The organism is Enterobacter cloacae complex sp. 2021EL-01169, from assembly GCF_020733125.1.
In the GTDB taxonomy this organism is placed as follows: domain Bacteria; phylum Pseudomonadota; class Gammaproteobacteria; order Enterobacterales; family Enterobacteriaceae; genus Enterobacter; species Enterobacter roggenkampii.
Genome location: NZ_JAJFTC010000021.1, coordinates 1 through 42,147 on the forward strand (window position 1 = coordinate 1; position 42,147 = coordinate 42,147).

51 protein-coding genes and 1 pseudogene are annotated in these 42,147 nt (G+C 45.8%); 39 read left to right on the plus strand and 13 right to left on the minus strand.

Features of this window, described 5'->3' with window-relative positions; translation table 11 throughout:
- The first annotated feature begins 445 nt into the window (after positions 1-445).
- Positions 446-1,429: an MDR family oxidoreductase gene (locus LLF79_RS24675; RefSeq protein WP_023280857.1), complete on the plus strand. Its 984-nt coding sequence runs from the start codon at positions 446-448 to the stop codon at positions 1,427-1,429.
- A gap of 62 nt (positions 1,430-1,491) precedes the next feature.
- On the opposite strand, the gene LLF79_RS24680 is transcribed toward LLF79_RS24675, so the two are convergent.
- Positions 1,492-2,148, minus strand: coding sequence for a TetR/AcrR family transcriptional regulator (locus LLF79_RS24680; protein WP_023280966.1), 657 nt, complete (start codon positions 2,146-2,148; stop codon positions 1,492-1,494).
- A gap of 423 nt (positions 2,149-2,571) precedes the next feature.
- Positions 2,572-2,868 carry a helix-turn-helix transcriptional regulator gene (locus LLF79_RS24685; RefSeq protein ID WP_017384073.1) on the minus strand — a complete coding sequence of 99 codons (297 nt, stop codon included), beginning with the start codon at positions 2,866-2,868 and terminating at the stop codon, positions 2,572-2,574.
- Positions 2,869-3,726: 858 nt separating this feature from the next.
- On the opposite strand from LLF79_RS24685, the gene LLF79_RS24690 reads away from it, so the two are divergent.
- From LLF79_RS24690 to LLF79_RS24820, 27 genes and pseudogenes are all read left to right on the plus strand, one after another.
- Entirely contained in the window at positions 3,727-4,215 is a 489-nt protein-coding gene (locus LLF79_RS24690) for a P-loop NTPase fold protein (protein ID WP_023280967.1), read from the plus strand.
- 44 nt (positions 4,216-4,259) lie between these two features.
- Positions 4,260-5,410 (plus strand): IS3 family transposase gene (locus LLF79_RS24695; RefSeq protein ID WP_087855188.1). Its coding sequence is split into 2 segments (ribosomal slippage): positions 4,260-4,518 and positions 4,518-5,410, totalling 1,152 coding nucleotides; the frame shifts between segments, so codons are not numbered across the junction.
- A gap of 124 nt (positions 5,411-5,534) precedes the next feature.
- Positions 5,535-8,249 carry a P-loop NTPase fold protein gene (locus tag LLF79_RS24700; RefSeq protein ID WP_157843391.1) on the plus strand — a complete coding sequence of 905 codons (2,715 nt, stop codon included), beginning with the start codon at positions 5,535-5,537 and terminating at the stop codon, positions 8,247-8,249.
- Positions 8,250-8,453: 204 nt separating this feature from the next.
- Positions 8,454-8,783 carry a hypothetical protein gene (locus tag LLF79_RS24705; protein WP_000140246.1) on the plus strand — a complete coding sequence of 110 codons (330 nt, stop codon included), beginning with the start codon at positions 8,454-8,456 and terminating at the stop codon, positions 8,781-8,783.
- A 153-nt stretch (positions 8,784-8,936) separates the two neighbouring features.
- Positions 8,937-10,349 (plus strand): hypothetical protein, encoded by a 1,413-nt coding sequence (locus LLF79_RS24710; protein ID WP_022646499.1) that lies wholly within the window; start codon positions 8,937-8,939, stop codon positions 10,347-10,349.
- Between the two features lie 249 nt (positions 10,350-10,598).
- Positions 10,599-10,838, plus strand: coding sequence for a hypothetical protein (locus LLF79_RS24715; protein WP_001180999.1), 240 nt, complete (start codon positions 10,599-10,601; stop codon positions 10,836-10,838).
- Positions 10,839-10,900: 62 nt separating this feature from the next.
- Entirely contained in the window at positions 10,901-11,212 is a 312-nt protein-coding gene (locus tag LLF79_RS24720) for a hypothetical protein (RefSeq protein ID WP_000172888.1), read from the plus strand.
- Entirely contained in the window at positions 11,209-11,403 is a 195-nt protein-coding gene (locus LLF79_RS24725; RefSeq protein WP_000159617.1) for a hypothetical protein, read from the plus strand. Before LLF79_RS24720 ends, LLF79_RS24725 begins: the two co-directional genes overlap by 4 nt.
- A 54-nt stretch (positions 11,404-11,457) precedes the next feature.
- On the plus strand, positions 11,458-11,991 hold the full coding sequence (locus LLF79_RS24730; protein ID WP_000241452.1) for an HNH endonuclease: 534 nt from the start codon (positions 11,458-11,460) through the stop codon (positions 11,989-11,991).
- Positions 11,992-12,101: 110 nt separating this feature from the next.
- Positions 12,102-12,713 carry a DUF6012 family protein gene (locus LLF79_RS24735; protein WP_001371923.1) on the plus strand — a complete coding sequence of 204 codons (612 nt, stop codon included), beginning with the start codon at positions 12,102-12,104 and terminating at the stop codon, positions 12,711-12,713.
- A 570-nt stretch (positions 12,714-13,283) separates the two neighbouring features.
- Entirely contained in the window at positions 13,284-14,093 is an 810-nt protein-coding gene (locus LLF79_RS24740; RefSeq protein WP_000368643.1) for a toxic anion resistance protein, read from the plus strand.
- On the plus strand, positions 14,090-15,202 hold the full coding sequence (locus LLF79_RS24745) for a toxic anion resistance protein (protein ID WP_000609386.1): 1,113 nt from the start codon (positions 14,090-14,092) through the stop codon (positions 15,200-15,202). Before LLF79_RS24740 ends, LLF79_RS24745 begins: the two co-directional genes overlap by 4 nt.
- A complete protein-coding gene (locus tag LLF79_RS24750; RefSeq protein ID WP_000252081.1) occupies positions 15,192-16,085 on the plus strand; it encodes a hypothetical protein in 894 nt (297 codons plus the stop codon). Before LLF79_RS24745 ends, LLF79_RS24750 begins: the two co-directional genes overlap by 11 nt.
- A 174-nt stretch (positions 16,086-16,259) precedes the next feature.
- A complete protein-coding gene (locus tag LLF79_RS24755; RefSeq protein WP_000336109.1) occupies positions 16,260-16,487 on the plus strand; it encodes a hypothetical protein in 228 nt (75 codons plus the stop codon).
- 178 nt (positions 16,488-16,665) lie between these two features.
- Positions 16,666-16,986 carry a hypothetical protein gene (locus LLF79_RS24760; RefSeq protein WP_000071366.1) on the plus strand — a complete coding sequence of 107 codons (321 nt, stop codon included), beginning with the start codon at positions 16,666-16,668 and terminating at the stop codon, positions 16,984-16,986.
- Between the two features lie 516 nt (positions 16,987-17,502).
- The gene (locus LLF79_RS24765; protein ID WP_001165367.1) at positions 17,503-17,814 is read left to right on the plus strand and encodes a DUF957 domain-containing protein; all 312 of its coding nucleotides are present in this window, start codon (positions 17,503-17,505) and stop codon (positions 17,812-17,814) included.
- 4 nt (positions 17,815-17,818) lie between these two features.
- A complete protein-coding gene (locus tag LLF79_RS24770) occupies positions 17,819-18,310 on the plus strand; it encodes a DUF3085 domain-containing protein (RefSeq protein WP_001371932.1) in 492 nt (163 codons plus the stop codon).
- Between the two features lie 552 nt (positions 18,311-18,862).
- Positions 18,863-19,066, plus strand: a complete 204-nt coding sequence (locus LLF79_RS24775; protein WP_000781547.1) for a hypothetical protein — start codon at positions 18,863-18,865, stop codon at positions 19,064-19,066.
- Between the two features lie 54 nt (positions 19,067-19,120).
- Positions 19,121-19,345, plus strand: coding sequence for a hypothetical protein (locus LLF79_RS24780; RefSeq protein WP_000551490.1), 225 nt, complete (start codon positions 19,121-19,123; stop codon positions 19,343-19,345).
- A 39-nt stretch (positions 19,346-19,384) separates the two neighbouring features.
- Positions 19,385-19,585 (plus strand): hypothetical protein, encoded by a 201-nt coding sequence (locus LLF79_RS24785; protein ID WP_000814953.1) that lies wholly within the window; start codon positions 19,385-19,387, stop codon positions 19,583-19,585.
- A gap of 222 nt (positions 19,586-19,807) precedes the next feature.
- Positions 19,808-20,119 (plus strand): hypothetical protein, encoded by a 312-nt coding sequence (locus tag LLF79_RS24790; protein ID WP_000633161.1) that lies wholly within the window; start codon positions 19,808-19,810, stop codon positions 20,117-20,119.
- Positions 20,120-20,172: 53 nt separating this feature from the next.
- Positions 20,173-20,349, plus strand: coding sequence for a hypothetical protein (locus LLF79_RS24795; protein ID WP_000802040.1), 177 nt, complete (start codon positions 20,173-20,175; stop codon positions 20,347-20,349).
- A 145-nt stretch (positions 20,350-20,494) separates the two neighbouring features.
- Complete coding sequence (locus LLF79_RS24800; protein WP_000703842.1) at positions 20,495-20,776, plus strand: hypothetical protein; 282 nt, start codon at positions 20,495-20,497, stop codon at positions 20,774-20,776.
- Between the two features lie 216 nt (positions 20,777-20,992).
- The gene (locus tag LLF79_RS24805; protein WP_000137794.1) at positions 20,993-21,598 is read left to right on the plus strand and encodes a hypothetical protein; all 606 of its coding nucleotides are present in this window, start codon (positions 20,993-20,995) and stop codon (positions 21,596-21,598) included.
- Between the two features lie 332 nt (positions 21,599-21,930).
- A protein-coding gene (locus LLF79_RS24810) for an IS3-like element ISKpn8 family transposase (protein WP_085949440.1) occupies positions 21,931-23,300 on the plus strand; the annotation gives its coding sequence in 2 pieces (ribosomal slippage) (positions 21,931-22,411 and positions 22,411-23,300; 1,371 coding nt in all).
- Between the two features lie 79 nt (positions 23,301-23,379).
- Positions 23,380-23,490: pseudogene (locus LLF79_RS24815) on the plus strand (DUF5431 family protein); the annotation flags it as partial.
- Positions 23,438-23,557 (plus strand): type I toxin-antitoxin system Hok family toxin, encoded by a 120-nt coding sequence (locus LLF79_RS24820; RefSeq protein WP_223152483.1) that lies wholly within the window; start codon positions 23,438-23,440, stop codon positions 23,555-23,557. The pseudogene LLF79_RS24815 and the gene LLF79_RS24820, both read left to right, overlap by 53 nt.
- A gap of 608 nt (positions 23,558-24,165) precedes the next feature.
- On the opposite strand, the gene LLF79_RS24825 is transcribed toward LLF79_RS24820, so the two are convergent.
- The 5 genes from LLF79_RS24825 to LLF79_RS24845 all read right to left on the minus strand — a co-directional run bounded on the left by LLF79_RS24825 (position 24,166) and on the right by LLF79_RS24845 (position 27,070).
- Complete coding sequence (locus tag LLF79_RS24825; RefSeq protein WP_000332796.1) at positions 24,166-24,486, minus strand: hypothetical protein; 321 nt, start codon at positions 24,484-24,486, stop codon at positions 24,166-24,168.
- Between the two features lie 281 nt (positions 24,487-24,767).
- The gene (locus LLF79_RS24830; RefSeq protein WP_001015183.1) at positions 24,768-24,971 is read right to left on the minus strand and encodes a hypothetical protein; all 204 of its coding nucleotides are present in this window, start codon (positions 24,969-24,971) and stop codon (positions 24,768-24,770) included.
- 46 nt (positions 24,972-25,017) lie between these two features.
- On the minus strand, positions 25,018-25,368 hold the full coding sequence (locus LLF79_RS24835) for a hypothetical protein (protein WP_000743059.1): 351 nt from the start codon (positions 25,366-25,368) through the stop codon (positions 25,018-25,020).
- A gap of 59 nt (positions 25,369-25,427) precedes the next feature.
- Entirely contained in the window at positions 25,428-26,030 is a 603-nt protein-coding gene (locus LLF79_RS24840; RefSeq protein ID WP_001371889.1) for a hypothetical protein, read from the minus strand.
- A gap of 95 nt (positions 26,031-26,125) precedes the next feature.
- A complete protein-coding gene (locus tag LLF79_RS24845; protein ID WP_000778029.1) occupies positions 26,126-27,070 on the minus strand; it encodes a DUF5417 domain-containing protein in 945 nt (314 codons plus the stop codon).
- Positions 27,071-27,580: 510 nt separating this feature from the next.
- Here LLF79_RS24845 and LLF79_RS24850 point away from each other — a divergent pair.
- The 11 genes from LLF79_RS24850 to LLF79_RS24900 all read left to right on the plus strand — a co-directional run bounded on the left by LLF79_RS24850 (position 27,581) and on the right by LLF79_RS24900 (position 34,624).
- Positions 27,581-27,757: a hypothetical protein gene (locus LLF79_RS24850; protein ID WP_001371930.1), complete on the plus strand. Its 177-nt coding sequence runs from the start codon at positions 27,581-27,583 to the stop codon at positions 27,755-27,757.
- A 416-nt stretch (positions 27,758-28,173) separates the two neighbouring features.
- On the plus strand, positions 28,174-29,358 hold the full coding sequence (locus LLF79_RS24855) for a hypothetical protein (RefSeq protein WP_001272971.1): 1,185 nt from the start codon (positions 28,174-28,176) through the stop codon (positions 29,356-29,358).
- 65 nt (positions 29,359-29,423) lie between these two features.
- Positions 29,424-29,705 (plus strand): hypothetical protein, encoded by a 282-nt coding sequence (locus LLF79_RS24860; RefSeq protein WP_000708863.1) that lies wholly within the window; start codon positions 29,424-29,426, stop codon positions 29,703-29,705.
- 314 nt (positions 29,706-30,019) lie between these two features.
- Positions 30,020-30,721: a hypothetical protein gene (locus LLF79_RS24865; RefSeq protein ID WP_000237191.1), complete on the plus strand. Its 702-nt coding sequence runs from the start codon at positions 30,020-30,022 to the stop codon at positions 30,719-30,721.
- Between the two features lie 134 nt (positions 30,722-30,855).
- Positions 30,856-31,152: a hypothetical protein gene (locus LLF79_RS24870; RefSeq protein ID WP_000856246.1), complete on the plus strand. Its 297-nt coding sequence runs from the start codon at positions 30,856-30,858 to the stop codon at positions 31,150-31,152.
- Positions 31,153-31,196: 44 nt separating this feature from the next.
- A complete protein-coding gene (locus tag LLF79_RS24875; protein WP_000286108.1) occupies positions 31,197-31,634 on the plus strand; it encodes a hypothetical protein in 438 nt (145 codons plus the stop codon).
- Positions 31,635-31,701: 67 nt separating this feature from the next.
- Positions 31,702-32,238 carry a hypothetical protein gene (locus LLF79_RS24880; protein ID WP_000800251.1) on the plus strand — a complete coding sequence of 179 codons (537 nt, stop codon included), beginning with the start codon at positions 31,702-31,704 and terminating at the stop codon, positions 32,236-32,238.
- 225 nt (positions 32,239-32,463) lie between these two features.
- Positions 32,464-32,832, plus strand: a complete 369-nt coding sequence (locus LLF79_RS24885; RefSeq protein WP_000537761.1) for a hypothetical protein — start codon at positions 32,464-32,466, stop codon at positions 32,830-32,832.
- A 432-nt stretch (positions 32,833-33,264) separates the two neighbouring features.
- A complete protein-coding gene (locus tag LLF79_RS24890; protein ID WP_000442693.1) occupies positions 33,265-33,564 on the plus strand; it encodes a hypothetical protein in 300 nt (99 codons plus the stop codon).
- Between the two features lie 356 nt (positions 33,565-33,920).
- Complete coding sequence (locus LLF79_RS24895) at positions 33,921-34,205, plus strand: hypothetical protein (RefSeq protein WP_001091367.1); 285 nt, start codon at positions 33,921-33,923, stop codon at positions 34,203-34,205.
- A 65-nt stretch (positions 34,206-34,270) separates the two neighbouring features.
- Positions 34,271-34,624: a hypothetical protein gene (locus LLF79_RS24900; RefSeq protein WP_000210769.1), complete on the plus strand. Its 354-nt coding sequence runs from the start codon at positions 34,271-34,273 to the stop codon at positions 34,622-34,624.
- Between the two features lie 286 nt (positions 34,625-34,910).
- Here the strand turns inward: LLF79_RS24900 and LLF79_RS24905 are convergent, their stop codons facing one another.
- From LLF79_RS24905 to LLF79_RS24930, 6 genes are read right to left on the minus strand one after another with little or no spacing between them, the layout of a single operon-like run.
- Complete coding sequence (locus LLF79_RS24905) at positions 34,911-35,642, minus strand: nuclease-related domain-containing protein (RefSeq protein WP_058688199.1); 732 nt, start codon at positions 35,640-35,642, stop codon at positions 34,911-34,913.
- Between the two features lies 1 nt (position 35,643).
- Complete coding sequence (locus tag LLF79_RS24910; RefSeq protein WP_000952985.1) at positions 35,644-36,825, minus strand: S49 family peptidase; 1,182 nt, start codon at positions 36,823-36,825, stop codon at positions 35,644-35,646.
- Between the two features lie 10 nt (positions 36,826-36,835).
- Complete coding sequence (locus LLF79_RS24915; RefSeq protein ID WP_000718549.1) at positions 36,836-37,498, minus strand: DUF4400 domain-containing protein; 663 nt, start codon at positions 37,496-37,498, stop codon at positions 36,836-36,838.
- The gene (locus tag LLF79_RS24920) at positions 37,485-38,594 is read right to left on the minus strand and encodes a hypothetical protein (RefSeq protein ID WP_000343600.1); all 1,110 of its coding nucleotides are present in this window, start codon (positions 38,592-38,594) and stop codon (positions 37,485-37,487) included. Before LLF79_RS24920 ends, LLF79_RS24915 begins: the two co-directional genes overlap by 14 nt.
- Complete coding sequence (traD, locus tag LLF79_RS24925) at positions 38,594-40,678, minus strand: conjugative transfer system coupling protein TraD (RefSeq protein WP_001284073.1); 2,085 nt, start codon at positions 40,676-40,678, stop codon at positions 38,594-38,596. The genes LLF79_RS24920 and traD overlap by 1 nt, the downstream gene beginning before the upstream one ends.
- A complete protein-coding gene (locus LLF79_RS24930) occupies positions 40,678-42,018 on the minus strand; it encodes a hypothetical protein (protein WP_227880554.1) in 1,341 nt (446 codons plus the stop codon). The genes traD and LLF79_RS24930 overlap by 1 nt, the downstream gene beginning before the upstream one ends.
- Between the last annotated feature and the right edge of the window lie 129 nt (positions 42,019-42,147).

Here is a 42,147-nt window from a genome sequence, read left to right on the forward strand (position 1 = left end):
ACAAAGTCTCGTTTTGCCTCAACATACAAATCACTGCGAATACAGCCCATATCAGGAATATCTTGCATCCCTGCTGGTGTTAGTCCTCAGATACTGAAAAAACCGAGTTTTTACACAGCCTGGGCACGGAGCGGACCTATTTACTGAGCCGAAGGTCCGCTCAGACTAACTCATTAAAGCCTGGTTGTTTTATCGCATCATCAGCCGTGTTCTGAAGCATTAGCTATGTATCTTCAGGGATGCTGATTTTCCCTCTGCACCAGATAAACCAGAATACAGTTTGATGTCGGTCAAAAAAGACAGCTTTAAGTGCATGAAATGAATAATGTTTCTTGAATGCTGGCAAAGCACTGGGATAGTAGTGTTGATTATTAGACGATCGGTCAATATTATTTATTGACGACTTAATGACTGAACGGTAAACGCCCGGACAAACGAGGTGAACGTGTTTAAATCTTTATTAATCAACAAAACAGATGGACGCTATAGTGCGCAACTTGCTGAAATCGCTGAAAGTGAACTACCGCAGGGGGATGTGGAGGTCAATGTTGACTATTCATCCATCAACTACAAAGACGCACTGGCCATTACGGGCCGGGGCCCAATCGTCCGACGCTTTCCCATGGTGCCCGGCATTGATTTTACCGGTACAGTGTCCGCCAGTTCACATCCCGAATATCAGGCCGGAGATAAGGTTCTCCTGACCGGCTGGGGTGTTGGGGAAAAACACTGGGGCGGACTATCCGAAAAAGCACGGGTAAATGGAGACTGGCTGACGCCGCTCCCGGCTGGCGCTAACGGCAAACACGTAATGGCAATCGGAACAGCTGGGTTTACCGCGATGCTGTGCGTAGACGCACTTCTGAATCATGGTATTAAGCCTGAAGATGGTCCGGTACTTGTTACCGGTGCCAGCGGCGGCGTCGGGAGCATTGCGGCCATGATCCTTGCATCAATGGGGTACCGCGTTACGGCGTCTACTGGACGCCCGGAAGAGGCTGCCTGGCTCTATAAAACGGTCGGTGTGGACGAGATTATTAACCGTTCCGAGCTCTCCTGTCCCGGAAAACCGTTACAGAAAGAACGCTGGGCTGCCGCCATTGATACAGTCGGTAGCCATACGCTCTGCAATGTATGCGCCGGGGTGCGTTATGGCAGTATTGTTGCAGCCTGCGGCATGGCACAGGGGATGGAACTAATGGGGAATGTGGCTCCGTTTATCCTGCGTGGCGTCACGCTGAAAGGGATTGACAGTGTCATGTTCGCGAAGGAAAAAAGAGCGGCGATCTGGCAGCAGGCGGTACAGTATTTACCGGAGTCCAGACTGGATAGCCTGACCACCGTTTATCCGCTGAGTGATGCCATCAATGTGGCCGAAAAACTTCTGAGTGGCGGAATTCGTGGCCGGGCAGTAATTCAGTGTAGCTAATGAAGTGGAAGCCAGGCTCAGCCTGGGTTTGATAATTATTATCAGGGGCTGCGGCCCCTTTTTTACTTTTCAACAGCCGTGTCCTTAGAGGGCTGATAGCGTACTGACTTTTTGAAATAGCTCCAGAAGTCGTACACAGGCTGGGTTGAGCAATAAAGTTTGGCACGCATTACGGCACCCTCCCAACTGCTCCAGAAAATGGCCGCCAGTTGCGTATTATTCATATCGGAACGGATTTCGCCCGAAGATAACGCGTCGGACAGACAGCACGCCACAAGCGCCTGCCAGCGCTCAAGTATTTCGTGGAGCTGTTTGATAAAGGACAGTGGAAGACCCGGACTCTCCTGCATCATATTGCCAACCAGACAGCCCCGGGTGAAATTGTACTTTTTAATGCCGTCGCAGGCATCGTCGATGAAATTTTCCAGACGCATCATTGGTGTGAAGGATGATTCATACAGATGTTTTTGGAGTTTATGCACAAAGAAACTGTCATAGGCGCTCAGAACAGTCTGGGCATACTCTTCTTTGCTCTTGAAATAGTAATAAAATGAGCCTTTAGGAACACTGGCATTTTTGACAATGGCATCGACTCCCGTTGAAAGAAAACCATTCTGCGTGAGCAGTTCAAGCCCGCTTCGGATCAGGTCATTACGGGTATCTGTATAGGTACTCTCTGTTTTTCGTGGCCTGCCTCGCCCACGAATTTCGCCAGTCATGACTTTGCTCCTGCATTTTATTAACGGAAAAGAATAAGTGATTTTGCGCGGAGGCTTCAATCAGTTTATCCCCGGCGGTGACGAGGTGGCCACCTATGCCGACTGGACAGGGGACTGACTATTGCCATAACGCCATCGCAGGTTGCTTCAGTAAACCTGCTAATCCCGTACAATGGCGAATTCGCTATATCCGCTTCTCGCACTTAGCTGCCATAAATCGGCCAGGCAATCACAGGTCATTTCTGTCTCGCAAAGAAGGTGCCGTTTCTGCTTTGCGTTGACACCCCTAAATATTAGAATTAAAAGGAGAGAGTTACTGGAAAAAGGCAGCGGAGGCAGTGACAATCGTGGCTTGAAGCCACTACTCGATGGATGCGGACATGTAGTTGGCGTCATTCGACAAAACTAGCAAACTTCTAATAGTCACCATTTCTCCCGTCTGGCGGGAGTGCTGTCAAATGCCCCCCTCATCTCTGTGTGGGAAATGAAGGGTGAAGGGGAAATAGATGACAGCGTTATTTCTACGCCCAGAATACTGAATACCTTGTACAGACGATCAATACTGGCGCTAGCAGGGTTTGCTTCCAGGCGGGCATAGGTTTGCTGCGTTACGCCAAGCCTCTCAGACACATCTTTTTGCGTGAAGCCCTTGATTTTGCGAAACCCGATTAGCACAGGTCTGAGCTGGTTCAGCGTTTTTATCGGGAACTGATTATTCATAAGTGACCTGCCTCGCAGACTGAGTAGGGAGTACCGCCCTGTAATACAGCAGGTAAGGTGTATTTTGTGTTATACAGACTATAGGCTGTAAAACCTTTATTGAAAAGATGCTGATGTTCCAGGGGCATGCCGAGCATGGACGATTTTCTGCGGGGCGGTATTTCGCTACGGGGGAGATTGCGTTCGGGCAATGTACCGGTGTAAAAAACGTCAATTTTTCAAAACCGCTGTTATCGGGATAAGCTGAAAACTCCGAAGGCAGACACAGCCACGAATAATGTCAGACTTAAACTCTGTAGCTGTCTTCTTTTGCCTGTAAATAACGTCTAGTTTGACTCTGATGAAGGCTGTACCAGGCAGAGAACATGTCACTCTCGGGGCCGGATGATAAAATGTGTTCAACTGGCTGGGCAGGGTAATAGCGAAGAACGTTCTCTGAAATTCGATTCAGCTCAGCGTAACGTGCGCTGTAGGTATGTATAATCCATTGCATCAATTTTGCATCCGTATTATTCGCAGATTACACACAAGAAGCTTAACAATGGCTGAAAGAGTGAGCAGGGATATGTAACAAAAACAAGGGCTTCAAGATGAACTGGATAAAACCGGAGCAGAGCAAGCCCTGTTCCGGTTTGTCAGGCTTTGGAATTTCTTCCAGGCCCCTGCAGCTAGTCACAACAAACACATTAATGTTTTCATTGCTTCAATTCAATATTATTGTGTGAAAGGGATTCCATCGAAATCGGCTTATGCATGCTTAAAACTAAACTGCCCCGGCTGCAGTCATTTGGTTGCTGTGGGCTCTGTACTGTGTCTAATAGTGAAAGAATCTTACGTTATAACGAAGGAAATTGCTGAATGACTCTACGATTGCAGACGGAATCACCCGCTGACCAGGATATGTTTAGAGGCAGCAGTCATGAAAAAGTTGCAGAGAATGTGGCTCAGATCATCAGGACACCTGATGTCAATATTATTGGTCTGGAAGGTGAGCTGGGTTCAGGTAAGTCAACAATATTGAAGTTCCTGCAGAAAAAGCTTAAAGATGATTTTACGTTCATTAACTTTGATGCAGAACGTTACCATCATGGCTCAACTAAAAAAGCGCTTATCGATGTCATCCACCACGGGGTCAGCCTACAATGTCCGGGCTCCCGGGATGTGTTGGATAAGTATAAAAATCTGGCTCTGGGTAACATCGTTGAATACGACAAGAGGGTCAGCAGCAGGCTAAGCTGGTTGACCGTCGTTTTTATTTTACTGTCATTGCTTTCCGTGCAGATGCTTCGTTATGTGCTAACAGACCTTAATCAATATTTTACTAACAATGATCTTACCCACGAATAGTGGACACACGACTAAGTGAGTAAACTCTTAACCAGAGGTGACTCATGACAAAACCAGCATCAACCAGTAAGAAGCCCCGCAAACAGTACACGCCTGAATTCCGCAACGAAGCCCTGAAGCTTGCGGAACGTATCGGTGTTGCTGCCGCTGCCCGGGAACTCAGCCTGTACGAATCCCAGCTCTACGCATGGCGCAGTAAGATTAACAATGCCCGCAGCTCTTCCGAACGTGAGCAGGAAATGTCCGTTGAAATTGCCCGTCTTAAGCGCCAACTGGCGGAACAGGCAGAGGAGCTGGCCATTCTCCAAAAGGCCGCGACATACTTCGCGAAGCGCCTGAAATGAAGTATGTCTTTATTGAAAAACATCGGGCTGAGTTCAGCGTCAAAGCCATATGCCGGGTACTGCGGGTCGCCCGTAGCGGCTGGTATGCGTGGCGTCTGCGTCGTCAGCAGATAACACCACGTCAGCAGTTCCGGCTCGTCTGTGATACTGCTGTCCGTCAGGCATTCACTGAGGCAAAACAGCGTTATGGTGCGCCTCGTCTCGCTGACGAACTGCCTGAGTACAACGTCAAAACCATTGCCGCCAGCCTGCGGCGTCAGGGGCTTCGCGCAAAAGCGGCCCGGAAGTTCAGCCCGGTCCGATACCGCGAACATGGCCTGCCGGTGTCTGAAAATCTGCTGAAACAGGATTTTTACGCGAGTGGCCCGAATCAGAAGTGGGCGGGTGACATCACGTACTTGCGCACGGACGAAGGCTGGTTGTACCTGGCGGTGGTCATTGACCTGTGGTCCCGTGCTGTCATCGGCTGGTCGATGTCGTCGCGGATGACAGCGCAGCTGGCCTGCGATGCGCTACAGATGGCACTCTGGCGACGTAAGCGCCCGGAAAATGTCATCGTGCATACGGACAGAGGCGGGCAGTACTGTTCGGCAGACTATCTGGCGTTACTGAAGCGGCATAATCTGCACGGTAGCATGAGTGCCAAAGGATGTTGTTACGACAATGCCTGCGCGGAAAGCTTCTTCCACTCGCTGAAGGTGGAATGTATCCACGGGGAACGCCTTATCAGCCGGGAAATCATGCGGATGACGGTGTTTAATTATATCGAGTGTGATTACAATCGGTGGCGCCGACACAGTGCCTGTGGCGGACTCAGTCCCGAACAATTTGAAAACCAGAACCTCGCTTAGGGCCGTGTCCACATTACGTGGGTAGGATCACAAGGAGTCATTATTAGGGTGGCTTTTTTATGTTGAGGTGGCCGCGTTTCTTTCTCCTGCCATTATGGTCGCAGGACTGGCATGCCTGCAGAACATGGAATGGTACAGAAAGAAAGGGTATTCGAGTATTGGTGATTTGTTCAAACGCAACAGTACTGACAGGATTGAAGAGACTTGGCTAGTTAATAAGGAGGTCGGAGCTATTGAGCTGGCTGAAGCTCTGCAGGGATTTACCTCCAAAGAGGTCATTTCCCATGGAGATCGCTTCATCCTTATCATTGATAATCTGGACCGAATCAGTGCAGACAAAGTGAAAGAGCTCTGGAGTGATATGGAGCTTATTGCCGGAGCCACTCATGAACACTTCAGGATAGTGGTGCCCTATTCGGCAAGACAGGTTTCAGCCTCACTTTCTGTGGCGGGTTTCAGCGGGCGTGAGTTTATTGCAAAGCGGATTCCTGTAAGTTTTCAGGTTCCTCCTCTTATTTCGGCAGGATGGCAGGAAGCGTTAAGGCAGTACTGGAAAGAAACAGTAAATGAGGATGCAGGGATAGCGTGCCGGGAAGCAACGGTGTTGCTTGAGCGCTGGAAACCCTCTGAGTATCCTCGTATCACACCGCGATTAATGAAGAAGTTTGTTAATGATATTCATATTCTGAACCTTACCGTTCCTGCAACAGAAGATCATCGCCATATTCTTATTGCTCTCTACTTACTGGTGGTCAGATACGGGGAGCGAGATATTAAAGTATTACTTCGCGATCCCAAAGCTAGTCAGACCGAACCCGGTATTGCTCCGGATGATTTTGACGAGATGCTCTCGCTAACTTATCAACAAATATCCCGAATTTTTAATAACGATACAGAAAGATGGAGCGAATTTCTGATGAGCATCCACTATCAGTCCACGGTGGAGCTTGCCAGGAGCGAGTTGCTTGATACGCCTCTTAAAGACGCGATTGGTGCTATAAATATCCCACGGCTTGAAGAACTGACGGCCTTGTGGGGTTTCGCTGAAGCATGGCAGCGAGTGGCACCACATATTCAGATGCGAGACTGGCTGGTTTCTTATAGCCGGATGGATGAGAAGTGTCAGGCTCTCGCCGAACCGCAACTCAAAGTCGCAGTGCAAATGCTGAATCAGAGTTATGCTGTTTCACTCAGAGAAAAGAATGATGAAGGTTTCGTATTGAGTCTGCAGAAACTGATGGCTGACGGGCGGATAAGCCTAGAGCCTTTCGTCGAAAGGCAAATATCGTTTATTGTGAGTAAACTTGATGAAATTCAGGATTCAGAAAAATTGGAGGCTGAATCCACGCAGACGTTGCTGCAGGAAGCTGATTCATACTCTGTTCTGGCCGGTGAATCACTACTGAATAAAATGGAGAATTTTGTAGATGGCGTATTTTATGTGGAATACCTTGTCAATAATGAAGAGACCTTGTCAAACCTGAAAATTGGCACACTAGATATCGGAAATCACGGTCGGGAGGAGATGTTACGCTATGGAGCTGAGCAACCTCAGATAGACCTTTTTAATCCGGGAATTATCCGGCATATCAATATTGCATCGAAGGCGGTACAGAACGTAATTGGAAAGAATGATGGTACAGGTGGGGCTCAGGTTAGCTCTGCAATAATGACGCTTAAAAATCGTCAGGTTGTTGAGGACGTTATCCATTTCAGAAAAATTGTTCTGAGCCCGGACTGGAATAATAATGTTTTAAATCAATATTATCTTAATAATACGGCGACGAGGAATCTCTTCCCTGCGGAATTTGCTGCACAGGCTGTTGCTCACATGGTGCTCCATGGTAACTATGCCGGTATCGAGTCGTACAGTGAACATATTGGTGAGGAACGGTTTGACCTGGCTTTGGCTGCATATCTTCGTTATCTACGTACTGCCGAGAGTATCTTTATAGCACTTAAGGATAAAAATGTTCTGCCGTACATCAAAAATGCTGTTGGCAGGATTGTTGATTTAGGTCTTCTGGTGAATATACCTGTCCTGAGCTTTGTTAAAGGTCAGTATGACGTCATCAAAGAAGCTACAAATGCAACCTCTCTTTTAATATTTGTGCGAGAGCGTCAAAAAGCACTGTCAGAGAAAATAATTGAGTCTGATGTGAATGCTATGGGTCCAGTATTTCTCCATGACGTATATCAGTCAGGTGAGCAGTTTGATATTTTGAAGAAAAAGCTGAACGCCCTGGCATGTGGAGTATTTAGTTCTTCTGAAAGGCTTATTGAGTGTTTTACGGTTCTTCCTGTGAACATGCGCTTTATCCTTGAACAAATGCAACTTCAGGGGCAGCATATCCGGATGGAAGGTAGTGTGGGTATCTTTGCATCATGGTTCCGTGATGCAGAGCCAGACGTTGTCACAAATGCCGAGAACATTCATTTCCTGTGGTCTTGCCTCGACGATACCCAGAGAGAGACTGTACTTGATGAGTTGCACGATGTCTTACTTGAAAGACATATTCGTATTGACAGCCGTATTGCGATTATTACCCGTTTTCATAATGAGTTGTCGTTTATTGAACCTGAGAAGGCCGTTGAACGCAGGGCTATTGCGGCGCTGTTTAGCGCTTCTGTTGATAATGTATTATTGTCTCAATGGCTTGACCGTCAGACGTTTTCATTTTCATCATGGTCTCCGGAGGACGCCCGTACGGCAACGAGTTGTATAATGAATAACTCGGAGATTTTTCCTCTCATCTGCAGGAATTCACAGTATATTAAAAACAGAATGTTACCAGAGAAAGCGGACGTTACAGAAGATAGTGATACGTTTCCGGACTGAGTTCGTTCTTTAAATCCTATACCTGAAGACCACAGCGGTGGTCTTTGGGAGTTTTTTTATTGCCTGATATACATTAAGCATGTTATATCTTGCTAAGAAATAATCATTCAGGGATTAATCATAACTACTGAAGTTATGTTGTGTTCTTTTCTTTTAAAAATAAATTATTCAGATTTATTTTCTATTGATTTAATGAGGTAGGGAATGACAGAAAGTGCTTTGCTTTTGCGAGAGGCATTTAATGAATCGGTTAACTATATGACATGGTCTTTTTATTCACTGATAACTGCTTACGTTTCGATGGCTTTTTATGATAGAGTTGAGGTTAAGACCCGAATAAATAATTATCTGAATAAGTTACTTTTCGTGATTGCTATGTCCGTTTTTATCCCAAATATGTACTTTGTTTCAATGGTGTTCAGTCAGAAGTTAGGCACCGCAGCTGGCGTTGCGTCATTCATTATTGGGCTACTTTTCATGATGTTAAACTCGGCGCCTGTAATTACTGGTATCGTACAGCAGCGCAAAGATTGAGTTTTATGAGTATAGTCAGTTGGGTTTTCATCTGTTTTATCAGACTTAGAAAAATGAAATCTTTCAATTCATTGATTTTAAACGCAAAAAAATTTCTAAATGATCAGAATTATAGGGTGCTCCTTTTGCACAGCAGTAGGGGTTGACCATTCAATGGAAACGCTCCTTCGAACTGACCCGGAGAAATACGGTTATCAGGCTGGCCTGAGTCGTCTTCAGCGATTTCTTTCTAAGATCCAGTACGACTGGAGCCTGCGGGATTATATCGGTCGTAAAGTGTTCGAAGGCGGATATGTGCGTCTTCAACCCAATATCTTTTCTTCGTCCCTGACTGAACGTCTTTTTCATGCCTGTTGCAGCCTTGATTATGTTGAAGCAAGACGTGCGGCAGAGCATCGCAGAAAGCTACTTTCCGGCGAGGTTGACGATACGGCTTATAACCGTCGTATGGCTGAGCCACAATTTCGGCTTGTACAGGAAGCAAACGTGATCCACGTTGATTTCCTCTGGTCGTTGCACTGTTTCAACCCTCGCCCGTTTCGGGCAATTGAGATCTATCGCAGGGTCTGGGAAGAGGCCGATCTGGACCTTCTTGAGGATGAGCCTGACATGCAGCCTGTGCCCCGTACACCAATGCCAGCTCCACTCTGGATGAAACTGCCCGGAGGCCGGTTCGGTACAGCTTATGATGGACTGACTGATACGTTGCCGCTGATGACCTATTTTGACGGGCAGGCTGACCCCAGGGCTTCACGTAGCCTAAAGACCGGAGAGAGCAGTTCTGTCGTCGTGGCATTCGAGGAAGAGGATGAGCTGACTGTTGAAGAAGATACGGCGTCCTGGATTATCTGGCATGAATACGACGGGTTACGCCAGCGCATCGCTGACGGTGAGTTTACTCCAACGACTGCTGCTCAGTATCTTCTTCGTTATGGCGCGGTCCGAATTTCAAAAGGCAAGGGCGCTGTCTATCATCGTCTCGCACAACGGGGACAAACCTTTTCCCGCCTGGGGATAGGCGACAGAGTGTCGCTTCCAGAGCTGGTTGCCAGTCGGCGTTTTAAAATACTCAGTGATTCTGCATACCGTCAGGTTGTAGCCCGGAAATTGCGTGGACAGATAAAAAAGTTCAGATTCTGGGCATGCGTAGCTGCCTGTGTTCAGTTGCACGTACACAACAAGACGGCACTCGGAGAAAGAATTTTAACGTTACTCGAAGGTGAGAGGGAACAGCAACAAGGTGCGATCCAGGCGAAGCTGAAGGCGGGAATGATGGATGCAGTTCTAACTCTGTGTAACCAGCGACTCCGGGTGAAAGAAAATACTAACCAGCCAGAGGAGTTCCGCTATTACCGTGCCGTAAGAGCTCGTTTCATGCGCCATTTATCTGAATGCCTTAAGCCAGAAAATGGCGGCGTTATCCGTGACGTTATCTGGGAACTGAGGGTGCTGAGCAGTGCTCACGGTACGACCAAAACAGGTTTTTACTATGTCGATAGCAATCGCCCGACAGCGAAAGGACTGTTAAACCGCCTTCTGATGAGGATGGTCAAGCAGGTCGTATAAGCGTCTGAAACGCGAAACACACGAAAATGGAGGGGTTATACAAAAAAAACTTAGCTTTGATCGTGATGTAATGTGGACATCATGTCCAAGCGTTGCTGCATCCAGAAAAGTAACTTTAATCCTGTTGATACAGCCCTTGCATTACCTGTTTACGCATAGCGTGGAAACGTTCTAATTAAACCAGACGAATATAAATTTAAATTAATTCACTCACCCCCGGAATCGGGGAACTAAACAAAAGGATCATCAATGCAAAATCAAAATACACCCGCTCAGGAAAAACACACCGTATACCTTTTTAATGCCGAACATGCTGACAAGACAGCCGCCAAGCAAGCCGGGAAACTCTTCACGCTGGACATTGAACACCCAATGACCCTCAACGATCTCTCGCTGCTGTGTGAGTCGGTCGCGGACGCTGTGGGAGCACCTGGCGGAATTAAATATGAAATCACAACAGAGCCTAATGGGGTTCAGGAGGAATACTGAATCAGTGTGGTGTGAGTCCATTTTAATTTGACGTTTCATGAGTTCTATCGAGAGGCTGAAGTATGACTTTGAAAATGGAAAGTTCCCGGACTTCCAAGCCTGAGGGGCCATTTGTATTAATCACTTTTGAGGGGGACGAATTTCTTTTTGATGACAGACATAATGTCGTCAAGATAAATGGCAGGCCTAAAAAAATGGATGTAAAGCGAAATTATTTTGAGTCCGATCTGGGAGAAGGGAAAGCGAAATACTGGACTTTAAATATCGAAGAGGCTCATCGGTTCAATTCGATTGATGAAGCGACAGAACAACTTTGTAAACTGAGTCGCCCTCATCTGATCAAAATTCGCAAAGTTGAGGGGGTATCTGAATGACCAAAGAGATGTTTTTACGCATTTTAAATGAGGCACAGGCTCGTGTGGATAACGATTCGCTTCCGCTTGATGTTCGTATCCGGTCACGCACCACGGTAAATGATTGCGTCATCCGGGCAGATAAAGAGGGGTGGCCTATTGAGTATAAACAGAAGGTCTGGGTAGATGCAGTCAGTGGCTGTTATCTTTAGCGGTTACTTAAGCCAGTTCCTGTGCCCGTGAGCTTAGTAAAGGCGGAAAATGATATGGTCAAGGTGATAAATATCAACGGGAATTTAGTTGAATTACCTGAGCCCTCAGCAAAGTTATCCAAAGCTGAATCACCTGATGGTAGGTTCTCAAAACCTAAAAATAAGATCTCTAAAATACAGCGAGCTGAGCTGCGAATGAAATTTGGGGGGCGTTGTGCCTATTGTGGTTGCAAGCTTCCTGAAAAAGGGTGGCATGCCGATCATGTTGAGCCTGTTCGACGCGACTTTGAACTGGTGAGAGCCCCTGTCGGCAGCGGCGTAACTCATGTTGCCCGAAGTACGGGTAAGGTTATGCACCCTGAACTGCATGCTATAGAAAACTTATTTCCATCATGCGCCCCCTGCAACCTTTTTAAAGGAGCTTTTAGTGTTGAAGGAATGAGAAAAGAAATTACCAAACAGGTTGAACGGGCTCGCGCATATAGCGTGAATTTCCGTACCGCAGAACGTTTTGGGTTGCTTCATATTGTAGAAAAACCGGTCGTCTTCTGGTTTGAGCAGTATAACGAACAGAAACAAAACGAATAATTTCTGTGAAACATAAAAGAAGTTAATCAGCAGTGGTTTACTAATTAAAGAGTGATTTAAATATTTTGATGCTGCTGAGGAGCTGCCTGGTATATCCTTCAAAGGAGAAAATGATGTATCTGCATCTTGTGCCCCGTATTCTTCACCATATGAAAAACAAGTGTACTCTCGTGTCAGTTTCTGTACCTGAATTGTCACTTGAGCTTAAAGCTGATTCGCTGGTGGCAATGAAACCTTATCCCAACAAGTCCTACCACGTTGTCATGTTGAAGGGGCGACGTGCATTAAATGGCTTTCTGGTAAAAAGCCCACGGACTTTAACTGAGTTCACAATGATAACAATCTGGGAAATTGAAGGCTTTGGAAAAATTAGTCATACCGTAAAAACGCTCGTTCAGGACAAAGACTATGACTTGGTCTCCCATGATGTCCTTTTGGCACATGCATACCATCAGAGGGAGGAAGAATTGGGGTACCGTGTACATCCATCCTATGACAGTCTAGCTCCCGTCGATTTTGAACCAACAATGCAGTCAAGGTACATAAAGGAATCCGATCTTTCCCACGACGTATGGGAAACCTATTCATGGGGGGAATTGCTGCGTTCGCGTGAAGAGACATTTCTGGCGATGACCATGTCATCTGCTCGTTTAAGCCATCCAGCATTCATCAGAGGAAACCGACTTCCTCAAACTGACCAGGCCATCATTATCAGTTCGTAACGACCTTTTATTCTTTTTGATGCCAGGCGAGTCTCCTTTTGCCTGGCCACTTTGATTTATTGCCTGGGAGTAACCTATGGATGAGCAAGATATTCTCCGCGTTATAAACGGCCGTGAGATTGATGCTTCTGACCTCCTGGAAGAAGCTATGCCGAACGCAGCCCGACGCTTTTATCGTTTAACTAACAGCATGAACAAATTGCTTTAGGAGGTCAGGGAGCACTTTCCTGACGCGATGTATTACTCTGCCAGCGGAACGGTAAGCCTGCTGTTGGGGAGCAGCCACGACAACAATGACCATCCGGTTAGAGAAATGGTCGCTGTAAGGTCACCAGATCTAAACATTGAAGGCGGTGATTGGTAGGTCAAGCAGGGGATCTATGTGCACTTCATGTCCTAACTTCATCCAGTGCTGAATTCAGTGCACAGACAGTAGGGGACTTCTCCTTTAATCAGAATGGCAAAGGGTTACGTGAGGATCAGATTCTATTTTTTTGCCTCGAAAACGGATAAACCCAGGTTTTGGCGCTTTAACCGAAAAATCAGCAGAACGGTAAATGATAGGCTGTCATGGATAACCATTTTGAGGCAAAAATGAACGTTTCAACTGACAGCAGCAACATATCGATAGCAGAACTCAAAGAAGAATTTATACCCGGTCTTCTGCTTAATGCTGGGGCAATAAGCCATTACGGCGACTCGGCTTTATCTTCGAAGGCTATGGATAAGTATTCAAATCTTCTGGAGAAAGACGCAGTTACCGCTTTATCAGGAGCCTTGAACCGTATCGTAAGTGCCTTAGCGGAGGCAGATCCACGTTCTATCAGTAGCAATCCATCCTGGTTTTCCCGCTTTACGGGCAAACACCTTGAAAAGCGCGTTCGTTACCAACACGCACGTGAGAAGGTGGAAAATCTTATTAATGAGGGGAACGGATATCTGACACATGTGAATGAGACGCTACTGGCTTTAGAAGAGCTGCTTGAAACATATGTGTCAGAAATCAAACGCCTTAAAATTTTTATCCAGGCAGGCCATGAGTTCCTTAGGGATTCTACCGAAGAAAAAAATAGTGACGATCTAAGCCTTGTCTTCGATAAACCGAGGGAAAGATTTGCCAGACGTTTAGCTAACCTGGCAACACTGCTTGCGTCTCATGAAATGGCCGCCATGCAGATGGAAATCACTCGCGGGACTTGTATAGATATTGCTGACCGCTTTAACGAAACTATAAAAGTCCTGGTTCCAGTATGGCGGCAACACACACTTTCGCTGTTATCAGTAAATAACACTGACCCTACGATTGTTAGAAAAGCTAATCAGGCCCACGAGGCTCTTCTAAAAAGCCTGCGACAAAATTTAGAGGGATTCCAAAAATGATTAATAATTTGACCACCAAAACTGAGGTTGTTGCTTTTACTTTGACTTCCGCTGAACTGGAAAAGTTCGGGCTGAATGAGCAAGATGAACAAGAGATTAAAGCCGTCGCGGAATGCATTAATGCCGATGATCCAGGAACAGTTTATCGTTTTGGCCGGGCAATGGGGGAAAACACTGCTAATTATGCGGATAGCCTGCTTGAGCAAATTCGCAATAAAGATTTAGACGAAGCCGGGAGCAAATTAACTGAAATTATCAACCTTGCAAGAAATGTAAACATCTCGAACTTAACTGAAAGTCGTTCAAATCTGCCAGTTATTGGCCCTTTGTTGGATAAAATCCGCACCCGTGGGAAGAATTTCGCCGCACAGTTTGAATCAACTCGTGAACAAATCGATGCTCTGGTTTCAGAGGTTTCAGTTACACAGAATAGCCTCGGTTCTAATAATATTTCGCTCCAGCAAATGTTTGATGAAGTCGTTAAAGAACACCACTTAACAGGTGTACATATTGCTGCCGGTAAATTAAGGCTGGGAGAATTACAATTAAAAGCAGAAAATCTCAGAGCTAATGTTGGTAACAATCCTGCTAAGTTCCAGGAAGTATCTGATCTGGATACGCTAATTGCTAATTTAGAAAAACGTATTGGCGATTTAGTTGTTTCTCAGCAGTCTGCTATGCAAGTATTGCCAATGGTACGGATTATACAGGCAAATAACCAAAGTCTTATCGACAAGTTTCATAGCGTCAAAGAGGTTACTGTCCCTAATTTCAAGCGTCAGTTTCTGTTAGCCATTTCTCTAAATGGACAGCGTAACGCTGTAAATCTTGCCAATGATATCGATAATGCCAACAATGAGTTACTCCGTAGTAATGCAAAATTACTGCATCGCAATGCAGTAGAAACTATGAAAGCAAACCAACGGCTGGTTATTGATATAAGCACCCTTAAAGAGGTGCAGGATACGCTTATCCAGACGGTTGGCGATGTTGTTAAAATCCAGAGAGAAGGGGCTATTAAGCTCAGGGAAACAGAAAAACAGGTTCTTGCCATGCGTGAGAATTTGCGCACCCGACTGACACAAAAAGGGGTAGATCATGGTGCGTAACCTTAAGAGTAGTGACGATTTTTCCCGTGAACTGTCATTTCTTTTTCACCGGTCTATAAAGATTAGAAATTCAGGTTTCGCGATATTTGGTGCGGGCCTGCTGATAATGATTTTTGGTCTTTGCTTGTGGTTGCTGTCATTACACCTCTCACCTTCAGTTCTGGACTTTGATATTGATGTGCCCTTGTCATTCTTCAATTCATCTGAAGGTGAAGATAAGTTAGTGGTTTCGGATTTTGGCGATGCATTTGGAGGCTTCCTAACTACATATTCTAAGTTGCTATTAGGGATTATGGGGCTATTAGTAGTTTCTTCAACTGCCTTTAAAATTTTAAAGGGGGAGGAAATAGGTGAGATATTCCCGATGCTTCTAATTGCTGGCGCTTTTCTTATCGGCTTGTCAGTTTTTACATCTGCTTTAGGTTCGGAAGAGACTGATGCCACTTCAGCTTCGACTGTAAAGGTTATCAAGAAATATGTAAAACATGAAAAATACGATAAACTTGTCGCATATTTAAATGATAGTAATTGGCCCTCAGGCGAAGAGGTATCTGTAAACTATTTAAAGGCGCAACTACATATAAAACTCGGCAAGCCAGATGTGAAGTTAACACAGAATGTTGTTAGGGCGTATATGTCTGGTGTATTACAGTCAAATATTCCCGTGAAAGTTCGTTATGCATTGGAAAAGACAGCTTTAGATAAATCCGTCTCACCACTTGCGATTCGTTATGAGCAAAAACGTATGTCTAAATCACATACCTTTTCAAAAGCGTCGGTTAATTGTCTTAAAGTAGGTAGTCCCGTCGCATTCGTTGGCGTTTTGTTCGCTCTTCTTGGTATAAAAATCAGGCGGCGAGTCAGATTCTTAGAATCAAATTGAATGAAAGCCCGGTACGCTGGGCTTTTTTATTCAGTAACTTTTATCAAATATGTAGTAATTTACCGGAATCTGCTTCTCCAGCTTGTTAGCTGAAAAGCTTACTCAAGTATAATAATCTACTTCTGATTATGTTTTTTATGGTTTTATTTTTACACAACTTATTAAGGATACATGATGTGTAACTTTACTCCTGTTCAAATTATTGCTGATTATATACTGAGGTTTCTTAAAAATAATACTGATGCCAAGCTTTATGAGGCAATGCAGCGTCTTGAAAAGAAAATTGGTCAGTTTGTCGCTGATGGGGTTGATGAACATCAATTACGCTCTTCATTAAGCAAAGTCTGTCGATCTCGTTCCAGGGCGGCTCTTAAAGAGGAGTGTGAACAACTCATTCCATAAAAAGAACATCATACGGGAAAGTTACTTTAACGGTGAATGGCTCGCTTCTGGCGGTTTAAGTTGACGGCCATTCCTACCATAGCCATCATAAAGTATGATTAGCATTCGAGTGTGGCACTACTAATTTTAATGGGCTACGCATTCAGTCTCCACCTCTCTAACTATAAAGGTTCTTTTCATGTCCAATAGCTTCGATAAGCCGCAAACGCTCCCGGTACATAATTCTGATGCCGAACCCTTTTTTCCGAAAAACCTTGGTCCATTTATCGAGCAGGTATCCGGAAGGGATCTGGCAATGCTCACAGAATCAGAGAAGGAAAAACTTGCGCACCTGATCAGAACTGGGCGTAAATATGGAGTTTCTGTCGCTATCGTTCCTGATACAGATTCTGCTGAGCTTCATGAATTACTGTCTAATGCCGATTCCATTGAAAGGCAGTTTTCCATCTATGAACGCATCCAGACGAAGATTGCGTTCACGCGGTGTCAGGAAGCATAAACAAAGTGAGAAATACAACTACGTGGTATGACGTAGAACATATTGAAATCACCACAGGCGAGCGAGGCGGCAGGATATGGGTGCTGAAGCTCTCCTGTGGCCATACAGTATTTCGCCGAATACCTCCTATACGTCTTCATAACCTCACAGCTTTTTCTCTGCGGGAGCCCCCAGAAAAATGTCGGTGCTCTCTTTGCAATTCAAGTCCATAATAAAGCCTTTTTAAAGGCCACAAACTGCATATCACTGGATAAATCATCCTCTACAGCGTTCATTCTTAAACGCAAAATTTATATTTCATTCATTCTATTTTAAAAGCGTTATAAAAGACGGAATCCTATTTAGTCTGTTTGATGCTTAAATCATCTTCAGTGCCTTTTATCTTTTACCCAGCGACTTTAACATTAACCTGAGCAGAAAACTTGTTTTCAAACTAAGTTCGAAAACTTTCTGCTCAGGTTATTAGCCGGGTAAGCCACTTTGTTATATTTGTTTCATGTTAACAGAGGAGGCGATATGCAAATTGAAAAGGTGATGTCATTACTTGAAGTGCTTTCAAGCTGGCTTGAAGATAACATCAATATGGATTCTGAAATTATCTTTGATAATGACGAAGATAATACCAACTCAGAAATTCTGTATCCTGCTGTAGAAAAGGCTAATGCCGTTTTGCGCAAAATGGCATCTTTATCTTCAGATTCTGTTCATGCAATTCGACAGCGCTTGCAGCTTGCCGTAGAAGGCAAAGCTGAATTGTCCCTCAAGGATGTGGGAGAGCTTCTGCTGGCAACAAAGTATCTGATGTTGTCCACTGAAGAGGGAGAGTAAGCCTGTGACCACTCTCGTATTTGAAATGGCAGATATCAATAAACTGATCGAAGAAATTCGCACCGCAAAAACGTTTTCGGTCACCCCAGATCAGATCTATGACCCGGCATGCTATCCGGGGGGAGCCCTCCTTAACGCTGAGGGACAGACTGAAGAAGAGGCGCGTAAAGCTGGTAGGGTTTTCTTTCCCTCATCCTCAAAAATTGCCAGCACACATCTGGTGCCAAAAGTGCTTCTCGCGCACAGTCATGGTGTATACCTGATCACTAATGCTGAGCTTGAGGGCTCTCCCGCATCCCGCGATACTGTGGCTTACGCCCAGGGGATGAATCCAAAACTGGATGAGGACTGGGATTACGCTTGTGATGCCGCTTTGGGTGGGTCTGATTGTAGCTATACCATTCCCGTTGAGTGGCTGGAGTTAGCGGTAGAGCAGGGTTTTCAGGAGTTTCGACTTCGAATGAGTGAAACCAATATCAAACTTGTCAGCAAATAGTATGTCCTTGCTGTATCCAGTCAAACATTGTCCGCCAGTCGAGCTGCTGGCGGATTGTTTTATATAAGGCCGGGAAGGTATGTCAGGTTTAAGCAGTTCCGCCCAGAAGCTTACAAGGGCGCAGATTTACGTGTTAAGACGGATGGCATCCGGCACGATCTATGATATCTCTGGCAATTTCAGACGGGCCAGAGAACGGCGTACGTTTATGGGGAATCCTGATGATGTGACGTGCAGGAGCTCTCCGGTCCTGTTCCGGCTGGGCCTCGTGGAGTTATGCCAGCCAGTAAGGCATCTGGAGCCAGGTTTATACTATCGGCTCAAGTTGAGCTCCTCAGGGCATGAAGCTCTTAAGGCGAACGCACACCTCTAACATTTGAGATAGTTCGTTCGCAGCCAGGAAAGTAACTTTCATCTCAAGTGTGACCCTTACTACCTCATTTATGAGTAAAACCCCCCTCTGATATGTCGAAAATGCTCATTTATACGAAAATAGTTTCTCTTCAGGTGTGATGTAATTACTGAGAATTCTCCCTGAATGGAAGGCAACCGATGAAAATGTTTTTTACCCCTTATGTTCGTATCGTTTTCTATTTTTGCGCATTGATTTTTATTGTTTACAGTTTCAGTGATTTTTTCCAGGGCGTCCCTGACAGCACCTTCTTCAGTGCGGTCATCACGCTACTTGTTATCGGAACCATTGTTGCCCGGCATCTGGATCGCAAAAAATCTCTCAAATATACTTCACAGATTTAAGTTTCCACTCAGGCCACTCTCGGGTGGCTTTTATAATTTAATAAGGACCGGTTCATGCATAACCACGAAATTCAGACCATTGCTATATTTAGTGCCCAGTATAAAAACATCGAAGATGCTGAAAATGCAGGTGCTTTATATTCAGTAGATATTGAATATCCGATGACACTAAATGATTTATCGCGGCTTTGCGACTCTATTGCCGAAGCAGTAGGTGTGCCTGGCGGCGTCAAATACCAGTTCGTGTCCCAGCCGGAAGCGCATGAAACCAGCTTCTGATAACCAGTAACCAAACTGCCTAAAAGCAGGTGCAAAGCCATGAAACAAACAAAGTCTTCTATGTCACGTATTGTGCAGCTGTACGACGGGAGCCGATACGGAAACTGCGAGCAGGCTGATAACGAAGGAGAGCTTTTTACGGTGGTGTTGAATAAGCCTTCGCAGATCGATGACATCCGTAAAATCGTAGACACAACCGCCGAAGTACTTGGCAAAGCTTTGCCAGTACTCCTCTTTTAAAGCTTACATCCGTGAAGGATAATTACGGTCTTACTACTTTCAGTTTTTCATTCCAGTGCCGTCCATTTTAATTTATCGATTTTAAGCGGTCGGCGCTATTTCATTGTTTCTTTTCCGACTGTAATTCCTTATATATAGGAATATTTCAAAGAATTTATCTCAGGTTATTTGTGGCGTGGTGCCAGTTGTTATAATGATTCCACATAATCTGGAGAGTCAATCATGATCACATCTCTAATGAATTTCCGCGATTTAACCGGAGAGGCAGTCATCCAGGCGCGGCAATGCGTTATTAATGCTGAGATCGAAGCGGCCCGGGAAAAGGTAATTCATGCTCGTTCGTTATTCAAAGCGGGTATACATAATGTTGTAAACGGTAGTTCTGGCATTAAGGCTGCGGCAGCACATTTTCTGGTGATAAAACGTTTACAGACTGACACTCGGTATCTGGACGCGGTTATCACTGATAACCTTTGCATGTTTTCTCCTGAGGGTTATCTGTATCTGTTTATGCAACAACGTTATTTCCTATAAAACAATGGGTTAGGTAAGTATCTTTCCATTAAAAACATTAAAAAGGTGACTTGATGAAACCATTTGGACTTGCCGGAAAACCCCGGCCCGAACCTTGCGGCTGCTGCTGGTATACCCGTGAGGACTGCCCTTACGTCAGCGCAAAACAGATCTATCGCCGCAGGCAGCGCAAGGCAGAACGCCAGCGTCAGCGCAGCACCATTGTGATGGCCGTTTCTGAATTTCGCTGACCTCTTCTGGAAATATCATTTTTTCTCCAGAAGAATTTTAAAATAAAGGGAAATCTTTTCACGGGTATCTGATGTTTATTGTTTATGGTAAATTGCGCCACATTAATTGTTTGTGGCGCAGTTCGTGATGGCTTAAGGATATAATATGAAAATCAGCCAGCTGGAATCCGGGATGCAGGTTTGGTCTGTAACCCGTACCAAAATGGGAAATACCACCATTTCAACGGTCATTGTCCACCCCGTTGTCATTATTGAAATTCATGATAACCATGTGATTGCTCGCTGGAACGGCAATGCACCACGTCGGTTTGGAGAAACGGCTATCAGGGGCTGGAAGAAGGAGAAGCCACTGCTTGTCCGTGAGCCTTTCGGAAATGTTCGTCTGGCCACCCGGGCTGAAAAAACCGCTATGCAGGAAAAAGAGTAATACCCCCTTTTAGCACCCACAATTTCACCGTCCATCTGCCTTTAACCTTGCCTGTTATTAACGGAATCCTTTCTGACTGGGCGGATCCCACGCATAACCTGAACTGTTGGCTAACCGTCTTACAGCCAAATTCCCTCCTTTATCTGGCAGGAGTGCGTCCGTGAGCTCTGTATGATCTACGTGTTTGTTAAGTAGAGCACATAACAGGAGTGGGGTATGACTGAATTAAATAAAAGCCCGTCCGGTTTTTCCGGAGCTGATGTCAGTAAAGAACAGGCTGCCATAAGGGCACTTGTAGAAAGAGTAGTGACCAACTATCGCAGCCGGACAGCACCTGATCGGGTTCAAAAGGCTTCGGTAGCGTTTAATGGGGGATTAATCCTGACCCTGATGCTGGCCTTGACGCTATTGGGCTACCTTGTGGCGGAATTGCTCAGGGGGTATGTTGCGGATAGTTCACCCTATGTGCCCGGTCTAAGTTATTCGCAATTTTCGATGCTTATGGTCGTTGAGCTGTGTCTATGCTTTCTTGCATGGTTTTTGGTTGTCACAGGGGACTATCCCCGGCCGTGGATATTTCAGGTAGTCCCGATGGAGCAGTACTGGTTCTTTGACGAAGTGGATGACGACGATCTTGCCCGGCTTTCCTGTAACCCTTACATCAAGCGCTGGCTACTTGATGAAATGTCCGGTATTCATCGACTGACCTACACGAGGCTGCATGATCGACTGGAGCGCATCTGTAATATTGCATCCCATCTCGAATACAGCCGTATTCAGGCACATAAGATTTCCCTAATCAACGGAAGCAGTGCCTCCTGATCCTACCATTGCATCCGGAAATTAAACGGGCAGGAACTGCACTGTATGTTCCGACCCAGCAGCTGCCCGTTACCCTTTTCTTTAGTATAAAATGACTTTCGCCGACAACCGGAAGTGAATCATGTCAAATAAATGAAAAATCAGTAATTTATGTAGGCGGGGTGTTTGGCTGATCAGGGCAGGGTGGTATAATAACGCTGGTGCTGGAGGCTTTTGCCCCAGCCAGCGGTAACACTGTTTGACTGTGGTAAAAGCAGAAAGCCCCGAGTAATTTTTCAATTAACCTGTACTGCACCCATTTTGTTGGACGATGAAATGGAATAGTCCCTGATATGTCAAAGCCAAAATACCCCTTCGAAAAGCGCCTTGAAGTCGTGAATCACTACTTCACAACTGATGATGGTTACAGGATCATCTCTGCACGTTTTGGTGTGCCTCGAACCCAGGTCAGGACGTGGGTTGCCCTCTATGAAAAACATGGAGAAAAAGGTTTAATTCCCAAACCTAAAGGCGTTAGTGCTGATCCAGAGTTGCGCATTAAGGTCGTGAAAGCCGTGACCGAGCAGCAGATGTCCCTCAATCAGGCTGCTGCTCACTTTATGCTTGCTGGTAGTGGTTCTGTAGCCAAGTGGCTGAAAGTCTATGAGGAGCACGGAGAAGCTGGTTTACGCGCACTCAAGATCGGCACCAAAAGAAACATTACAATGTCAGTTGATCCAGAAAAAGCGGCGTTAGCATTGGAGCTGTCGAAAGACCGACGTATTGAGGATCTTGAAAGACAAGTTCGATTCCTTGAAATGCGGCTTACGTATCTAAAAAAGCTGAAAGCCTTAGCTCATCCCGCGAAAAAGTGAAAGTACTCAACGAGCTAAGGCAGTTTTACCCTCTTGATGAGCTTCTCAAGGCAGCGGAGATACCGCGCAGTACGTTTTATTACCATCTAAAGGCTCTCAGCAAGCCTGATAAGTATGCGGATGTTAAAAAGCGTATTGGTGAGATTTATCACGAGAATAAAGGTCGTTACGGATACCGTAGGGTAACGTTGTCTCTCCATCGAGACGGGGAACGGATTAACCATAAAGCCGTTCAGCGCCTGATGGGAACCCTCTCGCTTAAGGCAGCGATTAAGGTCAAGCGATACAGCTCCTACAGAGGAGAGGTAGGGCAAACCGCCCCCAATGTTCTCCAAAGGGATTTCAAGGCTACACGGCCAAACGAGAAGTGGGTTACCGACGTTACTGAATTTGCAGTCAATGGGCGAAAGCTGTATTTGTCTCCAGTAATAGATCTCTTCAACAACGAAGTTATTTCTTACAGCCTGTCGGAAAGACCTGTGATGAACATGGTCGAGAATATGCTCGATCAGGCATTCAAAAAGCTTAAGCCTCACGAGCATCCTATTCTGCACTCTGACCAGGGATGGCAGTATCGTATGAGAAGGTATCAAAACATCCTTAAAGAACAAGGCATTACACAGAGCATGTCCAGAAAAGGCAATTGTCTGGATAATGCAGTCGTGGAATGTTTCTTTGGAACCTTAAAGTCGGAGTGTTTTTATCTTGACGAGTTCAGTAATATAAGCGAACTGAAGGATGCTGTTACGGAATATATTGACTACTACAACAGCAGAAGAATTAGCCTGAAATTAAAAGGTCTGAGTCCAATTGAATATCGAACCCAGACCTATGTGCCTCGTGTTTAACTGTCCAACTTTTTGGGGTCAGTACAACCCGAGGCCCCTGTATGCTAGTCACATTCAGAGTAGCCTCTTGCCTGCTTAAATGCAAGGAGAAGAAGGCCATGAAAATGCCGAACCAACCCATTGTTTTGTGCATATTAATAGTTTGTTTAACGCTGTTGATATTCACCTGGCTCACACGAAACTCGCTTTGCGAGTTGCGGATGAAAGACGGAACAAGGGAGGTATCTGCTATCCTGGCCTACGAATCCGGTAAGTAGCTGACAAAGAGGGGGGCAACCCCCTCTTTTCGGGGTGTGGATTAGTATGCCATCGGCACCTTTTGAAAGGGTTTCTCCAGTCGGGGAAACCCTTTTTTCCTCCCGTCTTGTGGCATATAGCCTTTTGTATAAATCAAGAACCAGACCCAAAGAGTCCCACTTCACGCAAACCGTTCAAAAGCCTTAGCGTAATCCAGTCGGGAAAAATTTCACCGGTGCTCGTCCGGGCACGTACCGGAAACAATGGACTTCTCACTGGTCGGTAGCTCATAGAACGTAGCCATTGCGGTCAGTCCTTATTCTGTACCCAGTAGAGTTTTATGGCCGTCTGGCAAATCGTTCAAACATTGTCATTTCTGTTCTCGCTGCATCCGGTCAAATGATACGGTGAATTCAGCTCATGGGCATTCGCATCGCAGTCTACGAAGGCACCAGAAGTTTGAGGATGTTACGCAAAGAACAGTTATCAGGTTTGCTGGTGGGCGTAATGCCTACCTCTACTTTACTTCATAGGGATTCTTCTGCGGGGAAGCAAGAATTGACTCAACGTTGTCCGGTCGTACCAGATTTGTCGCGGAAAGCGCCTTTTTGTGAGGGGGGCCGCAGCGCTAAACCTTTTCCTGGAACGACATGAAGGACAGCAGAGCGTCCGCCCTGGAGGACAGCTCAATACAGTCTCCACGCTGCGGTTCTATCTCTTCGTCAATGGTTTCATTGTACCAAATACGCAGCCGCCATCCCTTCGCAGGGAAAGCGCTCTGCATCGCCAGGACCATCCCCTCCGGCGACAGCAGTTCTCGACAGAGGTAGCAGGCCCCGATCCGGGTTGAATCCCGCAGCCACATTACGGGATACTCTTTAACCAGTTGGTCATACACGCATTCTGCCATATGAAAGTAATTTTCGTCAGCCCTGCAAAAATCACACATTCGATTTCCTTAAATGGTGTTCATCGAGATAATTCAGAAAGTTGATTCGCCAAACTACGGGGCATTTCTTTAATGGCGGAGCTTTACATCACTATTTCTGTCATTTTCAAATCCGCCGGATACAGCAATAATTGCACCGAACAGCGGTTTGAACTGCAATGCATCCGTAGGGTATGCGACAATAATAAGGCTCTTCCCGTACTCTTAAAAATGGAAGAGTTTAAAACCCATACTGCTGGGATGAGCGAAGCACGGTACATTATGCCAGCGTATAAGGGCCGTCATAACTTGTTTTTTTCTAGAACACGGCGAAGTTTTCTTACCTGGGAAGCTGTGGAAAGCGTACCGGTTCGGGGATGGCATGCGCTTGCCTTTTCACCTGGTTTGAGTACATAGGCTAATGCCAGCTCGTTCAGAGCCGCCTCAGCTTTCAACAGGGCCTCAATGGCCGTGTTCAGGTATACAGTTCGGCTCTCATGGTTCATCAGGATTTTCCTCACAAGGGTAAAAATGACAGGCGATACCTGCCGTTTACCCTTTGTCTCCGTTAAGAATGGCATCACGGCAGGCTTCCCAGATTACCTGGGCATTAGCATCACACTCCACGAACCCGCCGCACTGATCGTATATCACCTGGTATACCTCAGGGGGAATCTTCCCAGGCGCAACCGGAGTTGAGCGTTTGCCTTTATGAATCTCATCTGCGGTATCACAGACAGCGTCGAGATGCCGCGACATCCACTCAGATAATTTCAGACCCTCTCGATTTGCCTGTTTTACATAGCGAACCTTTCTGGAAACCGTAGATCGCATCTGAATCTGTGTCACAGCTGGCACATCTTCTTTCATGGCATTCTGTAATGCAGCTTTGGGCTTTTTCATGTTCATGGTTGCTTTAAATTATTCTGGAGTTCGTCTGATATAAATGCTGACGTGATCTGTCAGCGTCGCTTAAATAGTTTATCGCCTTCCGCCAGTTCGCCGTTGAGCTGTTCAATCACGCTCCAGATGAGCCGATCATCCGGCGTTGAGCCTGCACACTCTTTCACGACCGCCACGGGTCTAAATTCTTCAGGGTCTGCCTGCCCGGAGGTGAAGAGCCTGCTCTCAATCCAGTGGGCCCCCTCTGTGCAGCAGTGGCAACTGGTTTCAGGTGGTTCATCCAGACCGTCCACTCCACAGGCTGAGCAGGTGAACAGTTTGCGAGACCCACCAGCCAGTGGCGTATCGCAAGCTGCTGGAAGTGCGCCAGCATTGCGCCAGTACAGCACATGATTTGAATCGTAGCAGTGTCCATGAAGCAGAAGCGAAACGCCGCAACTGCGAGTTTCAATGGCTTTGCCTGTGCCAAGGTATTGCCCGATCTCGTCCCATACGTCCACTAAGGTGTCAGGCAGCGGACGCGTAACAGGGAACTTAGCGCAGTCGTCCGGGGTGCCTTTAATGCAGCAGAGGGCCGAATACGCAAGCTCCTGCATTTCGTAGGAGTACTGACCACATACCACGCGTTCCAGTTTGTCGATTAGTTGTTCTTTATTCATCATACTCAGCCTTATTAAACAAATTCATTACGCCACTGGCACCATCTGGCCGGAGCAGACTGCGGCCCGGTAGTAGAGCCGCAGGGGGTGTCGCTGGACTAACAGGTGCTCAGTGAGTCCCGCACTTCCTCATGACTGGTCATTTTCAGAAGAAGCTTTCCAGGGCAGCGTGGTTCCGCCTGTGAACGGGTGACGTCTTCGTTGATTGCCTGGATATGAGCAGATTCAACGGTCCGACGCTGTACGACATGGTTGCTCAGGTTGAATTCGCACTGGAGCCTTCTGGCATCAGAATCCGCGTTCATTGCAATACGTTCATCAAAGCGGCGGTTCATTCGCAGAGCCTCTTCGTGAGCTGCATCAACAAGGGTGCGTCTGGTGACATAGTCGTTACCAGCAAAAAACGATAGCTGAGCGTGTTCCGAAGAGTAGTCGGAGCTTCCCTTACAACGGGCAATCGCGGCTTCAGAGTGCAGGATTAATGAACTCAACCGTGAACAGACGTCATTGATGGTGCCGGTTTTCAGACAGTCGTGGATAAGTGTCCAGGCGGAAATGCTCAGCGGGCGGCTGGTGATCACATAGGGATTGTAATGATCAACCGTTACGATAGTACGCAGTGAATGAAGCGATTCGGACTGCGTACGTAAGTCACGGCGAACAGTACATGCCACCGAGGCAACATCTTTACATTCTTTGTCGGACATCGAGTCCAGTACGCGGATCTCCACCTCTGCCGCCTTTGAGGCGATATGCGCACTAATCTCACCCTTAAGACGTTTGTAGTCAGCCTTGAAGCTTCCCACGCTGTCAATATCGATCCAGTAACCACAGCTGTAACCAGCATTACCAAACTCGTCATCTTTCTCATAGTTCGGACAGCCGTCATTGCTCCAGCCAGCTTTTTCCAGCAGCTCGTCAATAGCGACCAGCTCAGCCATTGGTGCATGTTCGATAATGAAATAATGGACACGGCCCCAGGCATATGCGCGTGAACGGCCATCAACAGAAGTATCAGAAGTCGTCTGACGGGAAAGTTTCATGAGGTACTCCAGTTCTGCCCGGTACCGCCGGGGCGGTGGTGCGAAAGCCGCACCATGAATGACACTATGATCCTCCTAACTTCTATTGTCAATACAATTGAAGTGGCGTTGTATTTATTCATTATTTGGACCCGGCTCGTACGGAACGACCGTCGGGACTTGCCAATTATTCTGCGGTGAGCAGGGGGAAGGGAACATCCCACCGCTTGTTTCAAGATGTACAGCCAAGGAGGGCGCAGAATGCCTGACAGAATCATCGTGCAGCGGTAGCGAAAGACCTGACAAACGGGAAAAGTATCCTTTTATTCCAAAGCCAACCTCAGCTTTTAATGTCGCCAGTACGTTTCTTAAACATGCCAAATCGGTCTCTTATACGGCCGGATGGGCCCGATGAAAACGATAAAATGAGAAACAGAACCCGACACATCGCTGCTCTCTGGGAAAGCCGGTCAGCAGATGGAGCGCCAGGAACTAAATCCGCTGGTTTTAATAATGATTGAGGAGAACAAGATGAAAGATAACAAGACACGTCCTGTAGACTCGTATGCTCATGCTGATTTCATGGAGTCCGTCTTCAGCAACCTCAGGGCTTTCTGTGATGCGGAATGCCAGCGGCTAACTGCCGGTTATCCCCCAACTGTCAAACCAGAACAGCAAAGCACTGACGGCCAGCTGTCGGCGGCATAAATCATTACCTGCCAGTTCGTTCAAATTTCCGCTTCCTTAAGCCCGGGCCAAAAGCCCGGCTCAATCCAAAAACTGAACGTACCGGTTTACCTCTATATCTCCTCAATCCCCTGCGACTTACAAGAGACCCGCACCGGTTTAGCCATTCCTGTCCTGCCACTCTCTCATCACTGGCCCAGACAACCGGAAAAGTAACTTTTCTCTCCGACTCACCTTCTGAACCAGCTATTTTGCTTAAACGTAAAAACGGCCCACTGTTGTGAAGATTTAAAACGGACGGATCGAGTAGTATTGTCTCAGGAATTTTTTTTAAGAAAAGTTACTTTTTCTTCTGTGCAACCTATTAGAAAAAATGTCGAACCTGGTATTGTTGTGTTGTAGCGCAGTTAAACAACCAACCAAAAGAGAGAACAAAAATGTCCGCAATCGAAACTGAAGTAAAAAACAACAGCAACGAAATCAGCCTTCGTGGTTACCTGGAACGCACTGGTAACGGTGCCCGTAAAGGTAACGGCCTTATCATTGACCCTTCGGTTGTTGTAGAGCAGGAAGGCTTTAACACCCGCACGGCCGGTATGGGCGAGCTCTACTATTCAATGCCTCACGTTGTGGAACACCTGAACAGCCTGGCCGATGCCTACATGGAAGACCCGTTCAGCGTGACGCCTATCGTTGTTCAGATGGTTAATGGCGTACCTGTACTGCGTCAGGGGGCTTGCCGTATCCGTTCCATCGCTATTGCAAACCGCCAGCTGGAAGCAGAAGGGCGTGAACGCATTACTCGTATTCGCTGCGAAGAGTTTCGCGGTAGCGCTTCAAAAGCAGAACTCTTCACCCTGACCGGCAACTCCAACCTGGCGCTGTCTGTCGTAGCTGAAGCGCTTTCAATTAAGCGTCTTGTTGAAGATAAAGAAGAGCCTAAGACCTTTGCGGAACTGGCAAAAAAACGTGGTAAATCAGAGCAGCATCTTCGCCAGATGGTTCGCGTACTGGACCTGCCTTCTGAACTACAGACCATGCTTGTGAGCGATCAGGTGAGCATGTACGTTGCGCTGGACGAGTATATGTACAGCGGTGAGGATGCGGTAGATAACATCAACAAGGCGATCTCCATCTATGGTAAAGCGACGAAAAACACGCTGAAATTCGTCAAAGCTGCCAAGGTAGAAGAGCGCATGGCAGATCCGCAGACTCCGGAAAACTCCGGTGATGAGCAACCGGCAGGTAATGCTACCGTTAACACCCCGGTACCGGATCAACTGAATGATGAAAGCAATACAGAGACGCTGGTTACGCCACCGGTACAGGAACCAGCTCCGGCTCCAAAGGACAGCGCTCCTAAACAGAACCCGGCAGGTAAAGCACCATCCATGTCCAGCGTTCTGAACAAAAAGACCGTGACCGTCATTGCCGACACCGCGATCCCGATTTTTGAACGTATTGCTGAAGAAGCCAAGCTTAAAGAAGGTGAATCTGTCAGCACTGATACTTACACGCTTGTTCTGACCAATGATGAAATGAACGATATCATCAATGCTCATGCTGACCTGAAAGAGTACCTGCGTAAGCATGCTGAGAAGATGAATAAGGGACAGGCATGATTTTCTGACCGACCCCTCCATCCGGACGGGTCGGTAACTTTTTCAGGACAAGGGGAAACAGGGCAATGAAGAAGGCTTTTATCAACGTAGACAAGACTAACCCACTGCCAGTCCTGACGGATTCGGTGACCCGGGTAAGTATTCAGTGCACGGCAAAAGATGAAAACGGGGCAGGGATCGAAGTGAACATCCTCGACCTGATTCAGGATCATGATACGGATGAAGTGAAAGTGCAGTTTGGGAGCTCGCCTGTTCAGGCTCTGGCGATGCTCCGCCGGGTTATGACAGCACTGGAAAAGCAGGCAAATGCAGAACTGCAACAGAATTCCTGCTCGCGTATGCAGTAAACGGTAAAAGCAGAATGTTCCCTACTGGATAAACCCGGTGGACCTCACGGAGAGCAAGTCACCGAATGGTTCACTGTTAAGTGATATACATCCGGATTTATAAGGTTTTGCAGCATCCGAATAGGCAATAAATAGAATTATTTTGATTTATCTCAGCAAGGAAATGGAAAGCTACCAGATTTTAGGATAGCGAAATGCCTGTATCGCTACTCTGCTGAATTAGAAATGATTTTAAACGCAATGCATAATGATAGAATAGCAATGCCTTTAATTATTTGTCACGTCTGAATTATATGTAGACTTACGGAGAGGATATGGTAATTACTTATTCATTATCGGAAACGTTTAATATGTTTTTACGCGAGATTATTGCATCTGGACTTGCAGTTTTTTGCGCATGGTGCGTTTTGTGTCTTTTCTCTGATCAGGAACGAGGTAAAGAGGTTCCTGTTTCTATGAAAAAAATAACTTCAAAGTCAGCTTTCTCCTACTTTATCAGTTCTCAAATTGCCGCTTTTATTATCTCCTTGTTGGGTTCAATCTTAAGCACGAAATGGGACAACATCGTCTGGAATGATGAAATAAGACAGTTTTATCTGCATGTAGGATTTGGGCTGGTAGCTTGTGTATTCTGTCTGCTTGTAATCTTGCATGAGAAATTTATCAAAAGAAATTTAAATGTTTATTCTGGTTATTGTGGTTCACTGGCAGTTAGTCTCACAGGAATCTTTGTACTTTGTGCGTTATATCTGACATTTTCATTACCATTTCATTATGAAGAACGTCTACTTAATGATGCATCCTTGGTGGCTTCGGATGGCGTTGAAAATTCAGTCGTTTTTGCAGACGGTCGTTACTGGGTTTTTGAACTGGGCTTACCATATTTCAAACAGTCATTGCTCAAAGAGGTAAGAAGGGGCAGGTACCAGCTAATCTGCACTACAGAAAAAAAACCAACATGCTGGTCTGGCAAAAAACTTCCCGAAAAACCAACCTCTTTGAAAGCTAGTTCATAAAGATTTAAACTGCTCGCTTAAATCCACACTGGTCCAATTTTGAAAATTTATTGTGTTTTTAAAAGAAATTACAGTGTGGGTTATTAGCCAGTAGGTCGGAGTTTTATATAATACCCAAAAACACAGGAGGTATTATGAAAACCAATCTGGCCTATGCATCTAATTGCTCCGATTCTGTCTACTCCTATATTTATCAGGCACTGCAACAACGCTCTGGTGCCGAGAATGAAAGCCTTTATCAGCAGGCCATTTCCAGCTGCTGCACAGATAAACAAAAAAAGAAACTGGCCGGGTATTATGCCGGTCCATGGCAGCTGCTATTCAACGCGTGGTGTAACAATCGCGTCCCTAACACAGCGGTGCTGGCCCTTTTACTCCAGCAGTGCTTATCTCATTTCCAGTGCGAAGAAGTGATCGCAGCCTGGCAGTAACCCTATCAAGCCCCTTCGTATAGCGGAGGGGCAGGAGATATCTCATGTACAGAAACGACAGAAACGTGGATTCCTTCAACCTGGTTAATGCTCTTCAGCCGGTCTTTCGTAACACCGGCTGTGGGATGTTTGAATATGATCGTAAAAAGCAGAATGAAACCGCTGATTCAATCTTACGAGCGTTGGCGTTAAATGCCGATTTCGCGAGGGCCTTAAAACAGTACGTCCGGATTAATTCTGTACGACGGGTTGTTCAGTTCGATGACGGCTCGGTTCGCTATGGTATTCATGCCGAATTTGAAGGGCATAATAAAATTAATTCCTTCCGTATTTTTAAAGATGAAGATACAGACGCATTTGACTCCTATTTTTATTCGGTTTGCGATAATAAAGCTGAGCTGGTGGATTTTAAAATGGACTCTCTCGATATTCAATTGCAGGCAGTTTTTGAAAAGGTGACAGGTATTTTTCTGTCACATTAAATATTCAAATTTTCAATCCTCGGGCTGATAGACAAAAAACGCACTTTAGAATATAGATGAGATGAATATGAAAAACGTAAATATTTTGGATACCGATATTGCGGCCATTAATGCTCTTTCTGGCGTAGAACTGACTGACTTTCTCACTGCCGGGTATCAGGTAAACTGGTTAGGAGAAAGGGAGGTTTCGCTGGTGGGCTTTCCGTGTTTAGCAAGCAACAAGCAGCCGGTAGAAGTTGGTCCCGGCATTTTCATTAATCGCGTGTACAGCAGAGACAGCCAGTCTCTGAGCGGGAAATTGCGCTATGACCTGTCTAATGGTCTGGCAACGAGTGCATTTTCATTTTTCTCCCAGTCAGGCTGGTATGGGGGATTCCGTGTCGTATCTTTCCGTGACAACGGGCCAGCTGCGTTAATCAACATTGGTATTGTCCATGAGAATGTTTTGAATGCATTTTGTGCTGACTTCCCCCGGGCCAATGTGAGCGTAACCCGTTTTCATTGTGGCATGACGCTTGAGCAGATCCGAATGTTCATTTCAGACACTGCTTACGATATGCCGCTTTATAACAACGAGTCTGACTTTCGCAGGCTCGCCAGTTAGCATGGAGGCTGACTTCAGTGCTTACGCCTAAAAGCCGGTGAGCGAGGTGGCGGAACCGGTTGGCTTCGCCCAGTCTTACTTACTTCTCTCAAGGTACTGCGCTGCAAGCGTACGTAAAAAAAGTAAGTAGCTAAATGGCGTGAGCGATTAGTTCTATACGGGAAGAAGTCATAGTATTCTGAAATGATAGTTATCTCATACGAACGATAGTAATGGAGTTTCTTAATGGGCGTTGATATCTGCTGGCGATTTCAAAGGGAAGAAAAGCCTGGTAAATGGATTAATTTATCAAGCAATTATAAAGGGGACCGATCATATCTCCACTTTGCCTGGCTCGGATTTGATGTAGATCGTGAAAGGGCGAGCACATCAGCAGTTTTTATCCACGCATTACGCGGATTACCTGATGATATACCGTCCGAAGATGATGATTTATTCGGTGAACATTCATACTCATGGCTGACTTCGGAAGAAATTTTGTCAGCCATACCACCCGATAACGCCGGAGAGGTGATCCAGGAATTTGTCGAAGAAGTAAAGCGTCTCCACGTGGAGAACGGCAGCGTCCGTTTCGTCTTTGGATTTGAAGGGTAACCCGTAAGAAAGTAGCTATCTTACCCGGCTAGGTCTCCAATCTCTCAGATGCTCAAAGAGGGCCGGGCATGGTGCCCACACATCCCCTACCATTCCGATTTGATATTCGTCTAATACACCCTTTAAAGAAAACAAGCAGACGGCAATGAGACGTCGGATTAGCGTCAGCAAATATGAGACGTCAGTAGTCGATGTTTGTCCTGCGGAACGTGAATCTGTTTACAAGGGGTAAAGCCGTACCATCCATGAGGGCTCAGAGAGCCGGGGTCTCCTCCAGATCACTGGAAGTTATTGACTCTGGCAGGCCTATCCCTATGACTTTTTCCCGGATGGCAAATTAAGAGCGAACAGGGCCAAATTAGTACTCTTTTCTAAACGGAAATACTGAATCACCCTGATATAACTGGTCTCTCACAAGACAGGAGATCATCAATGGAACGTGTAATATTTTCAGTAATCTTTTTTATGATGCTGGGCGTACCTTTTTACCTTCTTTATAAAATTGCCCGGGACATTTTTGGTACCGCCGGTGCTGGTGAGCCTGCACAATTGCCTCAGGGCAAGCAAAGACGCTCAGGAGGCGCTGGTTCGGGTTCGATCTGGCAAGGACACCATCTACAGGGGAGCAGCCATTTGAACCCCCTCGGAGGTGATTGTAATGGTGAAAATAGCATAGCTGGTGGTTGTGATGGTGGCGGTGGAGGAGGTGACGGAGGTGGTGGTGGTGACTGATAGCCTGCAACTTTAACTATCAGGATGAAACCCATGTCCAGCAACCGGAAAAAGAATTCATTTCAACCGAAAAGCCCTGCCTTAAAGTGAAGCGTATTAAACGTGAAGGATGCTGAATTAGAGGGTATCGGTTTTATACTGAAGCGTAACTGGAAGAAGGATCTGAAATTAACTATTACGGAAAAGTAACTTTCTGACTCACCACGTACGCCCCTCGGTTATGCCATACAGTTTGATACGAAAACAGATCAGTAAGTAGATTGCTATACGCCGGAGAGAAGTCTATTTTTCATGCACCGAACCTGTTTGGCCTGCAATGGAAGCAGGTATAATAATCACATACAAAGGAGGGCATTATGAATACATTTTTATACGTGCTTTTGGCCTGGATTGTTGTGCTTTTTATCGCCAACAAACTGCTCGCAAGACGTAAGCCCAATACGGTTAAAATCCTGGTACAGCGCAACGGGAAAGCCGCAGAGGTTGATGCTGTAGTGGTTCAGGGTTCAAAGAGAGCTAACAACAGTTCTGTTGCGGACAGCGACGCGGTAGATAGTTATTTTGAAATGAATCCTTACTCCCGCGAAAACCAGGCGAATGGTTGGGCTATGCTGGCCAGAGACGATGACCAGCTTAAATAATCAGTTGAGTGTGATGTGTAAAGCAGCTTAAAACTCTAAATGGACGAACAGGGGAGGTGACAAAGATGACAACCAATACAACAACGACCACCTACCGCTCAGAAGAAATCGTGCCGTTCAGACGGCCCAAAGGGGATCTGGATAGTCGGTATATGCCTCAGGTGTATGCAATGGTGCGGAACTGGGCAAGTAACCCTGCTCAATATGGTGAGGGTGTACTGGCCTCCTACCGCCAACCGGCAGTAAACCTTGCCTACCAGGTAAAAGGAACTCGTGTTGTTTTAATTCTGGTACCAGTAGAGTGCGAGCCACCTGGAGTGATAATGACGGAAACAGTCCTGTGGCCGTCACTATCACTTGTAGAAGTCTTGCAGACCTTGCAGGAGGCCTGGCAAAATATTCCGGCGTTAAACCCCTGACGACTTCTGTCAATATCACCGGCTAGTGATTTACCTCTCTGCTGGTGGTCAGCCCGCCTAAGTTCAAATTATCTCTTTCTAAATTAGCCCGGATAAAAATCGGTCCCTCTAAAATAGCCTGCCCTGAGTAGGCTACGTCATACAAAGCGTTGGCCAGTCACCAGCTGGCTGGTGGCCATAATGCTCCACAGGATAAACCGTATCAGAACTACGCAAAGAAAAAGCCCCAACAATTTACCGATGGGGCCTTTTGCAGACATTTTACAGCCTTACCAATGATAGAGCGCTAAGGCTTCTGCTTAGTGAACAGACTTGCCCACAGATAATGGATAAAGTTGAGCAGAATGTATGTTACTCGTTGCTCGAATTTCATCGGGGCTTTGTACTTTGTCGTTATGTTATGAATATGAGTAAGGTCCGTATAGAGCCCTGGCGACTTCCTTGTTGACTTCAACACCGAACAGATGTGCTGAACAGACTCCGGTGTGAACAACCGTAGCCCTCGTCGTTGTTTGACTTTATGGATAAAATCGTCCATCCCCATACATAACCATTCCGGCTTGATGCCATCAAACTTACAACGTCCGTTTATGATGACGACATTGATACATTCCAGTTCTCTAGCCTTAAGAGCAGACTGAATAGCCCTGATGTGCCCCTGGTTTTGCTTAAACGGGTTCTGCAACTTGAGGGTTCGGGACTGAGTCCATTTCCGCCAGTGGCTTTCCTCCAGAGTACCGTAGAGCTTGCCTACGTAGTTTTTCTGCTCTATGACGTATATACCATGTGGGGCTACGAGAATGTGATCAACCTGCGTAGTGCTATGAGCCGACAACTGAAAGGTGAGATCACTAAGTAGCCCCTGAGCTTCTTCAGGAAGCCCAGATTCAATTGCCTTTGCAGTCCGCAGTTCCGCTATGGCAGAGGTCATAAATCCCAACAGACACAGCAACACGACGAAAATAAGGATAATGAAAGCTACCCCCGTAATGCTCCACAGCAGATTGAAAGCATCCATGTTACCTCACAGAGGGGTAGCTGGTGGCATTAACAGATTCTACTAAGCGGGTAGTGGTACCGGTAAGGCTCTCAATATTTGAAGACAGGCTCATCAGCATGCCGAGTGCAGAACGGAGATTACGATGAGGCTCATTGTAGTTTTTGAACGTGTCAGTGGAGTACATTTTTGAAAGACGTGTACGGATCTCTACTGACGTAAGATCTCCATCCACCAGGCCGTACTTAACTGCCTGAGGTGTTGGCCATACACGGCCTGAATAGAGAGAAACAGCATCGGCATCATGACGCGAGAGAAGCTTTTTACCCCGTCCAAGTTCAACATCAGTTATAAATTTTTCATGCATCGTGTTCAGGATCTCCTTCTGCATGAACTCCCTCGTTGAATCGGACAATGGGTGGAAGGGGTCAAGAGCATCTTTGAACTCACCGGCCGTAAGGGGCTCATTCTTGACGCCTACTGTGCTCATGATCTCTGACAGATTCCAGTGGTCCATACGCACACCGATAGAACCGATCAGGGCATTACTGTCGGCATAAATTGCATCAGCGGGCGATACCGCGTAATAGCATGCGGATGCGCATATGCCTTTCACACTAACGATGATTGGTTTATATGAGTCTGCGATATCAGAGAAAAAACGACCGGTACCGCTGGAGAGTACTTCGAGGGAGTTTTGCTTCGACCGTGCTTCATCGCCACGTTCTGTGCTCCCGGTTTTGTTACTCTTGTCAGCGGCTACAGATGAAAGAGAGCCACCGGCATCTGATACGCGTTCAATCTGTGGCTGGTGGTTTTTAAGCGCGTTTATCTGGCGGTAAATAATGATGGCGTCAGAGGGACCACCACCACCTGACTCTGCCTCGATAATAACTGCTTTGGCATGGGGATTATTGTAAGCTTTGGCAAGAGCTGTTGCGATCACTGTTCCATCGCCCGTTTCCGAGCCGGTACCCATCTCGCCAGAAATCCGTATTACAGCTATATGGTCTTTCTTCCCTTCAGCGTCCTGCCATTGTTCGTAAAGATTGTAGAAAGAAAACCCTACAGCGGTCATGGCAATTAGCGACATAGCAACTTTTGCCGTGGTATGAATGCGAAACATCTTATAAAAACGGTCAGCGTTATCATTGAGCGATTCTTTGATATTTGTAGGGGACTTCCTTTTTTTACTGCTTAACATCTGACCACCTTTACATGAGTTTTTGAAAGTTAGACCACAAGCGATTCAATGCAATTCCCAGTATCAATAAAGCGACTGGTGGGAAAAGTTGAGCGATATTGTTAAATAGTGACATATTTGGCATGACCAGGTAGACCATCGTTAAAGCACTGATCACCCAAAATGCTCGAAACCAAATACGATAAAACTGAACTGTAACCTTACCAAATACGTACCTCTTCAATTTCCACTGGTACATTCCATCTGCTAGCATGGCAAATAGATAGGGCAGAAAAACGATTAGCCACCCCAGGATTAAGTTCCACCGGAAAATGGACTGATAAAGTAAGAGGGGTATGTTTTTGGCCATAGTGTAATTAATAGAGGTAAATTTTTCAGCAACAATGTTAATACCTCTGGCTGGTTTTTTGGTGTCAGGGATCAGAATAGTATTCAGATAGTCAATTAACTTATAGTCATGTACCAACCAATTTAAAGTCGCTTCACTATTTGCAATGACAGACTTCCAACGGTCATTTGATATGATGGACCGGCTTGCATTAACCTCCTGAGTAATCTGATATTTGAGCTCCTCAGTATTCTGGAAAGCCAAGCTGTAACCAAAATAAATGACCATGCCAAAAAAAAGCATTGTTCTGAGCACTGCTGCCCTGCTTGTATTATCCGCAGCCATTGCTTTCCCTCCATTCACGAAAAAGAGCTAGCCTCTGATCGTGATTGCAATAGTTGTTACGCCACATCGTCGGGATACCCAGGAGCCAGTGGTACTGTTTAGGTATGATTTGGTCGATGAGGCTTAACTCCGCCAGTTCTTTATGCTCTGCGCTTTTCCACTCGATCTGTCCCACATCAGGAACAAATACAGCGGTCCTTGCTTTTGCGGCCTGGCGGGAAAATTCTATAAAGTTGATGCCCCACGGCGTCCAGTATCTGTACTGCTCGTTTAGGCCGATGTTAAACACCGGCAGAGAAAGAGTTGAGTCGGCAAAAGCCGAAATCACATTTTTGCAGACTCTTGGACTATCTATTTTTTCCTGTTCGGTTTTGAGATGAGTCAGCAGTGCACGGTCAATAATGCTGTTAAAGGTGTTTGTATAAAGGCCATTAGGGTCAGGAAGCTGATCTATGGCAGTAATGATTTTAAATTTTAACCGAGAAAGAAAGGGAGAGTCCTCAATAGTAACTATATGACTATGTGTTGTTTCTGGATGAATCTGGGGTTTGATGCGCTGTACTTGTTTAAAAGAGACACTACCTGGCAAATTAATGAATGCGCCCACCGTGCGTGTTAAATCGACGAAATAAGGCAAAAGATAACAACCAAGCATACGGGCATTCTTTTTTACAAGATCACACCGTACGTCATTGTTATCGAAAGAAATACGGAAACTAACGAATTTACGTTCAGGACCTTCGCTGGTGGTCAGTGATTGAATCCATTCATGGCATGATCCTTGTGGTACCGACCAGTAGCTGGTTTCACGGTCCCCAAAGGGATCAGTCGTGATCAACTCTCCCTTTAAAAGGAAAAGCTCAGACAGGGTATTTGCCATGGAGAATAGGGAATCGATATCGTTGCTCTGACAAAATTTTCCCAAATGATGAAACGCGTTTTTTTCTATCATAGTTAGCCGATCTCGAACTTCCTGAGAATCTGCGTACTTTAAACCCAAAGACTGAAAGCGCCTTTTTACGAGCGAGCGACATTTGCTGACTTTTAGTGCAGAGCTTAAAATTTGCTGGCGCGTCAGGACAATTTTTTCATCCATCAATGCAACTTCCTTAGAAATTTATTAAGATTTTTGATATCGAGATTTTGACGCAAAGTAACTTTTCCGGCCTTCTTGAAAAGCATTTCCGACAGAGTTGTGTTTGGCTTCATTTGTTTCTCAGCAACAGCAATAGGGATTTGGCCTACAACCTTCCTGCCATCTTGAAGCCTGGCAACTATGTGAAACATAGGGACCTGACCCAAGAGATCCTTTGGAATACTCTCTTCTAAAGTTGTCTGCTTTCTTTCTGAGATTGAACCTGAGAAGTTATTATGCGGCAAAGATGTTTCTGAACCGGTCGTATAAGTGACCATATTTGTGCTTATCGCACTCTTACCAAAGTTCTCTACAACAAGCGTCTGAGTAGGAGTATCGTTGACTCGCAAGCTTATATAATTGTTGCAGAGCCCCGTAATTCGATTGGCAGTTTCAACACTTGCCGCAGCAATAAAGTCGGAGATGGTTTGGGTGCAAATAAACAGTGCAATTTTCGCTGCACGACCCTGCGCCAGAAGGTTAATCATAGGGTTGTTAATGGCTGAGTGTGCCTCATCAACAAAAATACTTATCCTGGAATTAGCTGACATATCACCATCTTGAGCGTTGTAGCGACTACCGGCACAGGAGGTCAGATCTGACATTATTAATTGAGAAATAGCAGCTGCTGTATCGGGGTTTGAAAGGCCATCAAGCGAAATGTATAGCACCCCGCCAGTGCTGAACATCCCTTCGCTTGTTACAATTTCTCTTGATGATACTGAGTTCGGGTTAGGAGATAAAAGCTCATTTAAAGGTTTTTCAATGAGCATATCGAAAACAGGCATAATACCTGCGGTCATTTTAGCCATATGCTCTGGGTCGGACATTGAGTAATCAATAAGCTGGGAAACAGTATCTAACCAGTCTATTTGTTCGGACCCCTCGTAATTCATGAAATGAGCCGTAAACCATTCAGCGAGACGCTTGAAACGTACCGGCAAGGTATCGTTAGCGACGTACTTAACTTTTTCGGTCCAGACATCGTAACCATAATATCTCGCGTAACATGACTCCATTACCTTGACTGTAAGATTCACAATAGACATGTGGCTTTTCATGTTCTTGTGAATCAGATAAATAGAAGGCTTTTTCTCTATGTAAGAAAGCCCGGAAATCACATTGGAAACGAGAGCCTTGGCATACTGAACGAATGGGTTAACCTCACCGGGAACTGTCACCAAGCTCAAAAGACGAGATGTTAGGTCAGAAACATTAGTATAGGTGTTGCAGACATCAATACAGACCGAAGATGCTGGCTGGCCAGGATGAAATTTATAGAAAGGAAGACCGAGGGTCTTAGCCTCTTCCATTAGAGATTCTCGCCACTCTGCATCGTTCTTTGGATCTATGACAACAACAACATGACCAAGATGAAGCATGCTAATGCTTAGTAAACGCTGTAGCACCGTTTTCCCGGTACCCACGTTTCCGGTTATCAGAGTATGACCAAACCAATTGTCTTCAGTTACAAATATGGGTTCCCTACGTTCCACAGCAAAAATTGCATTGCTGCCGCCCATCTTACGAGCCATTGCGTCAAAATGTCTCTTAATTGGGTTGAAGACGAATGGCAACTCGATCTCACGTTTATCACTGGAGAGGTTAGCTATTTGATATGCCCGATCCGCATGTTCCGGACCCCACTCAAACCCATCACAAAAATAGGACTTTCGCTCGGGTATATCCTTATTTTTATTTTGATAATCCTGAACCAGTTGACGATACTTTCGCTCATTGGAGAAAAAGTTACTTTTGTTAATTACACGCAGTGAATCAAGACTAACGAACATGAAATGTCGCTTGAATACACGCCAATGAGCCATCAAAAATGGCGCTGCTGTTTTGCAACGATAAAGGCACAGCAAAAAAAGCAATATTGAGGTGAACAGAACTATTGGGGCGATGTCCAGTCCGTCTGAAGAAAGTCCCATATAAAGCATAGAAACCGAACAAATCAAAAGTATTGAGGCACTACGATACTCAAGAATAGGCCGATAAAAATTCTCTTGTGCATGGAGGTTAGTCCTCTTCGAATCTGACATTATAGGTTCCCAGCCTCTTTCAGGTTATTGATAATTCGTTCAATGTCCACTTTCGCCCGGTCTGATGCGGCCAGCAAAGTAGGCATGTTAAATGCATGGCATTTTGTATTGATCACAGCACCAGAATTAACGAGGTACTGAGGAAGCTTATTGAAAAGATCTTGAGCCTCTAACTGCGACCCAAATTTTTCCACGCAAGATTGGGTCAGATAGAGAGTATTAGGAGTACTTACCATAAATCTGTTTTTGCGCTTTCTTTTAAACGCCACCTCCATTTTGGACAGAATTTGATGCAGTACTAACGCAATTTCTACAAATTCAAGCTCTGTAACGTCACCTTCGCTTATAAGCGAGAATTCACCATTTTGGTCTGATTCAGTAGATGCAAAGACTTTACTGTTCAGATTGTGACCAGAAACAGGTGATGCTGGTTTTTGTACTTCTGCTTTGTCCGATGATTTATTCCGGTTGCGCTTGGGATTTTGTTTTTCTACCGGTGCTGTTGGGGCGAACAGTCTGGCCAGTGCTGGCGAAAGATGATGCCCCTTAGCGTCTGTGGGCGCATGCTCTCCATTTGATTCTTCAAGTACAGGAGGTAAGGCGGGCTCTTCACTTGCCATCACACTGGTTGCGGCTGCTTCGGTCTGGGAATACACAACTTCAGCTGGTGGTGGGCAGTTACCCTCAGTATCTGGTTCTGAGTTTTCTTGTCCTACAGAAACATCCATAGAGCGTTCATTCGTACCCTGGGGATCAGCGTTCTGTTCTCGGTTAAGTTCTGGTAATTCTGACGGCTCGGAGAGAAGCTTTTCATTATGGACCGAAGAGCTTGTTGCACAACTACCGACTTCTGGCCGAGAAACACTAAGCTGTGAGAAATCGGTATAATCAATGATCTCATGCTCTTCATCTTCTTTCTCAAAAAGATGTTGATAATGTTCATATTCCACAGCCTCAGTTTTCAGCGGACCAGTCGCGGATGCACTATCGGTTCCATGATATTCCACGTCGCCAGAATGTTCTTCGACTGCATTTACACGTGGGGGAGGCAGCTCAAGCGTTTGCTTTGGACGTGGGGCAGAGTTTTCAACAGAAGACTCATCATTAATCACTAATGCCTGATACATAGAAGTATTGAAAAGTGACTTTAAAGTTGTTGGCCTTCTTGGCTCATGATAGGTGAGCTGGAACCCGGCGCAGTTATCGCCGAGCTGGACTAAACGCAGATCGTCAATGTCCCTTACTATCCACATTCCATCGAGAGAGCCTTCTCTGAATGTCAGTTGGAAATAGGGCTCTTCACTGAATGCTTTTTCATCTAATCCCGGCAGCAATGCCATAGTGACCTGCTCCCCGTTGATTAGTACACCCCGATGTTAGTAATGTCTTCATAAGCCACATGAGGACATCCCCATGAAGAAGCGTTTTTCCGATGAACAGATCATCAGTATTCTCCGCGAAGCCGAAGC

What these genes read in the sequence shown, in the direction of transcription:
- LLF79_RS24680 (WP_023280966.1), bottom strand. Translation starts at nt 2,148, where the DNA reads ATGACTGGCGAAATTCGTGGGCGAGGCAGGCCACGAAAAACAGAGAGT.
- LLF79_RS24685 (WP_017384073.1), bottom strand. Translation starts at nt 2,868, where the DNA reads ATGAATAATCAGTTCCCGATAAAAACGCTGAACCAGCTCAGACCTGTG.
- LLF79_RS24690 (WP_023280967.1), top strand. Translation starts at nt 3,727, where the DNA reads ATGACTCTACGATTGCAGACGGAATCACCCGCTGACCAGGATATGTTT.
- LLF79_RS24700 (WP_157843391.1), top strand. Translation starts at nt 5,535, where the DNA reads ATGGAATGGTACAGAAAGAAAGGGTATTCGAGTATTGGTGATTTGTTC.
- LLF79_RS24705 (WP_000140246.1), top strand. Translation starts at nt 8,454, where the DNA reads ATGACAGAAAGTGCTTTGCTTTTGCGAGAGGCATTTAATGAATCGGTT.
- LLF79_RS24710 (WP_022646499.1), top strand. Translation starts at nt 8,937, where the DNA reads ATGGAAACGCTCCTTCGAACTGACCCGGAGAAATACGGTTATCAGGCT.
- LLF79_RS24715 (WP_001180999.1), top strand. Translation starts at nt 10,599, where the DNA reads ATGCAAAATCAAAATACACCCGCTCAGGAAAAACACACCGTATACCTT.
- LLF79_RS24720 (WP_000172888.1), top strand. Translation starts at nt 10,901, where the DNA reads ATGACTTTGAAAATGGAAAGTTCCCGGACTTCCAAGCCTGAGGGGCCA.
- LLF79_RS24725 (WP_000159617.1), top strand. Translation starts at nt 11,209, where the DNA reads ATGACCAAAGAGATGTTTTTACGCATTTTAAATGAGGCACAGGCTCGT.
- LLF79_RS24730 (WP_000241452.1), top strand. Translation starts at nt 11,458, where the DNA reads ATGGTCAAGGTGATAAATATCAACGGGAATTTAGTTGAATTACCTGAG.
- LLF79_RS24735 (WP_001371923.1), top strand. Translation starts at nt 12,102, where the DNA reads ATGATGTATCTGCATCTTGTGCCCCGTATTCTTCACCATATGAAAAAC.
- LLF79_RS24740 (WP_000368643.1), top strand. Translation starts at nt 13,284, where the DNA reads ATGGATAACCATTTTGAGGCAAAAATGAACGTTTCAACTGACAGCAGC.
- LLF79_RS24745 (WP_000609386.1), top strand. Translation starts at nt 14,090, where the DNA reads ATGATTAATAATTTGACCACCAAAACTGAGGTTGTTGCTTTTACTTTG.
- LLF79_RS24750 (WP_000252081.1), top strand. Translation starts at nt 15,192, where the DNA reads ATGGTGCGTAACCTTAAGAGTAGTGACGATTTTTCCCGTGAACTGTCA.
- LLF79_RS24755 (WP_000336109.1), top strand. Translation starts at nt 16,260, where the DNA reads ATGTGTAACTTTACTCCTGTTCAAATTATTGCTGATTATATACTGAGG.
- LLF79_RS24760 (WP_000071366.1), top strand. Translation starts at nt 16,666, where the DNA reads ATGTCCAATAGCTTCGATAAGCCGCAAACGCTCCCGGTACATAATTCT.
- LLF79_RS24765 (WP_001165367.1), top strand. Translation starts at nt 17,503, where the DNA reads ATGCAAATTGAAAAGGTGATGTCATTACTTGAAGTGCTTTCAAGCTGG.
- LLF79_RS24775 (WP_000781547.1), top strand. Translation starts at nt 18,863, where the DNA reads ATGAAAATGTTTTTTACCCCTTATGTTCGTATCGTTTTCTATTTTTGC.
- LLF79_RS24780 (WP_000551490.1), top strand. Translation starts at nt 19,121, where the DNA reads ATGCATAACCACGAAATTCAGACCATTGCTATATTTAGTGCCCAGTAT.
- LLF79_RS24785 (WP_000814953.1), top strand. Translation starts at nt 19,385, where the DNA reads ATGAAACAAACAAAGTCTTCTATGTCACGTATTGTGCAGCTGTACGAC.
- LLF79_RS24790 (WP_000633161.1), top strand. Translation starts at nt 19,808, where the DNA reads ATGATCACATCTCTAATGAATTTCCGCGATTTAACCGGAGAGGCAGTC.
- LLF79_RS24795 (WP_000802040.1), top strand. Translation starts at nt 20,173, where the DNA reads ATGAAACCATTTGGACTTGCCGGAAAACCCCGGCCCGAACCTTGCGGC.
- LLF79_RS24800 (WP_000703842.1), top strand. Translation starts at nt 20,495, where the DNA reads ATGAAAATCAGCCAGCTGGAATCCGGGATGCAGGTTTGGTCTGTAACC.
- LLF79_RS24805 (WP_000137794.1), top strand. Translation starts at nt 20,993, where the DNA reads ATGACTGAATTAAATAAAAGCCCGTCCGGTTTTTCCGGAGCTGATGTC.
- LLF79_RS24825 (WP_000332796.1), bottom strand. Translation starts at nt 24,486, where the DNA reads ATGTGTGATTTTTGCAGGGCTGACGAAAATTACTTTCATATGGCAGAA.
- LLF79_RS24830 (WP_001015183.1), bottom strand. Translation starts at nt 24,971, where the DNA reads ATGAACCATGAGAGCCGAACTGTATACCTGAACACGGCCATTGAGGCC.
- LLF79_RS24835 (WP_000743059.1), bottom strand. Translation starts at nt 25,368, where the DNA reads ATGAAAAAGCCCAAAGCTGCATTACAGAATGCCATGAAAGAAGATGTG.
- LLF79_RS24840 (WP_001371889.1), bottom strand. Translation starts at nt 26,030, where the DNA reads ATGATGAATAAAGAACAACTAATCGACAAACTGGAACGCGTGGTATGT.
- LLF79_RS24845 (WP_000778029.1), bottom strand. Translation starts at nt 27,070, where the DNA reads ATGAAACTTTCCCGTCAGACGACTTCTGATACTTCTGTTGATGGCCGT.
- LLF79_RS24850 (WP_001371930.1), top strand. Translation starts at nt 27,581, where the DNA reads ATGAAAGATAACAAGACACGTCCTGTAGACTCGTATGCTCATGCTGAT.
- LLF79_RS24855 (WP_001272971.1), top strand. Translation starts at nt 28,174, where the DNA reads ATGTCCGCAATCGAAACTGAAGTAAAAAACAACAGCAACGAAATCAGC.
- LLF79_RS24860 (WP_000708863.1), top strand. Translation starts at nt 29,424, where the DNA reads ATGAAGAAGGCTTTTATCAACGTAGACAAGACTAACCCACTGCCAGTC.
- LLF79_RS24865 (WP_000237191.1), top strand. Translation starts at nt 30,020, where the DNA reads ATGGTAATTACTTATTCATTATCGGAAACGTTTAATATGTTTTTACGC.
- LLF79_RS24870 (WP_000856246.1), top strand. Translation starts at nt 30,856, where the DNA reads ATGAAAACCAATCTGGCCTATGCATCTAATTGCTCCGATTCTGTCTAC.
- LLF79_RS24875 (WP_000286108.1), top strand. Translation starts at nt 31,197, where the DNA reads ATGTACAGAAACGACAGAAACGTGGATTCCTTCAACCTGGTTAATGCT.
- LLF79_RS24880 (WP_000800251.1), top strand. Translation starts at nt 31,702, where the DNA reads ATGAAAAACGTAAATATTTTGGATACCGATATTGCGGCCATTAATGCT.
- LLF79_RS24885 (WP_000537761.1), top strand. Translation starts at nt 32,464, where the DNA reads ATGGGCGTTGATATCTGCTGGCGATTTCAAAGGGAAGAAAAGCCTGGT.
- LLF79_RS24890 (WP_000442693.1), top strand. Translation starts at nt 33,265, where the DNA reads ATGGAACGTGTAATATTTTCAGTAATCTTTTTTATGATGCTGGGCGTA.
- LLF79_RS24895 (WP_001091367.1), top strand. Translation starts at nt 33,921, where the DNA reads ATGAATACATTTTTATACGTGCTTTTGGCCTGGATTGTTGTGCTTTTT.
- LLF79_RS24900 (WP_000210769.1), top strand. Translation starts at nt 34,271, where the DNA reads ATGACAACCAATACAACAACGACCACCTACCGCTCAGAAGAAATCGTG.
- LLF79_RS24905 (WP_058688199.1), bottom strand. Translation starts at nt 35,642, where the DNA reads ATGGATGCTTTCAATCTGCTGTGGAGCATTACGGGGGTAGCTTTCATT.
- LLF79_RS24910 (WP_000952985.1), bottom strand. Translation starts at nt 36,825, where the DNA reads ATGTTAAGCAGTAAAAAAAGGAAGTCCCCTACAAATATCAAAGAATCG.
- LLF79_RS24915 (WP_000718549.1), bottom strand. Translation starts at nt 37,498, where the DNA reads ATGGCTGCGGATAATACAAGCAGGGCAGCAGTGCTCAGAACAATGCTT.
- LLF79_RS24920 (WP_000343600.1), bottom strand. Translation starts at nt 38,594, where the DNA reads ATGGATGAAAAAATTGTCCTGACGCGCCAGCAAATTTTAAGCTCTGCA.
- traD (WP_001284073.1), bottom strand. Translation starts at nt 40,678, where the DNA reads ATGTCAGATTCGAAGAGGACTAACCTCCATGCACAAGAGAATTTTTAT.
- LLF79_RS24930 (WP_227880554.1), bottom strand. Translation starts at nt 42,018, where the DNA reads ATGGCATTGCTGCCGGGATTAGATGAAAAAGCATTCAGTGAAGAGCCC.